A 57671-nucleotide genomic window follows, 5' to 3' on the forward strand; every position below is an offset into this window, starting at 1 on the left:
TCTTCTCCAAGCTGAAGCACTTCCGCCGGGTCGCAACCCGCTACGATAAGCTCGCCGCGAACTTCCTCGCCATGGTCCAACTCGCCTCAATGAGGCTGTGGCTACGGGCTTATGAGTCTACGGCCTAATGCTCCGACGTCCCTCAGCTGCATTGATCAGGATGGACTGCACCCGCTCGATAACAGCCTGATCGTCGAGTTTGTTGGCGGATCCCGCCTTGCCGCGTGCCATTCCCGATCCCCAACTCAGCTCGGGCTTCGCCATAGCGCATCGATAGTTGTTTCCGAAGCATCAGCTTTGCCTGGTGGCGAGCCTCGCAGCTTGTTGGGCGAATCGCGCGCCACTCGAAGCCGGGCAGGTCATATCTTTTCATATGGAACTTGAATCGGGATTATGACTGAGGGGGAAGGCTCGACGACGAACTCATGTTGGGGGAGCATCAGTCACGTGATATTCGGCAGCATGATAAGACTCATCCGCACAATAGCGGGCGCCGCTATTCTCGCGCTCTGCTCTTCTCAGGCTACCGGATATAGCTCGTTTTGCAGTAATCCTAAGCGGGCACGCATCCTCGCCGCAGCCGTCATCGCTTTGCCTGACGACGATATAAAAAAATTGGAAGCGGCATTTGAGGAACTCTCCACGCGCGTTGGCATGACCACATGGGGTGTTGATAGCTCAGAAGGAGGGCGGCCCCTCAGCCAAACGTTAGGGCTTCAAAGCCCTAAAGTCAGCGTCAGCATCACTGCTCGTTGGAAGCCAGGCCAACGTAATGCGCTGTTGAAAGTCGAGCGAACTTGCGTCAACGACGACCTTGAACCTTGGGCTGGATATTGGCGGAAGGTGCAAAGCGAGCTGGTGCGAGCGGGCTACAGATTACAATAGCTCGACGCGTCACCCGTTTATAGGTTCACGACCTAGCAGGTCTCGACAAGCGTCGCTGATCGAGACCTGCCGTCAACCCAGGCCCGGTTCAGGCGGTCATGTCCGCATTCTTCAGCCGCTCCGCATAGCTTTTGCGGAACTTGCGGAGCTTGGGCGCGACCACCGCCATGCAATAGGGGTTTTTCGATCCCTCGCGGACGAAATATTCCTGATGGTAATCCTCTGCCGGATACCAGGTCGCGATCGGCTCGACCGTCGTCACGATCGGATCGCTCCAGTCCGCCTGCGCCCGCGCGATGGCGGCGCGTGCCGCAGCCTCCTGCTCCGGCGAATGAGGGAAGATCGCCGAACGATATTGCGTGCCGATGTCGTTGCCCTGGCGGTTGAGCTGCGTCGGATCATGGACGTGGAAAAAGATGTCGAGCAGATCGTCATAGCCGATCGCGTCCGGATCATAATGGATCCGGATCGCCTCGGCATGGCCGGTATCGCCGTTGCACACCTGCTGATAGGTCGGGTTGACGGTGTCGCCGCCGATATAGCCGCTTTCGACCGCCGAAACGCCGATCACATCGTCGAAGACCGCTTCGACGCACCAGAAGCACCCGCCCGCGAGTGTCGCGACCTCTTCGGTCATGTCCATTCTCCCTTGCTGTGCTGCCAAGATAGGAAGGCGTAGCCGATGCGCAATCACCGCGCCTCGACGCGCACGATCTCGGCATTGAGCATATCGACGCGGCGGCGGCCGTTCAGATGGGTGGCGTCGGCGAAAATGCCGTAACCGTGCTTCTTCTCGAAACGCGCCCAGAATTCGGGCGCGGCCGCCATGCGATAGCCCGCATCGTGCATCAGCGTCAGCGACAGCGCGTCCGCCGCGATCTCGGTCTCGCGGATCTTCGCGGCATTCTTGCCGATCCGGCCGAACAGTCCGCGCGACACGCCCTGCGCATCGAGCACGGCGCGGTGATCGAGGATGTTGTGCGCCAGTTCATGCGCCAGGATCGCCGCGAGTTCGTCATCGCTGCGGAATTCCGCGAACATGCTTTGCGAGATCCGGACATATTGTCCATCGGCCCCCGCATTGAGCGCCCTGGTGTTCGAGATCACGAACCGCGTCGCGCAGGCCGGCACACCGGCCAGTTCCACCGACAGGGTCCGTTCGCCCCGCCTGATCGCGAGCACCGCCGACCCCGCCGCCAATCCGGCATCGAGGCGATCGTGCACGGCGCGCATCCAGGCCGACGCATCCTTGAACGCCGGATCGCCAAGCATGGGCATCGCCGTGCCGCCGATCGACTGGATGATGTCGTCGGGTGCGATACCCACCCCGGCGGCCGGCGATCCGGGCAGGACCGCAACCACGCCGGGATATCGGCCGGCCGCCGACGTCCCCAGCAACAATCCGGTCGCCGGCGCGCGCCGCGCGCAACGCCCCGCATTGGCGGTGACGAGATCATGGCCGATCTTCGCGACGCGCACGTCCTGCACACGCTCGATATCCGCCTGTGACGGCGGCGGAGACGCTGCGAGCAACAGGCCCAGGATCGTGGCCAGCTCCATTTCAGGCGCCCGCGAGCACCGCCTTCATCGCGACCGACCAGCCGTCCAGCCGCGCGGCCCGCACCGCGCCGTCGATCGCGGGCGTGAAGCGCGTCACCGCGCCACGCATCGCCGCCGCGTCGCGAAGCGATCCGAACAGGCCCGCGCCGACGCCCGCCAGCATCGCCGCGCCCATCGCGGTGGTTTCCGCGAAGGCCGGGCGCTCGACCGTCAGGTCGAGCATGTCCGCCAGATCCTGCGCCATCCAGTCATTGGCGACCATGCCGCCATCGATCCGCAATTCCTGCCAGTCGCAGCCATCGGCGGCGAAAGCGCCTTTCAGATCGCTGGTCTGGTGCGCCATCGCCTCCAGCGCGGCGCGGACGATATGCGCGCGCCCCGTCGAGAAGCTGAGCCCCGTCACCGCGGCCCGCGCGCCCGGTTCCCAATGCGGCGCACCCAGCCCGGATAGCGCGGGCACCAGATAGACGCCGCCATTATCGGCGACCGATCGCGCAAGCGGTTCGCTCTCGGGCGCCGACGCGATCAGGCGCAGTTCGTCGCGCAGCCACTGGATCAGGCTGCCGGCGACGAATACCGACCCCTCCAATGCGTAATGACGCTCGCCCGATACCTGCCAGCAGATCGTCGACAACAGCCGGTTGCGGGACTGCGGCAGGCTGCGGCCGGTGTTTGAAAGCACGAAGGCACCGGTGCCATAGGTCGCCTTGGTCTGGCCGGGATCGAGGCAGCCCTGGCCGATCGTTGCCGCCTGCTGGTCCCCCGCCATGCCGGTGATCGCGATCGGCGCGCCGAACAATTCGGCATCGGTGGTGGCGATCGGGCCGGCGCAGTCGACAATCTCGGGCAGGATGGCGCGGGGCACCCCGAACAGGTCCAGCAGGCCGTCGTCCCAGCCGGATGCGCCGATCGCCATCAGCGCGGTGCGCGATGCATTGGTCGCATCGCTGACATGCGCGCCGCCGGTCAGCTTGAAGACCAGCCAGCTCTCCACGGTGCCGACCATCAGATCGTCGCCGGCGTCACGAAGCTGCGGCCAGTTCTCCAGCGCCCAGCCGATCTTGCTGCCGGAAAAATAAGGATCGAGCAGCAGTCCGGTCTTGGCCTGGACGATGGGTTCGTGCCCGGCGTCCTTGAGAGTGCGGCAGATATCGGCGGTGCGCCGATCCTGCCAGACGATCGCGGGCGCCAGCGGCTCGCCCGTCCGCCGGCTCCAGAACACCACGGTTTCGCGCTGGTTGGTGATGCCGATCCCGGCGATCGCCCCCGGCCCGCCCGCCTGGGTTACCATCTCGCGCGCGCAATCCAGCGTCAGCGCCCAGATCTCGGCCGCGTCATGCTCAACCAGCCCCGGTGCCGGATAATGCTGAGTCAGCGGCCGCTGCGTACTTCCCAGCGCTCGCCCGTCGGGATCGAACAGCATCGCACGGGTGGATGTGGTGCCTTCGTCAATGACGAGGATCTTGTCGGCGGAGTTCATGGCCATGGTTCAACCACAATGCCCATGTGCGCGAAAGGCGTAAACTACGGTATCCAGTCGCGGGATCGTTTGATCAAGCACCCTGGGAATGGATGCCATTGGGCTCAGGCCGGAGCGAGAATGGTGCCGGCCGAGAACCGGCGCGCAGCGTACTTCAGTACGTGAGCACCGGAAGCGCAGGACGGTGCCGTTCGCAGCCCGGCATGGGCCCAATGGCATCCATTCCTAGGCCTCGCCCCGTGTCTCTATCAGAGCCGCCGCTATGGCTTCGGTGGGCGATTTCCCGCCCCACAGGACGAACTGGAACACCGGATAAAAGCGCTCGCATTCGTCGATCGCGGTTTCGACGAGCAGTTCGACCTGGTCGAGCGACAGATGGTAATCCTCCTGCCCGTCGAGCAACGCGGCATGGCGGAACAGGACGATCCCGCTCGACGACCAGAGTTCGAAATGGCCGAGCCAGAGCTGCTCGTTGATCAGCCCCAGCGTCTCGTACATCTCCGATCGCTTCTCGTTCGCGACCTTGATGTCGGGCAGCGCCAGGAACTGGAGCACGCGATCATCCTCGCGCCACACCGCGCGCAATTCGTATTTCGTCCAGCTGCCGTCCATCGTCGCGACGATCTCGTCGTCGCTGACACGCTCATGCGTCCAGCCATGCGCCGAATAATAGGCTTCGAGCATCTCGATCGGCGCACCGCTCGCGCGGTCCGTCTCATACTCGTCCAGGGTCATGCGGGTGTCACCAGCGCCATTCTCATGAACGCACTCGTGCAACCGCACGGCCCCGAAGACAAGGCAAAACCGCGCGAGATGGTGATTTCGCCGGGGATTTCCCCGTGGATCAGCCTGTGGATTTCGGCTTGCCCTTGGCAGGCGACTTCGCCGCCGCCTTGGCGGCCGGCTTCGCCTGCACGCCTTCCAGCGCATCGAGCCGCGCGCGCAGGGCATCCGCCTCGTCGCGCGCCGCGGCGGCCATGGCCTTCACCGCTTCGAACTCGTCGCGGCTGACGAAATCGAGACCGCCGATCCATTCCTTCGCGCGCTCACGCGCCGACGCCTCGGCCTCCCGGCCGACGCCGGCCAACGTTCCCGCCGCGCCGTTCACGAACTTCACGAAATCGTCGAAAACACGATTCTGCGACTGCATTCTATCCCTCCAGACCGGAGATTGGCCCTTGCTACAGATCTATCTGGGCCTTGGGGGTCGAGGGTGCAAGGGTTGCCGCGTCGGGATTCAGCGCGCCGATCTGGTAATTGAGCGTGGCGGCGAAGCAGAGCCAGGCCAGATAGGGCAGCATCAGCGCCGCCGCGGCCGGCCGGACGCGCCGGAACGCGACCGTGGTCGCGATGGCGAGCACCAGCATCACCAGGATCACGATCAACGCGGTTCCCACCTGATGCGCGGCGAAGAAGATCGGCGACCAGGCGAGATTGAGCAGGAACTGCGCGACGAACAGGGCGATCGCGGGGCCACGCCCCCCTGCCCCGCGCGCGTTGAGGATCATCGCGAGCGCGAGCCCCATCAGCACATAAAGGATCGTCCATGCGGCGCCGAAGGCCCAGCCCGGCGGCATGATCGCCGGCTTCACCAGCGCATCGAACCAGGGATTGCCGTAACCGGAATTGGCGAGCTGCCCTGAGGCGATGCCGAGCAGCAGAACGAGCGGAACACACAGGAGCGCCCATCGCGCAAAGGACCAGCGGAGTTGCCCCTTCGACGCGATTTCGCTCATCCGCTGCTCCCTATTCGGCCGGCGCGGGCGCCGGCACCCCGAGTTCACTGTCAAGCGCACGCCCGACCGCTTCCGGCGATCCCGTATAACGCGCCAGGCGACTGTAGAGAATTGGAATGAGGAACAATGTGATGAAGGTTGCGATCGAGACGCCGAACACGATCACGATACCGATCGCGACGCGCGACGCAGCACCGGCTCCGCCCGTCGTCACCAGCGGCACTGCCCCCATCACCGTGGCGATTGACGTCATCAGGATCGGGCGCAGGCGGCGAGCGGACGCGCGGCGGATCGCCTCGCCCACTTCCACGCCCTCGTCGCGTATCTGGTTGGCGAATTCGACGATCAGGATACCGTTCTTCGCGGCCAGCCCCACCAGCATGACGATGCCGATCTGACTGTAGAGATTGATCGTCTGGCCGGTCAGCGCCAGCCCGATCACGCCACCCGCCACCGCCAGCGGCACCGTGGTGATGATGACGATCGGATGGATGAAGCTTTCGAACTGCGCGGCGAGCACCAGGAAGATGATCAGCACCGTCAAACCGAAGACGATCCAGATGGAGCTGCCGGTTTCCTTGAACGCCTGGCTCTGCCCACGATAGCCCACCGCCGTCACTTCGGGTGACGCGGCGGCCTGCTGTTCAAGGAAGGTCAACGCTTCACCCAGGGCATAGCCGGGCGCCAGCGCGCCGTTGAGCGTGATCGCGCGCATCTTCTGGAAGCGGCCGAGATCGCGGGGTCCGGCCGTTTCTCGCGTGGTGACGAGGTTCGAGAGCGGCACCAGCGCGCCTGTCCGGCTGCGTACATAGATTTGCGACAGATTCTGGAGGTTCGACCGATCCTGCGCATCCGCCTGGACGATGACGCGATATTCCTCGCCGCGATCGAGATAGGTGGACACACGGCGCGAACCGAGCAGCGACTGCAATGCCTGGCTGATATCGTCGACCGACACACCAAGGTCGCCCGCGCGCGCGGTATCGACGTCGATGCGAAGCTGCGGCTTGGTTTCCTTGTAATCGGAATCGAGGTTGATGATGCCGGGATTGTTGGCCGCAGCGGCCAGAATACGGTCGCGCGCGGCCACCAGCCCTTCATAGGTGTTGCCGGCGATCACGAAATTGATCGGATTGTTGTTGCCGCCGCCGCCACGGCCGCCGATCGGCGCGCGCACCGACGCGTTGCCACGCACCGTGGGCGTATCGCGCAGGATCGCGTTGATCTTGTTGACGACGTCCTGCGTGGTCTGATCGCGCTCCTCCCACGGCTTCATGAAGATCGTGAAACCGCCATTGTTGAAGTCGTCGGTCGCATTGAAACCGCCGGGCGTGCGCGCGATGACATTGGCCACCGTGCCTTCCTTGACCATCGGCAGCAGCTTGTTCTGCACGTCGACGACATAGCGATCCATGGTATCGAAGCCGGTGCCTTCGGGCGCGTTGATCTGGAACTGGGCGACACCCATGTCCTCCGCCGGGATCAGTTCCGACTTCATCAAGGTGAACAGCCCCCCTGCCGCCCCCAGGAACAGCAGCACCGAGACAATCGCGATCAGAGGCTTGTTGATCACCCGATCGAGCCGGCGCGCATAGGCATTTTCGATTCGCTGGAAGCGATCGTCGATCCATTGGGTGAAGCGTCCGCGCGTCTGGTGCTTCAGCAGCTTCGAACAGAGCATCGGCGCCAGGCTGAGCGCGAGAAAACCAGAAAAGGCGATGGCTGCGATCATCGCGACCGCCAGTTCGCGGAAGAGCAGGCCGGTCTGCCCGGCGAGGAACATCACCGGCACGAACACCGCGCAAACGACGAGCGTGGTCGAGATCACCGCGAAGCCCACCTGGCGCGTTCCCTTGAACGCGGCGACGAGCGGGGATTCGCCTTCCTCGATACGATGATAGACATTTTCCAGAACGACGATCGCGTCGTCGACCACCAGACCGATCGCGAGCACCATCGCGAGCAAGGTCAGCAGATTGATCGAGAATCCGGCCAGCCACAGCACGGTGAAGGCGCTCAAGAGACAGATCGGCACCGTCACCGCCGGAATCAGCGTGGCGCGCGCGCTGCCGAGAAACAGGAAGATCACGAGGACAACGAGCACGGCCGCTTCAAGCAAGGTGTGCCACACCCGCTCGATCGCGCGGCTGATGAACTGCGAATCGTCGGACCCGACCATGATCGTCATGCCGTCGGGCAGCGAGGGCCGGATCAGCTCCATCTCCGCCTTCGCGCGATCGGCCACCTCCAGCGTGTTGGCGCCGGACTGACGCACGATGCCGAGGCCGACCGCCGGGCCGCCATTCCGTCGGAACTGGTAATAGGGGTTCTCCGCCCCCTCTTCGACGCGCGCGACATCGCCCAGGCGGACGAGGTAACCGTTGGTGCCGCGCCCGACGACAAGTTGCGAAAACTGGGCGGGCGTCGTGAACGGGCGTTCGACGCGCAGCGTGACGTTCTGGTCCTTCGATTCGAGGCGCCCGGCGGGCAGCTCGACATTCTGGCGACGCAGCGCGGCCTCGACATCGGCCGGGGTGAGCTGGAAGGCGGCAAGCCGCTCCGGCTTCATCCAGACGCGCATCGACGGCCGTGCCTCACCCGCCAGGAAGACACGCGCGACGCCGTCGATCGCGGAGAAGCGATCGACCAGATTGCGATCGGCGTAGTCACTGAGCTGAAGCCTGCTCCAGCCCGGCTTGGAAACGACGAGGAACAGGATCGGCTGCGAATCCGAATCGGCCTTGCGCACCTGCGGCGCCAGCGCTTCCTCCGGCAGATCCTGAACGGAGCTCGACACGCGGTCACGCACGTCGTTGGCGGCGGAATCGATGTCGCGGCCGGGATTGAATTCGATCGTGATTTCAGACTGACCGTCACGCGAACGCGAACTGATCGCCAGGATGCCCTCGATACCGGCAAGCTGCGCTTCCAGCACCTGGGTGATGCGCGATTCGACGACGGTGGCGGCGGCGCCGGTATAGGTCGTCTGTACGGACACGACGGGCGGATCGGTGTCGGGATATTCGCGAACCGACAGGCTCATGAATGCGACGGCGCCGACCACGCACAGCAGGATCGCGATGACCGTGGCGAAAACCGGCCTGCGGACCGACAGATCGGAAAGCTGCATTCGCCGGCGCCCTTAGTCGCCGGCCGCCGCCGGACGCTCGCCCCGCGCACCCGCCAGCGCCACCTTCATGCCGTCGGTGAGTTTCACCACGCCTTCGGTCACCACGCGCTGCCCGGGCTTCAGCCCTTGCAGGATTTCCACGGCGCCGCCCTGGCGCGCACCGATCTTGACCGCGGTCCGCTTGACCTTGCTGCCGTCACCGACGACGAAGACATAGCTCTTGTCGCCCTCTCCCACCACGGCGAGTTCGGGAACCGACAGCGAGTTGCGCGCCGCGGATTCGACGGCGACGGTCATCAACATGCCGGGCTTGAGCGCGCGATCGGGATTGGGCAGCAGCGCCCGCACGGTCACCGCGCGGGTCTCGGGGCTCACCACCGGATCGATGCTGGCGATGGTGCCGTGGAACTCCCGGCCGGGATACGCCGCCGCGACCGCATCGATACCCTGCCCCACGGCGAGCGATGCCAGCAGCGTTTCGGGAACGGTGAAATCGAGCTTGATGCGCGAAACGTCGCTGATCGTCGCGATCTCGGTACCCGCCGTCACCACCGCGCCGGTCGAGATGTTGCGCAGCGACACCCAACCGCTGAACGGCGCGCGGATGACGCGGTCACCGATCGATGCGCGCGCTTCGGCCGCCTGGGCGGAAGCGGAGGCGGCAAGCGCGGTTTGCGCGTCGACCGCGGCGCGGGTGGCGAAACCGCGCGCCTTCAGCGCATCCAGCCGCTCGAGTTGCTGGCGTGCCTCGGTCGCGCGCGCGCCGGCTTGCTGCAACTGCGCGGTTTCCTGTCCCTGCGCGAGAACGGCGACGACCTGCCCCTTGGCGATATAACCGCCGTCGCCGAAATTGAGGCGCGTGATCCGCTCGGTCACCGGGGCCGAGAGCACCACCTGCTCGTTCGCGAAGGCGGTGCCGACCGCGTCGATCCGATCGGTGAAGCGTTTCGTCGCGGTCGCGTCCGCGCGCACGAGCGGCGCATCGCCACGATGCGAATCCTTGGCGCCGCCACAGGCGGACAAGAGGAAGATCACTGGGATAACGGCTGAAATGCGCATGCGCCTGTGTCGATTTCCCGGAATAATGGGTCTTGCCGCCGATCGACCCAGCTCGAACGGCAGCACAGCCGGGTATCGTGCAGTCACGCGCTTTGCAATTCCTTAGTCTGTCGCAAATTGTCGCAATTTGAAAAATTCGTCACTGATGTGAAATATTTCAGCAACGCGCGGCGACCAGGAATTCGATATTCCCCTCAGGCCCCGTGATCGGACTTTCGACCACGCCGTCGATCGTCCACCCCTTGCCCTCCAGCCAGGTGACCACCTCCGCGCAGACCCTGGCATGCACGGCGGGATCGCGGATCACGCCGCCCTTGCCCACTTCTTCGCGCCCCGCTTCGAATTGCGGCTTGATCAGCGCGATCAGCCGCGCGCCGGGCCGCGCAAATGAAAGCGGCACATCCAATACCTTGGCGAGCGAGATGAAGCTGGCGTCGCAGACGATCAGATCGATCGGTTCGGGAATATGCCCGGCGGTCAGGATGCGCGCACTCGTCTTTTCGTGGACGATGACGCGCGGATCCTGGCGAAGCTTCCAGGCGAGCTGGTTCGTGCCGCTATCGACCGCATAGACGCGCGCCGCGCCGTTGGTCAGCAGCACATCGGTAAAACCGCCCGTCGACGACCCCACATCGATCGCGACGGCGCCCGTCACGTCCCAGCCAAAATGAGAAATGGCGTGCGCCAGCTTGATGCCGCCGCGCGAAACCCATGGATGATCGCGTCCGCGCACTTCGATCGGCGCGTCCTGCGGCAGCGCCTGCCCCGCCTTGTCGATCTTGCGTTCGCCGGAGAAGACCAGGCCGGCCAGGATCAGTGCCTGCGCCCGCGTCCGGCTTTCGACGAGCCCGCGATCGACGAGAAGCTGATCGGCACGGGATTTAGGCATTGAAACGGATCATGACGGCACGGCCTGCGATGGAACCCGCATCCGCAATGCCGGAAAGGCCATGCAACGCCAAGCGGCAATGACCGTCGCTGCCGATGCGAACGGCCGGTGCCCGAGCCAGCGACGCCCTTGGAGCCTGTTCGAGAAAGCGCGGCAGCGCGCTTTCTGGAGGCGGTACCAGCTTTTCCAAACAGCCTCTCAGCCGCCGTCGTGCTTCTCCAGATAACTGCGCATCAGCTTGACCGCATGCTCGCTGAGCGAGACCAGGACCCGGCGATGATCGCGGCCATCGCTGTGACGGACGAGCAACCCCCGGTCGAGCAGTTGCTTCACCCAGCGCTGCGCCGTCGAGAGCGGCACGCCGGCGCCCAGGCTGGCATCCGAAAGGCAAATAGGCTGCCGGCGCTCATGCGCGATGAAAAGGTCCAGCAGAATATCCCAGGCCGGCTCACCGAATATGTCCGAGTCAGGCGCGAACAGGGCTCGCCGGCTGCGCCGCGCCTGATAGATCCGAAGCGCGCGTTGAAGCGGCAAAAAAGAACGGTCCTGCTCCATATCCCCAAACCCCTAAGATAGTCCCCATATCCCGGCGATTATTGACGATCATCTAGCTTAATTATTACCAAACATCCACCCATAACGAAATTGATATACATCCATTTTGGAAGTATTTTTTCGAATTCGAATGAAAAACCCATCCCAAAAAGCGCAAATTCCGTCATATCATCGAATATGGATGAATATGCGCAATGGGTACGGCGCAACATGCAAGACGATTGTCCAAATCGATCGCACCGCTTGCGCAGGTCGCGCCAATGCACGGCGATCTTCTACAGTATCAAAAGCGACAATCTGGAAGGTTTCGTATAAAATCGGCAAATTGAACTGAATGCGTAACGAAATTCACGGTGCGACCGCGGCGCGCGCTAGTGCTTGGCACGCGCACTCCCAGCGCCCGCACCTGCCTGATCGGTTCAATCCATGATGCGGAACGCGCTACGGCATATTCGGTTCCATCCCGAATTCCGGAACGGAATCGCGGGTTCGGGGTCAGCTGCCGACGACCTTCACTTGCGGAGCCGACGGAAAGGCGTGCGCCGTCAGGCGCGCGCGCCCTCGATCACGCCGCTGCTGTTATGGCGCAGCGCCTTCAGCACGGTATCGACGATGTGCGGTGCGTTGAGCCCGGCCTCGTCATATTGCCTGTCAGGCTTTTCGTGATCCTGGAAGATGTCGGGCAGGCGCATCGTCCGCAGCTTCAGCCCGGTATCGATCAGCCCCTCGTCGCTGGCCAGCGTCAGCACATGGGCGCCAAGCCCGCCGATGCTGTTCTCCTCGATCGTCACCGCGACTTCGTGTGTCGCCAGCAGCTTGCGGATCAGCGCCTCGTCGAGCGGCTTGGCGAAGCGGAGATCGGCGACAGTGGTGGAAAGCCCCCGTGCATCGAGCTGATCGGCAGCCTTCAGCGCCTCTTCCAGCCGGGTGCCGAGCGAGAGGATCGCGACCTTCTTGCCCTGGCGGACGATGCGACCCTTGCCGATCTCCAGCAATTGCGGAACGTCGGGAAGCGGCACGCCGGTGCCGTTGCCGCGCGGATAGCGGACGGCGATCGGGCCACTGTCATGGCAGGCGCAGGTATGGACCATATGGACGAGCTCAGCCTCGTCGGACGCCGCCATCACGACGAAATTGGGCAGCGACGCCAGATAGGTGACGTCGAAGCTGCCGGCATGGGTGGCGCCATCCGCGCCGACCAGCCCGGCGCGATCGATCGCGAAGCGCACCGGCAGATTCTGGATCGCGACGTCATGGACGACCTGATCGTAAGCGCGCTGGAGGAATGTGGAATAGATCGCGCAGAAGGGCCGCATGCCCTGCGCCGCCATCCCCGCCGCGAAGGTCACGGCGTGCTGTTCGGCAATGCCGACATCGAAGGTGCGATCGGGATAGGCCTGCTGGAATTTGTCGAGCCCGGTGCCGGAGGGCATCGCGGCGGTGATCGCCACCACCTTTTCATCGCGGGCCGCCTCGCCCATCAGCGCCTTGGCGAAGACCGCGGTGTAGCTGGGCGGCCCGGGCGGGGATTTGGCCTGCTCGCCGGAGACCACGTCGAACTTCTGGACGCCGTGATATTTGTCCGCCGCCGCCTCGGCCGGGGCATAGCCCTTGCCCTTCTTGGTGACGACATGGACGAGGATCGGCCCCTCCTCCGCATCGCGGACATTTTCGAGCACGGGGATCAGATGGTCGAGATTATGGCCGTCGATGGGGCCGACATAATAGAAGCCCAGTTCCTCGAACAGCGTGCCGCCCATCGTCATGCCGCGCGCGAACTCGTCGGTCTTGCGGGCAGCATCGTGCAGCGGGCGCGGCAGGCGACGCGCGAAGCGGCGCGCGAGATCGCGCAGCCCCAGGAAGCTGCGCGACGAGACGATGCGCGACAGATAGGCCGAAAGCCCGCCCACCGGCGGCGCGATCGACATGTCGTTGTCGTTGAGGATGACGACCAGCCGGTTGCCCGCCTGCTCGGCATTGTTCATCGCTTCATAGGCCATGCCGGCGCTCATCGCGCCGTCGCCGATCACCGCGATGCCCTTGCCCGGCCGGCCCGCCAGCTTGTTGGCGACGGCGAAGCCCAAAGCGGCGGAGATCGAGGTCGAACTGTGCGCCGCCCCGAAGGGATCATATTCGCTTTCGCTGCGCTTGGTGAAGCCCGAAAGCCCGCCGCCCTGGCGCAATGTGCGGATGCGATCGCGCCGCCCGGTCAGGATCTTGTGCGGATAGGCCTGATGGCCGACATCCCAGATCAGGCGATCCTCGGGCGTATTGAACACATAATGGATCGCAGTGGTCAGTTCGACCACGCCGAGCCCGGCACCGAGATGCCCGCCCGTGACCGAAACCGCGGAAATCATCTCCGCGCGCAGTTCGTCGGCAAGCTGGCGAAGCTGATCGGGCGCGAGCTTCCGGAGATCGGCCGGAGAAGCGACGGCATCCAGCAGCGGCGTCGCGGGTGAATCGGACATATATTCCCTCTTTGCGGGCACAACTCTTAGCGCTGCCACGACAAACTGTCGAACGGAACCGTGATGGCGATGCGGTGCAGGATCGATGCAGAGCGCTCGAAACGCACCCGGATCGGGCGAAATTCGGGTCAGGCCGAGCCGAAAATGGTATTCTTCGAGAACCGGCGCGCAGCGTACTTCAGTACGTGAGCACCGGAAGCGCAGAAGAATGCCGTTTGCAGGCCGGCATGGCCCGAATTCCGTCCGATCCTAGTCGCAGTCGGCGCAGCGGCCATGGACCTCGATGACCGGCCGTTCGGGCGAAAAGCCGGCCTTGCGCGCGGCGGCGCGAACGCCCGTCGACAGGCTGTCATCGTCCAGATGCGTCGCCTGTCCGCAATTGTCGCACACCAGGAAGATGCAATCGTGCAGGCAATCGGGGTGTGCGTTGGCGACATAGGCGTTCACGCTTTCCACCCGGCGCGCCAGATTGGCGCCGACGAACAGGTCTAGGATGCGATAGACGCTGTTGGCGGCGACGCGGCGCCCGCGCGCCTTGGAGACCGCCTCTGCGATATCATAGGCGGATGCGGGTTTTTCGAAGCCGGCAAGCACGTCGAAGATCGCGGCGCGCATATCGGTCCATTGCTCGCCCGATTTCTCGAGTGCGACCTTGGCGGCGTCGGAAAGTGCGACGCCCTCATGCTCGTGATGGTGGTGATGCTGGGCCATGCCCCAATTTAGGCACGGCAGGGCCTCGCGGCAAGCGAGACTGACGAACGGCGTTCTAGTTGGTCGCGCGCCGGTTCAGATCGTGGCCCAGCGCAAGCACGGCGACGCCGAGGATCGTATACATGATCTCGCTGCCGTCATGCTCCAGGGTGATCGCCCCCATCATCATGCCGATTCCCAAGGCGCCGACCGCGGCAGGCAGCACGAAGCCATGTTCGCGAATGCCGAAACCCAGCGCGACGATGCCAAGGCCGATCGCCAGGACCAGGCCGACTTCATGGATGCGATGATCGACGAACACGCCGCCGGCGGAGGTGAGCAGCACCACCGCGATCGCGCTCGCCACGCAATGTACGACGCACAGACCCGACAGGCCGATGGCCAGCCGGTCGAGCGACCCCAGGCGAGACACGATATTGTTCACGACGACTCCAGTTGCCCGTCCATTTGGCACGGCCGGCGGAAAGTTACAACATATCATTTGGGCCGCCGATCGGGCGTTCGGCGCTTGTACCACGCCCCGCCGCGCGGCATAGCGCGCCGCATGGCACTCGCACGTCCCGCATCGCCCGCCCCCGCGCCTGCGCGGCTGATCGCCTGGCTCCGCATCGTCGCCGCGCTGGTCTTCGCGATGGTCGTCGTGGGCGGCATCACGCGGCTGACCGAATCGGGGCTCTCCATCACCGAATGGAAGCCGATCACGGGCGCGATCCCGCCGCTCACCGAGGCGCAATGGCTCGCGGAGTTCGCGAAATACCAGCAGATCCCGGAATATCAGCAGATCAATCACGGCATGGATCTGGCGGCGTTCAAGTTCATCTTCTTCTGGGAATATATCCACCGGCTGCTCGGGCGCGTGATCGGCCTCGCCTTCGCGCTGCCGCTTGCCTGGTTCTGGTGGAAGCGCCAGATACCGGCGGGTTACGGCCCGCGCCTCGTCGCCCTGCTCTTTCTTGGCGGGCTGCAGGGTGCGGTCGGCTGGTGGATGGTGACGTCGGGCCTGGTGCTGCGCACCGATGTGAGCCATTTCCGGCTCGCCACCCATTTGCTGGTGGCGCTTTTCATCATCGCCGGCCTGTTGTGGACCGCATTCGACCTGAAGAGTCAGGCCCATGGCGCGAAGCCGGCGCGGCTGACCGGCTTCGGCCTGGTCGTCGCCCTGATCCTGCTGGTGCAGTTGCTGTTCGGCGCCTTCACCGCCGGGCTCGACGCGGGCTATGTCTCCAGCACCTGGCCGCTGATGAACGACCATGTCTTCCCCGAAGGCGTCACCTGGCTCGGCTCCGCGCTCGCCACCATCGGCAACGATCCGTTCCTGATCCACTTCATCCATCGCTGGTGGGCCTGGGTGGTGGTGATCGCGCTGGTGATGCTTGCCCGCAAGGCGAAGCAGGCCGGAGAGCGGAGGGCCGCCGTGGCAATCCACGCGACCGTCGGCCTTCAGGTGCTGCTGGGCATCGCCACCGTCGTCACCGGCATGAATTTCTGGCTGGCCGTGCTCCATCAGGCGGTGGGGGCGCTTGTCGTCGCGAGCACGACCTGGGGACTGCACGTCATCGGGCGGCGCGCGGGGTGACCGTCGCGACGGTCTATGCGGTGTTCGGCTCGGCCGAGGATGCCGAACGGATCGGCCGCATCACCGTCGAGGAACGGCTCGCCGCCTGCGTCAACATATTGGCGCCCTGCCGCTCCATCTATCGCTGGCAGGGCGGAATCGAGAATGCGACCGAAGTGCCCGCGCTGTTCAAGACGCGGGAAACGCTGGCCGATCGGCTGATCGCCCGGATCGCGGCGCTGCACGACTATGACGTGCCCGCCGCCATCGCATGGCCGACAAGCGCGGCTTTCGCCCCCTATCGCGACTGGATCATGGCCGAGACAGCCGATTGAACATGCGGGATTAATCGAAGGGTATTCAGATACCCGTTTGGAAAAGCCCGGTTTCGCTTGACTTGGCGGGCATCATCGATCATTAGCCCGCTCCAACGACGCCGTCCGCCAGGGCGGCGTTGCTCGTTTCAACCAAAGAGGTCCAGGCCCATGAAGGCGCTTGCGAAGACCACCCGTTCGGTAAAGCCGACCGAGGTGGAGAAGAAATGGCATCTGATCGATGCGGAGGGCCTCGTCGTCGGCCGTCTCGCCGTCGTGATCGCCGATATCCTGCGCGGCAAGAACAAGCCGAGCTACACCCCGCACGTCGATTGCGGCGACAATGTCATCGTGATCAACGCGGACAAGGTCCGCTTCACGGGCAAGAAGCTGCAGGACAAGGTCTATTACAAGCACACCGGCTATGCCGGCGGCATCAAGGCGATCACCGCCGCCAAGGTCCTCGAAGGCCGCTTTCCGGAGCGCGTCCTCGAAAAGGCCGTTGAGCGCATGATCCCGCGCGGCCCGCTGGGCCGCCAGCAGATGCGCAACCTGCGCGTCTATAACGGCACCGAGCATCCGCATGAGGGCCTGCAGCCCCAGACGCTCGACGTCGCTGCCATGAACCGCAAGAACAAGGTGGGTGCCTGATGTCCGATACCCGTCAATCGCTTTCCGATCTGGCTCAACTGACCGGCGCGGAAGCCCCCGCCGCGGCTGCCGCTCCGGCGCCGGCCGTTTCGGCCGAAGGCGAGCCTGTCGCGGCTGCGCCCGAGCCCGTCCGTCCGACCATGCCGCTGCGCGAGCGTGAAGTCGACGCGCAGGGCCGCGCCTACGCCACCGGCCGCCGCAAGGATGCGGTCGCCCGCGTCTGGATCAAGCCCGGCTCGGGCAAGATCACGGTCAATGGCCGCGACCAGGAAGTCTATTTCGCGCGTCCGACGCTGCGCCTCGTCATCAACCAGCCGTTCGGCGTTGCCGGCCGCGAAGGTCAGTATGACGTGATCGCCACCGTCAAGGGCGGCGGGCTTTCGGGCCAGGCCGGTGCGGTCAAGCACGGCATCAGCCAGGCGCTGACCAAGTTCGAGCCCGTGCTGCGCGCGCCCGTCAAGGCCGCCGGTTTCCTGACCCGCGACAGCCGCGCGGTCGAGCGCAAGAAGTATGGCAAGGCCAAGGCCCGCCGCAGCTTCCAGTTCTCGAAGCGCTAAAAGCGGTTCTCACCGAACACGAAAAGGCGGTCCGGAAACGGGCCGCCTTTTTTGTTGCTGCATGAACGGTTAGGAAAGCCCGATGACGATCGACGATCCCATCATCGCGAAGATTCTGGCGTTTCTCGACAGAATCGGCATTCCGTCAGTCGCCGGCCCGATCGAGGGTGAAACGCTGCTGCCCGGTCTGACCGTCCGGGCAGGTACGCTGTTCTTCGATGCGGAGCGGCTGGCATGGCCCGGCGACCTGTTGCACGAGGCCGGGCATATCGCGGTTACCGATCCGGCGGTGCGCGCCGGGCTCGAGGATGTCGAGGCGGATCCGGGGCAGGAAATGGCGGCGATCGCCTGGTCCTATGCCGCCGCGCTGGAGATCGGCATCGATCCGGAGATCATCTTTCACGAAGGCGGCTATCGCCAGGTCGGCGGCGGTGGTGCCGTCCTGCGCAACTTCAGCAACCGCAACTATATCGGCGCGCCGATGCTGCAATGGTACGGGATGACCGCCGAGCCTCACCAGGCCGAGAATTTCGGCATGCCCGCCTATCCGGTGATGACGCACTGGCTGCGACAGGCGACGGGTTGAAAAACGCCTTCGGTTGTTTTCAAGCCGCCGGCCACAGCCAGCCGGTATAGCGCACAATCGGGCCAATCAGCGGCATCCGGATATCGACCATCAGGTGGAAACGGCCATCTTCCGCCCATTCCCGCGCCTCGATCCGTGGCGCCAGCATGCGCGGCAGCCGGATGCCGAAGGCGCTCCAGCGTCGCAGCACCATGCGCAGCCCCGCCCGATCGGACGGCAGCGCAAAGACGAACCGCAAGGGACCGAAACGCTCGGTCACGCAATCGCCGTCCTGAGCCAAACAGCTCGCGAAGTGATGCCCGCCGAAATCGCGTGTCCAGTGTTCCACGCCGTCGCGCTCGGCAAAGGCGACATGAAGCGGATAATCGCCGGTCGGCGGAAAGCGCATGACCCACCCGATCAATCGCGCGATCATGCCGGTGCCGCGTTCCACCCGCCCTTCACCCGTCGCACCGCCATCGCCATTCACCCGGTGGATGGCACGAACCACCGGCGGCAGAGCGGCGAAACGCTCACCCATGATCCGGGCATAAAGCGGCGGCACCGCATGCTCGGCAATTGCATGCCGGATCGCCAGAGTGGCGAACAGCGGTTCGAAATCGGCCAGATCGAGCAGGCCAGAGGCATCATAAGCGCCGGGTGCCATGCCGCCGGCCAGCACGCGGCCGGCCAGCAGCGCCGCCGCCATTGTAGGAACCTCCAGCCCCTCCCCCTTGTCCGCGACCAACGTCCAGCACCGCGCGCACCCATCGCCCTTCACTTCCACGCGCATTGCGGAACGGGCGCCGCCCAGGCCCAGCGTCATCCGGTAGAGCGGCAACAGCCAGGCCGCGTTCCGCGTCAGCGATCGCATCCAGCCCCAGCGCACCGGCCAGCTCGCCAGCCACAAGGCGATCATCTGGAAACCCAGTTCTGTGCCGGCGCGGAACGTCACCGCCGGCCGGCCCGGCAAGGCGGCAGGCATAAGATCGAGATCGGGCACATCGGCAAGCGCGACCAGCCGCCCCTTGATGCCATGCCCGTCGGCCAGCAGGAAATCGGCGTGGCGCATCTCCTGCCAGCCGAAACCCGCCGCCCAGCGCCTGCCGCGCCACAGCCGGATGGGCCGGCCGACATAGCTGAGGATCGCCTTCGCCACCGAAACACCCGCGCTCGACCGGTTGGATGCGCTGATCGCGATCTCGACCGCGTCGATACGTTCAAGGCCGGCGGCAAGATGCCGCGCCACCGCCCCCGACAATGCCGGCACGCTCGATGCGCCGGCGATGATCGGCACCCCCGCCCGCCGCGCCGCCGTGTCGAGCGCGCCGATTCCGGTCACGAAATCGCGGGCATCGGCCAGATCGAGATAGGGAATGCGCATCGCGATGCAGGCCTCGGGCACGATATGCCCGCCGGACTGGAAAGGCCCCGCCGCATCGATGACCAGATCGGGCCGCAGCCGCGCCATGACCAGGCCGATGCCACGCGTCCGGTTCGCCACCACCGGCTCGGCATTGGCCAGGCCCGCGCAGAATGCGGCGCCCTTCTCCGCGCTGCGCCCTGCGACGATCACGCGATGGCCGGCCGCGACCAACCGCCGGCTCAGCCGCGCGCCGAAACCGCCATAGCCGCCGATGATCAGGATACGCTTCACAGCAACCTCTCCCGCTGTGCCGCATCGGGCACCCAGCAGGTCTCGCGACGTCCGAAAAGCCGGTAACGATTGCGCGCGATCAGCCGATAGAGCGGATCGCGCATTCCGCGCGGCGCGAGACGGAAGATGCAGAGCATGCGCCAGGGCCAGCCGAGCCCGCGCCAGATGGCGAAGATCGCATCGCTGTTGCGCAGCGCCTGATCGCCGCTCACGACGATCAGCGTGTCCGGATCGGCAGGATCGATGCCGAAGCGGCGATAAAGCGCCTGCCCCACTTCGCCCTGCATCGCGGCAAGCCGGAAATGCCCGCGCCGATCGTACCGCAGCACGAAACGGGCATTGGCCGAACAGAGCACGCACATCGCATCGAACAGGATGATCGGCCCCTCGCTCATGCGTCCTGCTCCGGATCGTCGAAGACCGCCAATTGATGGATCAACTCGCCCGCGATCGGGTGGATCAGGTCGAGCGTGAAGGCGAACCGGCCGCCGCCGCAATCGACATGGCCCACAGCGAGCCTGCCTGGCGCCAGCCAGCGCGGGAAGCGCAGACGAAGACGCCCGAACCGCAGGAAATAATGATCGCTGAGAAACCAGAGCACGCCGTCTTCGGCGGCAAGGCGAAGCGCGACGCCCAGGCCCAGCCCCAGATATTCCTCGATTCCCGTCGGGCCGGTGAAACGCTTGGCGCTGAAGATCACCTGCGGGAACCCGTCCCGCCGGCCATATTGGCGCGTCCAGAACTGGCCGCCGCCCGCGATATCCTCGGTCACGGTCACGCAGGCGGGCACGCCGGTATCGCGGTGTAGCGGAAGCGGCGCGCCCACCAGCCGCGCGAGATTGGCCAGCAGCCAGCCCAACCTGCTCATCCGGCATTCGCTGACTTCGCCGACATAGGTGACGCAGGCGCCCGCCGCGATCCGCCGGCGGAAGCGCGCGCGCACCGCGGCGGGCAACGCGCTCCAGCGCTCGGCGCCGAGCAGCGCGCGGAACGGATGGACGGCGTCGTCCATGGGCACGGCGCATGTCCGCCGCCACAGATGATAGCGGGCCCTCACTCCCCGTGCCGCCATCAGTTCCATTTTCGCCTCCTTCGATTATTTCTGTATGGAGAGAAATTACCTGTCGTGGATCGGGCAGATCCGTCCGTTCGCCCCCGATCACGTCACCCCAGCGAAAGCTGGGGTCTGCCAACCAGATCGCGCCATATCCTGTAGGAGATGCCAGCCTGCACCGGAGGTGCAGTTTATCCTGAGCGCCTGCCTTGCAGGCAGTCGAAGGGCTGGCATGACGGACTTGAGAAAGCCGCAGACAATCTCACACATCGGGCTTCACCTTCCCCCGCCCGAGCGGCAGAAAATTGAGCACCTTACGCCCCATCTTGATGAGCAGCATCAACCGGGCCGGCGGGATGGTGATCATCTCGCGGTGCCAATCGTCCATCGTCGTCACGAAATCATGCATCGCCTCGATCCGCTCACGCGCGGTGCGGGAGATGCGCGGATCGTCCTGCGCCTCGGCACGGCATTGCTTGAGCGCGGCGACGGCGGGATCGACCTCGCGTTCCTTGCGGCCCTGGGCGATGCGCGTGAGCATCTGCCAGAGGTCGACCTCGGCCTCGAAATGCTCGCGCCGATCACCCATCACCGGCACGCGGCGGATGAGCTTCCAGCCCAGCAATTCCTTCAACGAGTTGGAGATGTTGCTGCGCGCGATCCCCAATTTCTCGCCGATCTCGTCCGCATTGAGCGGACGGTCGCTCAGATAAAGCAGGGCATGGATCTGCGCGACGGAGCGGTTGACGCCCCATTGCCCGCCCATCTCCCCCCAGTGCAGCACGAATTGCCGCACCGCGACGGGGAGGGCTTCAGATTTTTCAGCTATTTCTGTCATGACAGAAATTTCTGATATTTCTGAGCGAGAGTCAAGCGGGATGTTCAAGCCGCTCCGTCGCTCCAGCGGAAGCTGGAGCCCATGCGATGCGTCGACAACACAGAGGCTGGATACACTGAATGGGCTCCAGCTTTCGCTGGAGCGACGGGACAAGGATTACGCGTGAATCCTAATGATCGCTCGCGCCCGAAGCCCCGATGCCCGTCTCCGCGCGCAGGCGCTGCGCGGGATAGCCCGCCTTGTCGATCGCCGCACGCGGGCTGGTGTCGATCAGCGAGATCAGCCAGATCGCGAGGAAACCGGCGGGCACGGAGAAGATCGCGGGCGAACTGTACGGGAACGGCGCGGCGGTGAAGCCCAGCACATTCACCCAGATCGCGGGTGACAGCACGGTGAGCACGAACGCGGTCAGCAATCCGATCGTGCCGCCGATCGCCGCGCCGCGCGTGGTGCAGCCGCTCCACAGCAGCGACATGACGAGCACCGGGAAATTGCCCGACGCCGCCAGCGCGAAGGCCAGGCTGACCATGAAGGCGACATTCTGCTTCTCGAACGCGATGCCGAGCAGGATGGCGAGCGCGCCCAATGCCAATGTCGTGATGCGCGAGACGCGCAGTTCGTCGGCAGAATCCGCCGCGCCCTTCTTGATCACGGTCGCATAGAGATCATGGCTCACCGCCGACGCTGCGGACAGGGTCAGCCCCGCCACCACCGCCAGGATCGTCGCGAACGCCACCGCCGAGATGAAGCCGAGAAAGGCATTGCCGCCGATCGCATGCGCCAGGTGGATCGCCGCCATGTTGCCGCCGCCGCGCAGTGCTTCTCCATCCAGATAGGCGGGATTGGTCGCCACCAGCACGATCGCGCCGAAACCGATGATGAAGGTGAGGATGTAGAAATAACCGATCCAGGTGGTCGCCCACAGCACCGATTTGCGCGCCGCCTGGGCGTCGGGCACGGTGAAGAAGCGCATCAGGATATGCGGCAGCCCGGCCGTTCCCAGCATCAGCGCCAGGCCGAACGAAATGGCGCTTACCGGATCCTTGATGAAATTGCCGGGCGCCATGATCGACAGGCCCTTCGCGGCCGCCGCGTCGGGCGCGGCACCGCCGGCCAGCGCCAGATCGGTCTTCACCTCCACCGCGCGGCGGAACAAAGCTTCGGGCGAGAAACCGAACTGCGCCAGCACCATCACCGCCATGAAGGTGGCGCCGGAAAGCAGCATCACCGCCTTGATGATCTGCACCCAGGTGGTCGCGCGCATGCCGCCGAACAGCACATAGGCCATCATCAGCATGCCGACGACGATCACCGCATAGCCATAGGGCAAACCGAACAGCAGCTTGATCAGCTGCCCCGCGCCGACCATCTGCGCGATCAGATAGAAGCAGACCACGAGCAAGGTGCTGGCGGCCGCGAAGCTGCGCACGGGCGGCTGGGCGAAACGATAGGATGCGACGTCGGCAAAGGTGTATTTGCCAAGGTTGCGCAGCTTTTCCGCCATCAGGAACAGCAGGATCGGCCAGCCGACGATGAAGCCCGTCGAATAGATCAGCCCGTCATAGCCATCGGCGAAGATCTGCGCGGAAATGCCGAGGAACGACGCGGCGGACATATAGTCCCCCGCCATCGCCAGTCCGTTCTGGAAACCGCTGATCCCGCCGCCCGCCGTATAGAAATCGGATGCGGTGCGCGTGCGTTGCGCGGCGCGGCGGGTGATCCACAATGTCAGCGTGACGAACGCCAGGAACATCGCGATCGCCACCCAGTTGATGGGCTGGCGTTCGGCCTGCCCTTCCAGCGCGGCGGCGGACGCGGGCGCGGCGACGAGCAGCGCCAGCACGATCAGGAGACGCGGGTTCATGAACGGTGCGCCGCCAGGATCTCTGCCATGCGCCGGTCATAGACGCGATTGGCGCGCCAGACGTAAAATCCGGTGAGCAGGATCGCGAACAGGATCAGGCCGATGCCGGCGGGGATGCCGAGCGAGGTCACTCCGCCGCCGATCGGCCGGGCCAGCGCCGCCTTGTCGAAGGCGATCAGGCCGATATAGCCGAGGAACGCCGCGAACATCAGGATCGAAAGCAGCCAGGCGAAGCGCGCACGATCGCGCAGCAGCGCCGCATAGCGCGGATCCTGTTCCAACGTGTCGGCGACCGGATCGGCCATGCTCCTCCCCCCTCTTGTTGCCAAAGGCTTGTGCATGCGCGGCGGTGTGCTGTCCATCCGGTTCCGGACGAAAAAACCGGTGCAAGTCCGGACCTTCAGAGGGGTGCAGCGCCCGCGTGCGGCCGCATCGCCGCTTCGATCGCGGCCATCAGTTCGGCCTGTTCGAACGGTTTGCGCAGAATGACGGCGCCATATCCCGCCGCGACATCCAGCGCGTCGCTGTCGGCATAGCCCGTCACCAGGATGATCGGCAGATCGGGATGGCGGCGGCGCGCCATCAACGCGGTTTCGGCGCCGTTGAGGCCGGGCATCGCGAAATCGAGCATCAGCAGATCGGGCGCCTGCTGCTCGAGATCCGCCAGGCATGTCTCGCCATCGGCGAGCGCCGTGACGGCATAGCCCGACGCGCCGAGCACATCCTGAAGGAAACCGCGCACATCGTCATCGTCATCGACCAGCAGGATACGGGCGCCGCCGCGCGACATGATCCGGCGCCCCCTGGCCGACAGGACGGGTTCTGCGACCACGACCAGATCGGCGGCGGGCAGGTAGATCGAAACGGTGGTGCCCATGTCCACCGCGCTGTCGATCATCACGGTGCCGCCCGATTGATGCGCGACCCCATAGACCTGGGCGAGCCCAAGCCCGGTGCCTTGCCCGAACGGCTTGGTGGTGAAGAAGGGCTCGGTCGCGCGCTGCAATATCTCCGGCGTCATGCCGGTGCCGGTATCCTCCACCGAAACCGCGACATAATCCCCAGCCTCGTGATCGATGCCGCCCTCCAGCCTGGTGCGCCGCGCCGAAAGCGTCAGCGTGCCACCATTCGGCATGGCATCGCGCGCATTGATCGCGAGATTGAGCACCGCGTTTTCCAGCTGGTGCGGGTCGCACATGGCAAACCCGGCGGCACCGTCGAGTTCCGAACGGATCGTGATCCCCGGCCCCAGCGTGCGCCGCATCAGATCGATCACCTGGCCGATCTGCGCGCCGACATCGACGGGCTTCACGCTCAATTTCTGGATCCGCGAAAAGGCCAGCAACTGGCCGGTCAGCTTCGCCGCCCGCCGCGCCGCTTCCAGCGCGCCCTCCGCCAGCCTTTTATGGCGCGGATCGGTCACCCCCGCGACAACGATCTCGAGCCCGCCGATCACCGGGGTCAGCAGATTGTTGAAGTCATGGGCGATCCCGCCGGTCAACTGGCCGACCGCTTCCATTTTCTGCGCCTGACGCAGCGCCGCCTCCGTCTCCGCCTGCGCGGACAATGCCGCCGCCACGCGCTCCTCCAGCCGATCGTTCAGCCCGCGAAGCTCGGCCTCCGCCTGTTTCGCCATCGTCACGTCATGGGCGACGCCGATAAAGCCGATATGCCCGCCATCCGGCCCCCAGCGCGGCTGGCTCTGCGAGCGCAGCCAATGGAATTCGCCGTCGGAGAGACGGTAACGCGCCTCCAGCGTGAACGGCTTGTGCGAGCTTTCGCCCGCGATCTGCTCCTTCAGGATGCGCGGAAGATCGTCGGGATGGAGCAGGTGTCGCCAGTCATAATCGACCGCGACATCATATGACGCGCCGAGCATCTCGCAATAGGCGCGGTTCACGAATTCGCGCTTGCCGCCGAGCTTGCTGACCCACATCGGCACCGGCGAGGAATCGGCGATCAACCGGAAACGTTCCTCGCTCTCGCGCAGCGCCGCTTCGGCATGTTTGCGTTCGGTGATGTCGATGACGGCGCCGATGAAACGGCGCACCCGATCGCTCTCACGCGTCCGCACCTCGCCACGGCGCGCCAGCCAACGCTCCTCGCCCGTATCGAAGCGAAAGATGCGATATTCCGAATATTGCAGCGGATTGGCATCGATCTCGATCCGCGCCGGGCCGGCCACCCGGCGATCGTCGGGATGGATGCGCGAGACCAGCAGCGCATCCGTCACCGGCGCATCGGGCGACAGCCCCCATAAATGCCTGAACGCATCGGAGACCGTGACCAGGCCGGTCTCGGGGAACCATTCGAAAACGCCGACCTGCCCGGCCTCCTGCGCCAGCCGCACCCGTTCGGTCTGCTCGCGCAGCGCCGCCTCGCTCGCCCGCAATGCCGCTTCGGTCGCGCGCTGCGCGGTCACGTCCCAGCTCACACCGATCATCCGGGAAAGCGCGCCCTGCGCATCGCGCCTTGCCCGGCCGCGTATCTGCAGGACATGGATGCTGTCATCGGGCCAGACGCAGCGATATTCGATGTCGTAATCCTCGCCCGTCTCCAGCGATCGCCGTGCGGTCGCGCGCATCCGCTGAAGATCGTCGGGATGGATCTGCGCCAGCAGCATGTCATAGGTGAAGGGTTCGTCGGGCGTTCGGCCGTAATTCGCCTTGCAATTGGGCGACGCGTCGAGCGTCAGCGTTGGAATATCGAGCTCCCACCAGCCCATGCCGCCGGCATCGAGCGCAACGCTCAGCTTTTCCTCGCCCGGGGTCGTTTCCATCACGCCACCATTCCGATGGGAGGAGCCGCTCGACCGCGCCTTTCCACCCGCCCGATACGAACTCATGATAACGCAAATATATTAAAGAGATAGCCTGTCATTGCGCGGCCCCGCCCCCAGCATCGGGCGATGGCGCCGCCGATACGGGCATCACATGCACCGCCACGTCGAGCGTGCCGTGCGCCAGCACCAGTTCGTTGAAGCTGGGCGCGGTCGTCCGCACGCGTTCGGACAATGTCCCCGCACCGATCAGGCGCACGGCGCGGCCGCCCACGGGATGGCGAACATCGAAGGGATCATGGACATGGCCGCTCAGCACGACATCGGCGCCCGCGGCCGACAGCGCCGCCAACGCCTTTTCACCGCCCAGCGTCCGGCTGCGCTTCGTCATCGCCTGGGTGTCGATCAGCGGATGATGGCAGGTGACGATCTTGAGCCGGTCGGCGGGGCAATCGGCCAGCGCCTTCACCGCCATCGCCAGGCTGACGGGCCGAACGACGCCCCATGACCAGTTGCTGCGCCATTGTGCGCGCGCGGTGGTGCGCAGCGGCACGGTGCAGATCCCCGCCACTTCCAGCCGGTCCTCGATCGCGCGCTCGACCCGGCGATAGCGGCGATAGGGAGAGAAGAACCGCGCGATGGGGTTGAAATAGGGCAGATCGTGATTGCCGGGCTCGATCGTGACGGGCAGCTTCAGCCGCTGCAGCCATTCGGTGGCCGCCGCGAACTCGGCGCTGCGCGCGCGATAAGTGAGATCGCCGGTGATGACGACGGCATCGGGGCGCTCCGCGTCCACCCGCGCGGCGAACCAGTCGAGCGCGGCCTGGTCCTGACGCCCGAAATGCAGATCGCTGACATGGAAGATACGCGATGCCATTTTCGCTCAACGGCGAGGAGAGCAATCCGTTCCCGCAGCGTCACGAGCCGCACTGCAGGGGGAGAACGGGGGGATCAGCCCGGCGCGAGCGCGTCGATGATCCGGCAATCGGCGATCGTCCCGCGCCCGCATTGATCGATCAGGCTGGAAAGTTCGCGCCTGAGCGCGGTCAGATCGGCGATCTTGCGGTCCACCGAGACGAGCTGCGCGCGGGCGATCTCGTCGACGGCACCGCAGGGCCGGGCGCGATCGTCGGAAAGATCGAGCAAGGCGCGGACCTGATCGAGCGAAAAGCCGAGATCGCGCGCACGCCGGATAAAGGACAGGCGCGCGAGATGATCGGCGCCATAAGCGCGGTAATTGCCCGAGGTCCGGCCGGGCGCCGCGAGCAGCCCGGATTTCTCGTAGAAGCGGATCGTCTCCACCTTGGTGCCCGTCGCCCGCGCCAGTTCGCCGATCTTCATCGCTTGACCCTGTAGTTGCTACAGGGTGCATAAGCCGATTCGAATTGAGGAGTCGAGTGACGATGGCGGACGGTTGCTGCGGCGCGAAAGCGGGCAAGACGGCATTGAACGATCCACGGTGGCGGCGCGTGCTCTGGATCGCGCTGCTGCTCAACGCGGCGATGTTCTTCGTCGAGTTCGGCATGGGCGCTTCCGCCGACTCCCGCGCGCTTCAGGCCGATGCGCTCGATTTCCTGGGCGATGCCGCCAATTACGCGATCAGCCTGGGCGTCGCGGGCATGGCGCTGGCCTGGCGCGCGCGCACGGCGCTGCTCAAGGGCGTCACCATCCTGGGCTTCGGTCTGTGGGTGCTTGGTTCGGCGGCCTGGGCCTTTGTGACGGGCACCGCCCCGGAACCCGTCGCCATGGGCGTGATCGGCACGCTCGCGCTGATCGTGAACCTTGTCGTCGCATTGATGCTGTATCGCTACCGCACCGGCGACGCGAACATGCGATCGGTCTGGATCTGCTCGCGCAACGATGCGATCGGCAATATCGCGGTCCTCGCCGCCGCGCTCGGCGTGGCGGGCACCGGCAGCGCCCTGCCCGATCTGATCGTCGCGCTGCTGATGGCCGTTCTCGGCATCAGCGGCGGCTGGCAGGTGATCCGCGCGGCCCTTGGTGAACTCGCATCGGGCCGTTCGCTTGCCGGGCAATCCGCGTCGTGATAGCGGCTGGCTGATGTTCCGCCGCGCGCTGAGCCTTGTCCTGTTGCTGGCCGTCCTCGTGGCCGGCAGCGGCGCGCCCGCGCTCGCGCATATCCATCAGGGGCTGGGCGCCCATGCCTTCGAGCATGACGGCGGCGATGCTGCGGAAGCGGAAGACAAGTCCGACGCGCCCGCACCAAAGCCCGGCGACCAGCCCTCGCATGTCGGCCATCATCACCATTGCGGCGCCGACATCGCGGTGGACTGCGTGGACGCAGCCGATACCGGCCTGTCCGCTCGCACCGCGCTGATGCCGGCCGCATCGCCCGCCCTGCCCTCGCGCGCACTGGCGCCTCCGCTCCAGCCACCCGCCGCCTGATCCAGCCGCACGCATGGGCCGCCCCTGGGCGCCCGTGCCGTTCCCGCTGATCAGGAGCATTCCCAATGCCTATCATTTCGCGTTCGGCCCGCGGGCCGAATGCTCTCGCCCGATTGGGCGGCGCGCTTTGCGTCGCCCCGATGCTGCTCGCCTGTTCGATGGCGGCAGCGCAAACCTATGGCCCCGGCGATCCGTCACCCGCAACGGCCGCCACGCTTCCCGCCTTGCGCACCGGCCCCTTGCCCGCAGCGCTCTCGCTCGAACGCGCGCTGGAAAAGGCCGAAGCGCGCGCGCCGGCCATCGCCGCCGCCCGCGCCGCGCTCGAGGCAAGCCAGGCCCGACTGCGTCAGGCCGGTCTTCGCGCCAACCCGCAGCTCGACGTCACCGTCGAGAATTTCGCGGGCACTGGGCCCTATGCCGGCCTCGACGGCACCGAAACCAGTGTTCAGCTCAGCCAGCGGCTCGATCTGGGTGGACGCAGGGCCGCGCGGATCGGCGTGGCGGAAGCGGCGGTGCACGCCGAGGCCGTCCGGCTCGCCATCGCCCGGGCCGATCTTGCCCAATCGGTGCGTAGCCAGTTCGGCCTGGCACTGGCCGCAGATGCACGACTGGCGGTCGCGCGCGCCGGCCTTGCGCGCGCCACCGAATTGGCGCGCATCGCCGACGAACTGGTCGCGGCGGGCCGCGAACCACCGCTGCGCGCCTATCGCGCCCGCGCCAACGCCGCGCAGGCCGATGCCGCGCTGAAGACGGCCGCGGCGGAGGACGAAACGGCCCGGCGGTCGCTCGGCGCATTGCTGGGCAGCGACATGGCGGTGCGACGCGTGATCGGCGCGCTCGATCTGGCCAGGCCGCCGGGCGTGGCCCCCGCCATGACGCTGGACGCCCGGCTCGCCGCGGCGGAGCTGGCGATGGCCGAATCCGGATTGCGCCAGGCCCGGGCGGAGGGGCGGATCGATCCCTCGATCGGCATCGGCGCGCGCCGGATCGAGGAGACCGGCGATCGCGCGCTGCTCGCCAGCCTTTCGATGCCGATCGCGCTGTTCGATCGCAACCAGGGCAATATCGCCGCCGCGCGCGCCGATATCCGCGCGGCGCAAGCCGGGCGGGACGCGGCGATCGTGCAGGCGGCGGCGCGCATCGGCAATGCCGGAACCGCGTTCGACGCGGCGTTGATCCGCGTCAAGGCGTTGCAGGACGTGGCGGCGCCGCAGGCGGAGGAAGCCGTGCGGCTGGCCGATCTCGCCTATCGCGCCGGCCGGATCCCGCTCACCGAACTGCTCGACGCGCAGGAAGCGTTCGCCACCGCGCAGACCCAGCTCATCGACGCGCATCTCGCGCTTGTGGAGGCGCGCGCCGTGCTGGCGCGCGCCGCCGCCCAATAAGGATCTCATTCAGATGGATATCACCCAGAACCGCACCCGGCTGATCGCCGGGGCAGCCGGCCTCGCCCTGATCGCGGGCACGGGCGGATTGTTGCTTGGCCGCGCCGTGCTGTCACCTGCCGCCCCATCCACGGCCACGGCACCCGAAGCCGAGGAGGATCATAATCCCGAAGGTTTCGTCGAGATGGACCCGGCACGCGCCAATGCCGCCGGCATCGTCACCCAGCGCACCATCGACGGCGCGTTCGGCGCCGAGATCCTGGCTCAGGCGATGGTGGTGGCGACTCCCGATGGCGAAGCCGCGCTCACCGCGCGCGCCGATGGTGCGATCATCCGTATCACCAAGCATCTGGGCGACAGCGTGCGCGCGGGCGAGACCGTGGCGCTGCTCGAAAGCCGCGACGCCGCGACCTTCACCGCCGACAGCAACAGCGCCGCCGCGCGCGCCAACGCGGCTCGGCTCGCTTTTGCCCGCGAAAAGCGCCTGTTCGATGCGCGGGTGACCGCGCGGCAGGATCTGGAGGCGGCGCAGACCGCGCTGGCGGAGGCGGAAGCCGAATTGCAGCGCGCGCGATCGACCGCAGCGGCGGCGGGTGCGGCGGGCGGCCGCCATCTCGCGGTCACCAGCCTGATCTCCGGCCGGATCACCAGGAGCGACGCCAAGCTCGGCAATTATGTGACGGCGGGCACGGAACTCTTCCGCGTCTCCGATCCGGATCGCATCCAAGTCGAAGCCGCGATCCCGGCGTCGGATGCCGGACGGATCATGCGCGGCGACCGCGCGGTCATCGAACTGGCCGACGGCAATGTCGTCGATGCCACCGTGCATTCGACAACGCCGAGCCTCGATCGGCAAAGCCGTTCGGCGACGGTGCTGCTCGATCCCGTGGCGGCGGGCCGGCTGATACCCGGCCAGGGCGCACGCGTCCGCATCACCCCGCACAAGGCCGGAAGCGCAAGCGGCATCGTCCTGCCGGAAGAAGCCGTGCAATCGATCGGCGGGCGCGATGTCGTGTTTGTCGCCAACCCCAAGGGGTTCCAGGCGGTTCCCGTCACCGCCGGCCAGCGCGGCGGCGGGCGCATCGAGATCGTCGCCGGGCTGAAGCCCGGCCAGGCCGTCGCGACGCGCGGCGCCTTCCTGCTCAAGGCCGAACTCGGCAAGGGCGAAGCGGAGCATTGATACCATGATCCATCGTCTTCTCGACGCCGCGATCCGCTTTCGCTGGTCGGTGGTGTTCATCACCCTTCTCGTCGCGGTCTATGGCGTGTTCCAGCTCATGAAGCTGCCGATCGACGCCGTTCCCGACATCACCAACAAACAGGTGCAGATCAACACGGTCGATCCGGCGCTGGGCCCGCTCGACATGGAACGGCTCGTCACCTTCCCGGTCGAAACCGCGATGGCGGGCATTCCGGGGCTGCAAAGCACGCGATCGATCTCGCGCAACGGCTTCAGCCAGGTCACCGTGATCTTCGAGGATCATAGTGACCTGTATTTCGCGCGCGCGCAGGTGGCCGAACGGCTCAACCAGGCCAAGGGCACCTTGCCGGCGGGGGTCGAGCCACAAATGGGGCCGGTTTCGACCGGGCTCGGCGAAGTGCTGATGTATGTCGTCGATTTCGACAAAAAAGCGCCGCGCAGCGCGGGCAAGCCCGGTTTCCAGCCCGACGGATCCTATCTCACCGTGTCGGGCGAGCGGCTGACCGACGACGTCGCGAAACTCGGCTATCTGCGTAGCGTGCAGGACTGGGTGATCCGCCCGCAGCTCCGCTCGGTGCGCGGCGTCGCCGGCATCGATTCGATCGGCGGCTATGAAAAACAGTTCGTCGTCCAGCCCGATCCCGCGAAACTCGCCACCTATGGCATCTCGTTCAGCGAGCTGGCCGAGGCGCTGGAGCGCGCCAATATCTCGGTCGGCGCCAATTTCATCCAGCGCGGCGGCGAGGCGTTCCTCGTCCGCGCCGATGGCCGCATCCGATCGGTCGACGAGATCGGTCGCGCCGCCGTGGCGACACGTGGCGGCGTGGCGGTGGCGGTGCGCGACGTCGCAACCGTCCGGATCGGCGGTGGCTTGCGTACAGGCACCGCATCGCAGAACGGCCGCGAAGTCGTGATCGGCACCGCGCTGATGCTCGCCGACGGCAACAGCCGCATCGTCGCAGCCTCGGTCGCCGACAAGCTGGAAAGCGTCGCGAAGACGATGCCGCCCGGCATCACACTGACCACGGTGCTCGACCGTTCGACGCTGGTCGATGCCACGATCGGCACGGTCGAGAAGAATCTGGCCGAAGGCGCACTGCTGGTCGCCGCGATCCTGTTCTGGCTGCTCGGCAATTTCCGCGCCGCGATCATCGCCACGCTGGTCATTCCGTTGTCCTTCCTGTTCATGGGCACGGGCATGAACATGCTCGGCGTCTCGGGCAATCTGATGAGCCTGGGCGCGCTCGATTTCGGGCTGATCGTCGACGGATCGATCATCATCATCGAGAATTGCCTGAGGCGGCTCGCCGAACGCCAGCATCATGAGGGGCGATTGCTGACATTACCCGAACGGCTGCACGAGGTGTTCGAAGCCTCGCGCGAGATGGTGCGGCCCACCTTGTTCGGACAGGCGATCATCTTCCTCGTCTTCGTGCCGCTGCTCACCTTCACCGGCGTGGAGGGCAAGACCTTTTCGCCGATGGCGATCACCGTGCTGCTCGCGCTGGCGGGCGCCTTCATCGCCTCGCTCACTTTCGTGCCCGCGATGGTTGCGATCCTGATCCGTGGCAAGGTCGCCGAAAAGGATGTGAAGGCGATCGCCTGGACCAAGCATCGCTACGCACCGCTGCTCGAACGGGCGGTGGCGCGGCCCTGGCCATGGATCGGCGCCGGCACGGGCATCTTCGCCGCCGCCGCCTTGCTGTTCGCCACATTGGGCAGCGAGTTCATGCCGGTGCTGGGCGAAGGCAATCTCGCCATGCAGGCACTGCGCATCCCCTCCACCTCGCTCGATCAGTCGACCAGATTGCAGGCGCAGGTGGAGCGCGCGGTGGCGACATTGCCCGAAGTGTCTTTCATCTATTCGAAGACCGGCACCGCGGAGGTGGCGAGCGATCCGATGCCGCCCAACGCATCGGACACATTCATCATCCTCAAGCCGCGTCACCAATGGCCGGCGGGCGTGAGCAGCCAGGCCGATGTGATCGCCCGCGTCGAAGCGAAGGTGCAGCCGCTCGTCGGCAACGCCTTCGAGATCAGCCAGCCGATCCAGCTCCGCTTCAACGAGCTGATCGCGGGCGTGCGCGGCGATATCGCGATCAAGCTCTATGGCGACGACCTGGAGGAGATGGGCCGCGTCGCCCAGCAGGTCGCCGGCATCCTCAACACCGTGCCCGGCGCCGCCGACGTCAAGGTGGAGCAGACCGAGGGTTTTCCGACGCTCGACGTCCAGTTCGATCGCGATGCGATCGCGCGCTACGGCCTGTCGGTGCAGGAGGTCAGCGATACCGTCGCGGCAGCGCTGGGCGGCCGCGAGGCGGGCATCGTCTTCGAAGGGGATCGCCGCTTCGACATCGTCGTGCGGCTCGACGCGCAGACGCGCGACGATCTCGACGCGGTCGGGGCATTGCCGGTGCTGCTGCCCGGCGAGGGTGGCGCACGCATGTCGGTGCCGCTGCGCGAACTGGCGCGCTTCTCCTTCTCGGAGGGACTCAATCAGGTCAGCCGCGAGAATGGCAAGCGGCGCATCGTCGTGCAGGCCAATGTCCGTGGCAGCGATCTCGGCAGCTTCGTGTCGCAAGCGCGCGCCAGGGTGGCGGAACAGGTGAAGTTGCCCTCGGGCGCCTTTATCGAATGGGGCGGCCAGTTCGAGAATCTCCAGGCAGCCTCGGCGCGGCTGTCGCTGGTGATCCCGATCATCTTCGCCGCGATCTTCGGCATCCTGTTCCTGGCCTTGGGCGGCGTGCGACCGGCCGCCGCCGTCCATTCGGCGATCCCGCTCGCGCTGGCGGGCGGCGTCTTCGCGCTGGCGCTGACCGGCCTGCCCTTCTCGGTCTCCGCCGCCGTCGGCTTCATCGTGCTCTCGGGCGTGACCGTGCTCAACGGGCTGGTGGTGATGACGAGCATCGGCCAGCAGATCGCATCAGGCAAGCCGGTCGACCGCGCGGTGATCGACGGCACGATGGAACGCGTGCGCGCGGTGCTGATGACGGGCATCGTCCCCGCCATCGGCTTCGTGCCGATGGCGATCGCGACGGGTGTCGGCGCGGAGGTGCAGAAGCCGCTCGCCATCGTCGTGATCGGGGGGTTGATCACCTCCACGCTGCTGACCCTGTTCGTGCTGCCCGCGATCAGCCGGCTGCTGTTGCGCGGACGGACAGCGTGAATGCCGTACCCCGTCCGATCGGGTCCTCCGACCGGACGGGGTACGGCTTTCGCGCATTGCTGTCCGAGATTTCAGGGAGTCGTGAGATAAGGGCCATGCCGCTTCTCAAATGACCCAAAAAAAGGCCGTCATTCCGGCGAAAGCCGGAATCTTCTTCGACGTAGAGCAGGAGATTCCGGCTTTCGCCGGAATGACATGAGTGGGTAAATTTCTGTATTACAAGACTTTTGGCACCGTCGTTATTCTACCAGCTCAATACCACCTTGCCCGACTGGCCGGAGCGCATCGCGTCGAAGCCCTGCTGGAACTCCTGCGCGGCGAAGCGGTGGGTGATCAGCGGCTCCAAATCGAGGCCGTTGCGGATCAGGCCGAACATCTTGCGCCAGGTCTCGAACATCTCACGGCCATAGACGCCGCGGATCGTGATCGCCTTCAAGATGATATCCGCCCAGGCGACGTGCATCGCGCTCGACGGGATGCCGAGCATCGCCAGCCGGCCGCCCATCATCAGCGCGTCGATCGCCTGCGCGATCGCGGGCTGCGCACCCGACATCTCCAGTGCGACGCCGAAGCCATCGGCGATCCCTTCCTTCGCCATCACGTCGCGCAGATCCTCGCGCGCGACATTGACCGGGCGGATATCGGCGATGCGCGCCGCCAGATCCAGCCGATAGTCGTTGACGTCAGTCAGGATCACCGAGCGCGCGCCGGCACGGCGGGCGACGGCTGCGGCCATGATGCCGATCGGCCCCGCGCCGGTGACGAGCACATCCTCCCCCAGCAGATCGAATTGCTGGGCAGTGTGGACGGCGTTGCCGAACGGATCGAGCAGCGCGCCGATATCGAGGCTGACATCCTCGGGCAGCGGCACGACGTTGAAGGCCGGGATCGCCAGATATTCGGCGAACGCCCCCTGGCGATTGACGCCCACGCCCTGCGTGCCCGGATCGAGATGGAAACGCCCGGCGCGCGCGGCGGCGCTGTCGATATCGATCAGATGCCCCTCGCCCGAAACGCGCTGGCCGATATGGAGCGGCCGGGTGACGGCGGCGCCGATCTCGACGATCTCGCCCGCGAATTCATGGCCGAAGATCATCGGCACCGGCACGGTGCGCGCCGCCCATTCGTCCCAATTATAGATATGGACGTCGGTGCCGCAGATCGCGGTGCGCTGGACGCGGATCAACACCTCATCCGCCGCCGGAGTCGGCACGGGCGCGGTGGTGCCCCATACGCCCTCCGCCGCCTCCAGCTTGGCGAGACCGAACATCGTGGTCGCGGAAACCGCGCGGCGGTCGAGAATGGCGACGCTCATGCCACGATCCCCAGTTCGCGACCGGCCGCACCGAAGGCGGCGACCGCCCGGTCGACCTGTTCGGACGTGAAGGCCGCCGACATCTGCGTCCGGATCCGCGCCAGCCCCTTGGGCACCACAGGGAAGGAAAAGGCGGTCACATAGACGCCGTGATCGAGCAGCCGCTCGGCCAGCGCCACTGCGCGCGGCGCATCGTGGAGCATCACGGGGATGATCGGATGCTCGCCGGGCAGCAGAGTGAAGCCCAGCCCTTCCAGCCCCGCGCGGAACCGCGTCGCATTGGCGGTCAGTTGCGTCCGCAGCTTTTCGCCCTCGTCCGACCGCGCGATGTCGATCGCCGCCGCCGCCGCGCCGCACACCGAAGGCGCGAGCGCGTTGGAGAAGAGATAAGGCCGCCCGCGCTGGCGCAGCAGTTCGACCAGCGGCCGGCGCGCGGCGACGAAGCCGCCCATCGCGCCGCCCAGCGCCTTGCCGAAGGTGCCGGTGACGATGTCGATCCGCCCCTCGACGCCGCGAAACGCCGCCGAGCCGCGCCCTCCTTCGCCCAGAAAGCCGGTGGCGTGGCAATCGTCGACCAGGGTCAGCGCGCCATAGCGCTCGGCGAGATCGGCGATGGCCGCCAGATTGGCGACGGTGCCGTCCATCGAGAAGACGCCGTCGGTGACGATCAATATCTGGCCCGATCCCTCACGCCGCGCCTGTTGCAGCGCCTCCTCCAGTGCGGCCATGTCGTTGGTGGCGAAGCGATAGCGGCGCGCCTTGGCGAGCCGGATGCCGTCGATCAGCGAGGCATGGTTGAGCGAATCCGAGACGATCGAGTCTTCGGGGCCGAACAGCGGCTCGAACACCGCGCCATTGGCGTCGAAGGCGGCGGCGAACAGGATCGCATCCTCGAACCCCAGATAGTCCGCGATCTGCGCTTCGAGCTGCTTGTGCGGCAATTGCGTGCCGCAGATGAAGCGCACCGATGCCAGCCCGGCACCCCAGTCGCGCGTCGCGCGGATCGCGGCATCGATCACGCGCGCGTCGGAAGCGAGCCCCAGATAATTGTTGGCGCACAGATTGAGCACGTCGCGCTCGCCATTCGGCGTGGCCACGCGCACCTGGCTGCCCTGCGGCGACAGCAACACACGCTCGCGCTTGGTCAGCCCCTGAGCGTCGATCTCGGCCAGTTCCTGTCCGATTCGCTCGTAAAATGCGTCGTTCGCCAATCCCGCCTCCTCTGCTGGAGACGGGCCAGTACAATATAACGGATTACGAGTCTAGTATCCCGGAAACGGGATTTCAGCTCGTGACCACCAGAAGCGCCTTCGCGTCACCCGGTCCGTCATTGCGGATTTCATGCTCGACATCGGCGGGATAGCGCGCGGTGGCCCCCAACGGCACGGTCTGGCGCTCGCTCGCCGCGATCACCTCCAGCGAACCTTCGAGCACCGTCAGATGTTCGCGCGTGCCACGCGCGTGCGGCGAGGAGATGAGCGCCCCGCCCGGTGCGAAGGTCAGTTCATACCATTCCAGGCTGTCAGCCCGGTCGGCCGGACTCAGGATGCGCAACAGGCAGCGCCCATCCTCGGTGCGGATCTCGGGCGTGAAGCTTGCGGACGCGATATCGATGCGGACGCGCTTTTCCGGCTGACGGAAGCCGATCAGTTCGGAAACGTCGACTTTCAGCGCCTCGGCCAGCGCCCAGACCGTCGCCAGCGTGGGATTGGTCTGGCCGCGCTCGATTTGCGACAGCATCGATTTGGACACGCCCGATATCTTGGCGAGTCCGTCGAGCGTCAGCCCCTGGCGCCGGCGAAGCTGATGGATATAGGGGCCGATCTGCGGCGATCCTCCGCTAGGCATGATGGCGCCCCTCCCGTGGCGGGCATAAAACATCGCATGGCATGATCGCGCCATAGCAAGCCGAAACGGGCTTGTCGCTCACCGGCCGCCACCATCGAAATCGCGCAGGATCGCGGCGAACATGTCGATGCCGTCCCAGAGATTCCGGAGGCGGAGATTCTCGTTCGCGGCATGCTGGGCGTTGTCGGCGTTGACGGTCGGCAGCAACACCGCAGGCGTCGCCAGCCCATCCGCTATAACGGACATCGGAATGCTGCCGCCGAGCATCGGCGTCACCAGCGGCGGCTTTCCCAGCGCGCGCGTCACCGCGCGGATCACCGCCTGGGTGCCCGGCGCCGAAGCGGCGGCGCGATATCCGGGATAGCCCGGCCCCCATTCGGCGCGCAGCACCTTGACATGGCTCAGCAATGTCTCCGCATCGGGTTCCCGCGCGGTGACGAACCAGCCCTGATCGCGAAAGAAACGTTCGGTGACGGCGCGAACATGATCGGGCACCTGCCCCGGCACCAGCCGCATGTCGATCGAAGCCATCGCGCGGGTCGGGATCACATTCGCCGCCTTGTCACCGACCGCGCCTGCCGAAATGCCCCGGATGTTGAGCGCCGGCCGGATGACGCCATCCATCAGCCTGGGCGAACCCAGGGTCCGGCCGATCCGCAGATCGCGGCGCAGGCCATCCTCGACGGCGGGCAACGCATCGAGCAGACGCTGCTCCTCCGCATCGGCCAGCTTCACGCCATCCTCGAAGCCGGGAATGGTGACCACCCCATCCTCGTCGCGCATCGCCGCCAGCAAGCGTGCCAGCGCCAGCGCGGGATTGGGCACCCAATTGCCATAATGGCCCGAATGCAGTCCGCGTGCGGGGCCATAGGCGGTGAGTTCGAGCGAAGCGACGCCGCGCGCGCCCAGGATCACCTGCTGCGCACCGCTCGAATGGACGGGGCCGTCGCACAGGATCCAGAGATCGGCCTTGAGCGCACCGGCATGGTCGCGAAGCTGCGCCGCGATATCGGGCGATCCGCTTTCCTCGTCGCCGTCCAGGAACAGGATCACATTGGCGGCGGGCGCCTGCCCGCCGGCGCGCAGCGCGTCCATGGCGCGCAGGATCGCGACGATCGGCGCCTTGTCGTCGCTGGCCGAACGGCCATAGAGCCGCGCTTCGGGCGGAAGCGCCACGGGCTTGCCGGCAAGATCGATGACGGGCGCGTCGACGGCCGCGCCGGCGCGCAGAACGGGTTCGAAAGGCGGCGTCCGCCAGTCCGGCTGACTGACGGGCTGGCCGTCGAAATGTGCGTAGAAGCCCAGGGTCCGTCGTGCCCCCGCCACATCGAGCCGCGCGATGATCGACGGTTTTCCGCCGTCGGTCTGTATCCGCGTGACCGTGAAGCCGCGCCGCCTGAGCATCGCATCGAGCGCACGGACATTGGGTTCCATTTCGGCGGCGGTGCGACCGGCATTGGGAATGGCGACGAAATCGGCGAGTTCGCGCACGATTTCCCACTCATGGGCAATGCGATACTGGCGAACCGGATCGGCCTTGACCGGCGCGGCGAACGCGGGTGCGGCGACAAGCACCGCTATCGACAGCGGCAAACGGCGGATCATGGACATGACGGGTTTCCCTCCGGCGGTGCGGATGGACTGAATAGGATGACGCGGGCCGATTACAAAGACCCGGCAAGCCGCCATTGCCGCCCCACCATCGCCGATTTGATGCGATATATAGCCTTTGGCTATGCCAGAGGCATTCCATTTTGCAGCGCAGCACGCATCTGCTCGCGCGGCTGGGCGGCCTGCGACAGATTACCGTTCGAACAATGGCCCCGCCGCGACTCCGCGCGCTTTCGGGATGGGATATATTAGCGGATTCAGGTCGATATATCCATCGCCGACACCGCCGAAATAGCGCACTTCAACGCATGAACGGACAAGCCGCGATCCTCTTCTGCAAAGGATTCGGCCGATCCGCCGTATCCGGCGACCGATGAACCCGACGATCGATATAACTATCCGCTATGGCTCTATGAACCCTTTGTGCTGGATTTGTGACAGGTGTCGCAGGGATGTTGCGTTGCGAAAGAAAATCAGGGGGATTCGATTATGACGGCCGTTGCTTCACACTCTTTTTCGGGGAGCGCGCGTCGCGCGAAGCTCCTGCTCCTCGCGGGCGGCAGCGCGCTGCTGTGCCTGGCGCATCCCGCGCTCGCGCAGACCGCGCCCCAGGCCGCCGAGGCTGAGCCTGAAGCCGACATCATCGTCACCGGCTCGCTCGTCCAGCGCAACGGCTTCGACACCCCCACCCCCGTCACCGTGATCGGCGCCGAGACGCTCAGCCGCGTCGCCGCCCCCAACATCGCCGACGTCATCAACCAGATGCCTTCGGTCCGCCCGTCGCTGACCCCGACCAGCACGGTCAATCTCGGCAGCCTCGCCGCCGGCAACTATATCGATCTGCGCGGCCTGGGCTATCAGCGCACCCAGGTCCAGGTTGACGGCCGCCGCTATGTGCCGACCACGCCCGCGGGCGGCGTCAGCATTTCCTCGATCCCGCAGGCGATGGTCAACGGGATCGACATCGTCACCGGCGGCGCATCGGCTGCCTATGGTTCGGACGCCGTCGCCGGCGTCGTCAACCTGCGCATCGATTCCCGTTTCAAGGGCTTCAAGGGCAGCGTCCAGGGCGGCATCTCCAACTATGGCGATTACGAGAACTTCCTCGCCTCGGCGAGCTACGGCACCAGCTTCATGGACGATCGCCTGCACCTGGTCGTCGCGGCCGAAGCGTCGCAGAATGGCGGCATCCGCTGGCTGCGCGATCGCCCGTGGAGCGCGAAGAACCCCGGCACCGTCTCCAACCCCGCCTATACCGTCGCCAATGGCGAGCCGCGGCTGATCCTGACCGACAATATCCGCCAGACCAACGTCTCCTATGGCGGCGTGATCACCGGCGTCAGCTTCACCCCCGGCAACGGCAGCGCGATCACCAACATCCTGGCGCTTCCCTCCTATCTGAAGGGCATCCAGTTCGACACCAGCGGCAATGCGGTTCCCTTCGCATTCGGATCGCTGGTGACCGCGTCGACCCAGGTCGGCGGCGACGGCGCCAACGGTATCGCGGACAGCCTGGGCGCGGTTCCGGTCAACCGCTATACCGGTTTCGGCCGGCTGACCTTCGACGCCAGCGACGCGATCACGCTGTTCGGCGAATTCTCGTACAACAAGGTGACCTCTGAATATCTGGGCCTCGCCTCCGCGCACCAGATGAGCATCCGGTCCGACAACGTCTTCCTGCCCGCGGCACTGCGCCAGACGCTGGCGGCGAACAATGTCGCGACGATCACCGTCGGCCGCAGCGTGCTGGACAATGCCCGCACCGTCTCCAACCTCGATATCGAGACGATCAACGCGCTGGGCGGCTTCAACGCCAAGCTGGGCGCCGGCTGGACGCTCGACGGCAGCTTCAGCTACGGCCGCACCAAGAACCGCGCGACCACGAGCAACAACCGCATCACCGCGCGCTATAATCTTGCCGTCGACGCGATCGACGATCCGCGCACGCCGGGCGTGGTCGATCCGATCTGCCGCTCGACGCTGACCGACCCGACCAATGGCTGCGTCCCGCTGAACCTGATCGGCGAGAACCGCTATTCGGATGCCGCGCTCGCCTATGTGAACGGCACCGGCTTCCGCCTGTGGGACATCAAGCAGAAATCGGCGATCATGACGTTGCGCGGCTCGCCGTTCGACACCTGGGCCGGGCCTGTCTCGATCGCGGCCGGCGGCGAATATCGCGAGCTCAGCGTCAAGACGACGTCCGATCCCATCTCCACCGCCCAGGCCTTTTTCGGCGGCGGCACCATTCCCTATGCGGGCAAGGTGACGGTGAAGGAAGGCTTCGGCGAAGTCATGGTCCCGCTCGCCAAGGATACGAGCTGGGCGAAGGATCTGAGCGTCGACGCCGCCGTGCGCGTCACCGACTACAGCACCTCCGGCACCGTCGTCACCTGGAAGGGTGGCATCAGCTACGCGATCAACGATTCGATCCGCGTACGCGCCACGCGTTCGCGCGACATTCGGGCGCCGGGCCTGGAAGAGCTGTTCCAGGCGGGATCGACCTCGGCGCTCAGCGTCTTCGATCCGATCGTCAACGATACCTATCTCGTCACCGCGGCGAACCAGGGCAATCCCAACCTGACGCCTGAAAAGGCCGACACCTTCACCGCCGGCCTGGTGCTGACGCCCACTTTCATCCCGCGCCTCAAGCTCTCGGTCGACTATTACAAGATCGAGCTGAACAACGCGATCATCGCGCTGACCCCGGCGGCGATCGTTGACCGCTGCTACAGCGGCACGTCGCCCCAGGCCTGCCCGCTGATCATCCGCGGCGGCACCGACGATCGCATCACCCGCGTGCTCAACGGCCCGGTCAACCTGACCTCGGTCAAGACGAGCGGCATCGACGTGGAGGCGCAATACTGGTTCCCGATCGGTGAGGACCGGATCAACCTGCAGGCGCTGGTCACCTATATCGACAACACCTCGATCTTCGACGGCATCACGCTCACCCAGCTGGGCGGCAGCGTCGAGCAGCCGACGGTCGCGGCGGTGGGCGGCAACCCGCACTGGAAGGTCAACACGCATGTCAGCTATGTGAACCCCGGTTTCACGCTGAGCGTGGCTGCCCGCTATATCGGCGGCGGTGCGATCAACCGGGCCTATACCACCAAGGACCTGGACGTGCTGAGCGTCAACGGCCGCGTCTATTTCGACCTTCAGGGCGAAGTGACGCTGATCGAGAATGACGACAACCGCGTCGCCCTGTTCGGATCGATCCAGAACGTCTTCAACAAGACGCCGCCGATCACCGGCGTCGGCGGCTATGGCACCACGCGTGCGCTGTACGACACGCTGGGCCGGATGTTCACCGCGGGCGTCCGCTTCAAGTTCTGAGAATGATCCGATGAAGACAGTCCGGGCCGCATTCGCGGCCCGGACCATTTTGAGCATCGTGCGGAAAACTGAGGACGGTTTTCCGCAAGAACGATGCGACAAACCATATTGGGGGTAATGCGATGATCCGTTTCGCCTGGCTGCCGCTCGTCGCATTGCTCGCGACGCCCGCTCAAGCCGATCCGGGTGCGCCCGGCCGCATCGCGGCGGCGCTCGGCATTCCCTCCGCCACCGCCCCCGGCTGCGCGGTGGGCATCTTCCGAGACGGCAAGACGGCGGAGCTGGTCAATGCGGGCGCCGCCGATGTCGCGACCGGCCGCGCGATCGGGCCGGACACGCAATTCTACGCCGCGTCGGTCTCCAAGCAGTTCACCGCCGTCGCGCTGATGCAGCTCGTCGTCGCGGGCAAGGTCTCGCTCAACGACGACGTTCGCAAATATATCCCGGAACTGGCCGATTACGGCACCGTCGTCACCGTCCAGATGCTGCTCAACATGACCGGCGGCATCCGGGACTCGCTGGCGCTGCTCGCGCTGGAGGGCAAGCTGAAGATCTCCGAGCCCAGCCGCGCGGAGGCGCTGGCGGGCGTGCTCAGGCAGAAGGAGACCAACTTCACGCCCGGCACCCAATATGATTACACCAATGGCGGCTATCTGCTGCTTTCCGAAATCATCGAACGCGTTTCGAAACAGCCCTTCGAAACCTATGTGAACACCAATGTGCTGAAGCCCCTGGGCATGACGCGCAGCTTCATGATGCTGGGCAAGCGCACCGCCGATGCCAATGCGACGCACGGCTATGTCGCCGCGGCCGACGGCAAGGTGAGCTCCGCCGACGAATATCCGCTGTTCGGCGGATCGGGCGGGCTGATCACCACCGTCAACGATCTCGCCAAATGGGATCGCGACATCGATAGCGGCCACAAGGTGTGGACGCCGGAAATCACGCGACTGATGGTGGCCCCCGGCAAGTTCACCAACGGCGCGCCGGTGGTGCGTTCCGGCCGTGGCATCGCCTATGGCAACGGACTGATCATCGGTCCGCACTGGTTCCACCACACCGGTGGCGCGGCGGGATACAAGACGCTGTACGGGCGCCTGCCCGAAAAGCGGATGGGCATTGCGCTCCTCTGCAACAACGGCGCGATCGATCCCGCGAAAAAGGCGGACGAAGTGATCGCGGCGCTCAATGAAGGGCTGCCGGCGGTCACCGAACCCTCCTCCGACGGATCGGCGCTCAACGGCCGCTACCGGAATCCCAATATCGCCGCGACCTATGTGATCGATGCCAGGGCCGACACGATCAACCTGACGCTGGAAGCCGCCAATGGTGGCAAGACCGGCCCGCTGGCGCTCAAGCGCAATGCCGAAGGCGTGTTCAGGAGCGGCCCGTTCGGCATCACCCCCGACGACGACGCGCGCGGTTTCACCCTGGAGACGTCGCGCATCACGCTGCATTTCGTACGGGCGCAATGACGATGCCCCGATCGCGTCGCTCCGCCGTTTTTTGAGCCCGGGCGACGCGGGGAAGTGGCTCATGGGGTGAACTGTCCCGGGCTTCAGGCCATCACCTTGGCCAGGGCACCGACAAAGGCGGCATTCAGCGCGTCACGCGGCGCTTCCGAGGGCCTGGGCCAGGCGCTTTGCAGGACCAGCAGAAGGTCCGCCGCGGGATCGATATGGAGCAACTGGCCGAAGACCCCTTCCGCTCGATAACTGGCGGGCGTGCGCTGGATCCACCATTGATAGCCATAGTCGGACACACCGCCATTCGCCTTGTGCGGCGCCGATGGCTGGGTCGACTCCGCCATCCAGCCCGCCGGCAGGATCCGGCGCCCCGCTGCGATGCCGTCGTTCAGGCAGAACAGGCCTAGCCGCGCGACATCGCGCGCCGTCGCGCTGATGCAGCCCCCGCCCCATTCGGTGTCGCCCTCGGCATTGCACACCCAATAGGCGTCGGCCTCCATGCCCATCGGCTGCCAGATCCGTTCGGAAAGATAGGGCGATAGCGGTCCGCCGATCGCGGCCGCCACCACTTCGCCCAGCATGCAGGATTCGCCGGTCTTGTACTGGTGGACGGTCCCGGGTGGATAGGCGCGCGGCAGCGATGCCAGATGCGCGAAGAACTGGCCCTTGCGATCGCGTGCGGCCGAAAGCCCGAGCAGCCGGTTTACGTCGGATGCGGGATCGAGGTAATTCTCGCTCCAGCGGATGCCGGAGGACATGCGCAGCAGATCGCGGATGATCGTCCCGTCGAACGCCGTGCCCCTGAGCGCGGGCAGATAACGCACCACCGGATCGGTCACCGCGCCGATATGCCCGTCGGCAATGGCGGCCCCGACCAGCAGCGACGTCACCGATTTCGCCATCGAAAAGGATGTCCACCGTGTCGCAGCGTCGTTGCCCAATGCATAGCGTTCCAGCACGATCCGGCCCTTGTGCACCGCCACCAGGCTGGCGACGCGATTGAACGCCATGAATTGGGCCAGGGTCCAGTCGCGCCCGTCATGGCTGAACACCAGCTCGGGCTCGGTCGGGGCGCGCGGCAACGATGCCGTCACGCCGCCCCTGCGGATGGGCCGCGTCGCGAACAGCCGGTCCATGTTGCGGAAGGCGCGGATCTGCGCGTCCCCTTCCAGGAACAGCAGCTTCGCGGCATCGCGCGACATATCGTCGGTCGCGCGCGCCCAGGATCGCCCCGGCATCGCCGATGCCGTCAGGCCTGCGCCCAGCCATGCCAGCATGTGGACCGCGTCGCGCCGGTCGATCGGCACGCCGGTCATCGTGCCGCCCCTGCCCTGCAATGCGCGGCGCCGGCCAGCGCGTCGAGTTCCGCCCGGTCATGCAGCCGGCCGCCCGCGACGACCGCGCGGATGGCGCGCAACGCATCCAGGTCGCGTGAGGGATCGCCTTCAATCAGCAGAAGATCCGCGCGCGCGCCGGGCTCGACGGTGCCGAAATCGGCGGCCCAGCCCAGCGCCGATCCCCGCCGGGGCAGCGAACGGAAATAGTCGCGCGGCACCACCGTCGCGCTGCGCAAGGCCTGTAGCGGCGTCAGCCCGGCGGCGGCGAGCGCCTTGAGCTCACTCAACAGCCCTTCGCCCCAGAGATGATAGGGTTGCGGCGTGTCCGATCCCGCCATGATGCGCACGCCCGCACGCGCATAGGCCGCAGCGATCGCGCGGCGCAGGCGCAGGAACGTCGTGGCCGCATCCGCCGGCATTGCCTGCCGCATGGCATCGCGACGCTTCGGCCAGGTTCGGCGCTGTTCGGCATCGGCCAGACAGGCCGCCGTGTCCGCCGCCAGCGCATCCGGGGCAGGATCGAAGGCACGTTCGAACGATGCGAGCGTCGGCACCTGAAAGGATCGCGCTTTGGCAACGCGCCGTGCGAGACCGTCGATCCGCGCAGGCCCGGCGGCTGACGCAGCAGCGACCACCGCTGCCGGTGGAACCTGCGCGAATGGCCCGAGACCGGCGCCGCGCTTCGGCAGCAGTTCCTGGATCGCACCGTCGAGATGCTCGACCTCCTGCCCCGCAGCAAGCGCCGCAGGCAGGCCGACCGCATTGTCGACATGGCCCGCCACCGGCAGTGCGACGGCGCGTGCCTCGTCGATCAACGCATGCCAGACCGTCGGATGCGTGAGCTGGTGCGCCTTGACCAGGTCATATCGCCCATCCGCCGCGCTGCGCACCGCCGCGCGGCCGGCCGCGACCGTCGGGGCCGTGTCGTCATTGACGATCGGCGCGGCGACATACAGGCGCGGCCCGGCCAAAGCGCCCTGCTCGACCGCCGAACGCGCATCGCGCGCGACCGCGGGCGCCTGCATCACGCGTGCCGTCGTCACGCCATATCCGATCATCAGCGCCAGCGAACGGCGCAGCGCCCCGTCCGACGTCGTCACGGCATCCGGCAGATGGACATGCATGTCCACCAGGCCCGGCATCACCACCAGCCCCCGCGCCATGACCCGGCGCGCTCCCGACGGGACCGCGACACTTCGCCGCGGGCCGATGCGCACGATCCTGTCGCCGCGCACGATGATCGTCTGGTCGCGCAGCCGTACCCGCGACGTCATCGGCAATATGTCGGCGCCGATGATGGCGAGCGTTGCCGGGGCATCAGCGGGCGCCGATGTGGCGATGGCGGGCGTAGCGAACGGCAGCAGCACGGGCAGCAGCCCGATGGCCCGACGCACGCTCACGCCCCTCCTCCGCCGATCGCAAGCATGGTGCGCACGGGAAAATGATGCGGCGGCACCGGCAGGTTGGTCGGCGCCGGCCCCTTGCGGACGCGCCCGGACAGGTCGAATTGCGATCCGTGGCACAGGCACAGCCAGCCGCCGTCATCGCCCAGCCCGGCGAAAGGCTCGCACCCTTCATGCGTGCAGCGGCCGATCACCACCAGCCAGTCCGGATCGCGCGTGCGATCCTCGTCGCGTTCGGGATCGCGCAACGTCGAGAGCGGCACCGCGCGCACCGCCGCGATCTCGGCCGCGCTGCGGTGACGGACGAAGACGGGCTGGCCGCGCCAGGCAATGCGCAATTGCTCGCCTTCGCCGATCCTGGCGAGCGGCACCAGCAGCGGCCCGGCATCGTCATGCGCGGCCGCCCGGCCGCAGTGCAGCGCCGCCAGACCGGCCAGCATCTCGCGCCGGCGGATGCCGGGCATCACGGCCTGGCTACGCGGCTAGGCACGTCGACCACCTTGACGCGCGCAGAACCCTTGCCGCCGGTCTTCACCCGCTTGAGCTCCTGCAGGGTGGCGACATCGATCACGCTCACTTCGTTGCTCGTGCGGCAGCCGACATAGGCATATCGGCCGTCAGGCGCGAACGTGATCCAGTTGGGTCCCGCGCAGACCGGGATCGTCTTCACCAGTTCCAGCCCGGGATGCGTATAGATCGAGACGGTGTTGATGATGCTGCCCGCCGCGAACAGATATGTCTCGTCGGGCGACAGCTCCAAACCGTGATTGACGTTGTGCGGCCATTCGAGGGGCGGTGTGAAATCGGCGGGCAGGCCTGGCAGACGCACCGTCCGCGTCACCTTTCCGCTCTCCAGATCGGCGACAGCAAAACCGTGCAGCCGTGAAAGCTGCGTGTAGAGAGTCTTTTCGTCGCGCGTGAAGGTGAATGGGCGCACCCCGTCCTGAAAGCTCAGCAGCTTGGCCAGCCGGTTCTTCTCGGTATCGAGCACATAGATCGACTGGGTGAACATCGAACCGGCGTAGAGCCGCTTGCCGTCTGCCGACAGGCGCGTGGTGTGCATGCCCCACTGGCCGTCGAGCCGGCCGGTGATCACCCCGCGCCGGGTGTCGATCACCTCCAGATATGCGCGGTCGTAGAGCGGCGCATAGAGCGTCCCCGTCTTCGAGATGCTCAGATGATGCGGCCATCCGTCCTTCAGCGGCAGGCGCCAGAGGATCCGGTCGTCCGCGGTGCTGATCGCGACGATCTCGCCGGAATCGGGAACGCCCCAGCTATGCGACTTCGAAATCCCGACATTGACATAGACCGCCTTGCCGTCGGGCGATCCGATCACGTCGTCGGGATGATGGCCGACGGGGATCACGCTCACCAGCTCATGTTCGGGGATGCTGATCACCGAAACGTCGCCGCTCTCGCCGTTCTGGACATAGAGATACGGCTTGGCGTGAAGCGCTGCCGGCAGCGCGAGCGCGGCGGCGGCGGCCAGGCCGCAGAGCAGCCGTCCGGTTACAGTCACCATATGCGAACCCTTTTCTCTTCTGGCAGGTAGAGCGCACGCCCCGGCTGCACGTTGAATGCGTGGTACCAGCCGGGCAGATTGCGGACGATCCAGACGCGCTGTTCGGGCGGCGCATGGACGTCGGTGCGCAGCGCCTGCATGCGTGCGGCCTCGCGGTAATTGACGCGCCAGATCTGCGCCCATCCCAGGAAGAAGCGCTGGTCGCCCGTCAGCCCGTCCTTCACCGGCAATTCCCTGCCGCCCAGCGAATGGCGATAGGCATCCCAGGCGACGGTCACGCCGGCCAGGTCGCCGATGTTGTCGCCCACGGTCAGCCGGCCGTTGACGAACTTGCCCGGAAAAATCTCATAAGCGTCATATTGCTTCACCAGCGCCTCGGTCAGCGCATCGAAGCGGCTGACGTCATCGGCCGTCCACCAGGTGCTGAGCACGCCGCGCTCGTCATATTTCGCGCCCTGGTCGTCGAAATGATGGCCGATCTCGTGCGCGATCACCGCGCCGATCGCGCCATAGTTGAGCGCGGGATCGGCATGGGCGTCGAAGAAAGGCGGCTGCAGCAGCCCGGCGCTGAACACGATCTGGTTGGACCGGTGATTGGCATAGCCGTTCACCCCCATGGCGGGCAGGTCGGTATACCATTGTCGCTTGTCGATCGGCCTGCCCAGCATGTTCAGCTGGCGTTGATGCTCGAACTCGCGGGCGCGCCGGACATTGCCGAACAGATCGTCGCGCCGGATCGCAAGCGACGCATAGTCGCGCCAGCGGATCGGATAGCCGATCTCCGCCACCATCGCGCGCAGCTTGGCCCGCGCTCGCGCCCGCGTCTGCGGGGACATCCAGGCCAGCGTACCGAGCCGCCGGTCCCAGGCGGCCAGGATCTCCCGCACCAGCCGATCGGCCTCCGCCTTCGCCTCCGGCGGGAAATGCCGCTCGACATAGATCCGGCCGACCGCGTCGCCCATCGTCATCGAGACGAGATCAGCACCGCGCTTCCATTCGGGGCTGTTCTGCGGCGCACCGGCCATCACCGTTCCGTTGAAGCGGAAATGCGCATCGACGAACGGCTGCGACAGATAAGGCGCATAGGCCTGGAGCAGCCTGAGCTTCAGATAGTCGCGCACCACCGCGGGAGCCGCCGTCGCCATCAGCGCCGCATTCTTCGCGATCGCGTCGGGCTGACGGACGAGCAGACGCTCCTGCCCTGCAAAGCCCGCCGATCGCAGATAGGCGTCCCACGGGAACTCGGGTGCCGAACGACGGATCTCGTCGATGCTCAACGGGTTATAGGCGCGGTCGGGATCGCGGGTGTCGAGCTGGGGCCATTGTCCCGTCGCCAGCTTCGTCTCGAAATCGAATACAGCGGCGGCCCGCGCCTGCGCATCCTCCTGCCCGATCAGGGTGAGCAACTCAGCCAGATATTGGCGATAGGCATCGCGCCGGGCATCGAGATCCTTGCCCTTGTCGAGATAATATTGGCGCTCGAGCATGCCGAGCCCGCCCTGATGGACGATGACGATCGCCGCCTCGGGTGCACGATCGTCGGCCTCGACCATCGTCCAGAACGGCGCCTGGACCTTCATCCGCGTCAGCCTGCCCATCACCATCGCCAGCGCCCCGGCATCCGCCGCGCGGTCGATATCGGCGAGCAGCGGATCGATCGGCGCATGGCCCAGCGCATCCACGCGGTGCCGGTCCATGAAGCTGGCATAATAATCGCCGATCGCCGATCCCGGCTTGCCCGACTGTTCCTGCAGGATCGCGCGCACGCGTTGTGCGGACAATTCCTCGAGCGCGGAGAAGGCATCGACACCGATCTTGTCGGGCGGGATCGGCGTCGCCTTCACCCAGCCGTCGCTGGCATAGCGGTGGAAATCGTCCCCCGGATCGACGCTGCGGTCCATGCCCGCCAGATCGAAGCCCCAGGCGCCGATCTCGGCGCGCCCCTGTCCGCCCGGCCGGGATGCGGCGACAGGTTCGGACGCCATCGATGGAGCATGCGGCACGATCGATATCGCGGTGACGGCGAGCATCGCCGCGCTGGCGATCGGCAGCCGGCCGGGCCCACGCCCGCATTGCGCTTTCGTCGTCATGTCAGAACCGCGCCGCTGCGCCGACGTAGAAGAAGCGGCCGATATTGCTGTACACGCCCGATCCCGGCGTGATCCCCACCAGCCCCGCGGGCGGGCGGCGATTGCCGAGATTGTCGACGCCGACATAGGTGTTGAAGCGCGCATCGACGTCGAATGAGAGCCGCACGTCGTGATAGACGACGCTCGGCAGATACCTGACGTCGAAGGCGTCCAGATCCTCGGCGGGGCGCCCCTGTACCGACTTGATGTTCTCGATCGCGCCGGGCGTCATCCGACCGACATATTTGAGCTGATAGCCCAGCGTGATCGGACCGCGCTCGATATCGACCGCCAGATTGAAGGCATTGCGCGGATAGCCGATCTCTTCGAGATTGCGATCGGCCCGTTCAGGAGTCTCGGGGTTCAGGAAAGCGTCGTTCTGCAGGACATGGGTATAGTTCAGCCGCAGCCCGATGGTGGCGACATCCGCGATCTTGCGGCGAAATGCCGCGCCGATATCCACACCCCGCGTTTTGAGCGCGGCATAGTTGAGCGGCCCCAGGGTCAGGCTGTTCTGGATGATCTCACCGCGCTTCTCGCCGTTGGGGCCCGGTGCCGATCCGATGTTGCGGGAGAACGAGCGGCAGAACTGGTTGTCGATCCCGGCGGCGTCGTAACAGGCGTTCAACACCTGCTGCACCCCGGGCGAGGTGATCACGTCATCGACCTTGATATCGTAATAGTCGACCGTCAGCGACAAGCCCCTGATCCAGCGCGGTTGGAATACAAGGCCCGCGGTCAGCGATTTCGACCGCTCCTCCCGCAATTCGGGATTGCCCCCGGATTGATAGGGAAAGGACGTCATATATATCTTGTCGAAGCCGTCCGGAACGCCGGCCGCCCGGCAATTGGCGGCGCGTGTCGATGATCCGGCGCCGATATTCTGCACGGAGCAGGGATCGCTGATCAGCCCAGCCGAATAACGCTGGCTGTACGGGCGATACACCTCCACCTGATTGGGTGCGCGCACCGCCGTCGCATAGTTGGCGCGGAAGCGCAGATCGTCGACGGGGGCCCATTCGACGCCGCCGTTCCAGGCGAGCACCGTGCCCGCCCGCCCCCGATAATCGGCGGCGCGCGCGGCGGCGTTGACGGTCAGTTCCCTGAAGAAGGGCTGATTGGCGAGCAGCGGCAGGCTGATCTCACCGAACACTTCCTTCACCTCGAAGGCTGGTGGCCGGAAAGCAGGCGCGGGCGTGTAGAAGGTCAGCCCCGCCTCGACCAGCGGATCCTGCGTGTTGCGCAGCCGCTCGCGGCGATATTCGGCGCCGATCGCGAAACCGACCGGACCGCCCGGCAGTTCGAACCAGTCGCTGCTGTCGCCATTGACGAAGGCGTTGAACACGAACTGGCTCAACTTCGACCGGGCAATGGAATCGGTCAGCAGATAATCCTTGGCCGCCTGCGAGATATTGCCTTCTCCGAACGGATTGAGCGGCGCGCAGGCCGCGACGTCGGCGGCAAGCCGGCCGGCGGCAAAGGCCTGGTTGGTCGCGCCTTCATAGGTTCGGGCAGCGGCGGGATTGAGTGTGGAGCGGCAGACGATCCGGTCGGTCGCGGGGTCGCGCACCGTGTCGATCGCCAGCAGATAGCGCTGCATGTCGACATTGCCGAGGATGCGTGTGCGCGTATCGACCTCCGCGACATTGACCGACGCCTCGTAACGCCAGTCGCCGTTGAAGCGGCCCCTGGCGCCACCCACGACGCGCCAGGTGTCGCGCCGCGTCGCTTCCTGCCGCGTCCCCAGTTCCAGGAAGTTGCGCGCGAAATAGAATGGCGCATCCTGCCCCGCCGGAATCCCCATGGTCTGGCGGATCAGATCGGCGGCGGCGGCGGAAAGATAGGGATTGTCGGTGCGATAGCTTTCACGCGGGCTGCGGTCGGCGATCGAGAAGAACGGCCCGACCGAACTGCCGAGCGCATCCGAGCGCACGAACTTCGCCTCGATGAAGGGCTCGAACGCCTCGCTGACCGTGAAATGGCTCAGCAGGTTGATGCTGTAGCGCCGGACATCGGGCGCCAGGCCGAGCTGGCGCCCCTCCTGCAGGTTGGATCCGTTGCCGCCCTGATAGAAACCGAAGGGCGCCAGGCCGATGCGGTCGCCGGTCTGGAGGACCAGCGAGCCATCGGGCTGGAACAGATAGGCCGGCAGATGCCCGTCGGCGCCGGGCGCGAGCACGACATATTGGCCGCCATTGCTGGCATCCAGATAGCGGATATCGCTGAAAAGCCGGCGATCGGGCACGCCGTCGCTGCCATTGGGCAGGCCCGGCGCATCCTGATCGACCTGCAGATAGGCGGTCAGCCGGTTATAGTCGGGCCGCTGCGACGCATACCAATCGTCCTGCTTGGCGAATTCGGCGCTGACGACGACATTGCCGCGCCCGTCGCCGAAATTGGTGCCCGCCGTCGCGCTCAGGAAATATTGGCCGGCATCGCCATAGCGGCTGATCCCGCCCTGCCCGCGCATCCGCAGACCTTCGAAATCGCGCTTGAGCACGAAATTGACGACGCCGGCGATCGCGTCCGAACCATAGACCGCCGAACTGCCGCCCGTCACGATATCGACGCGCTCGATCAGTTCGGTCGGAATCGCGTTGACGTCGGGTGCCGACCCGTTGGGCGAGCCCGCGATATGGCGGCGCCCATTCTGCAGCACCAGCGTGCGATCGGTGCCCAGGCCCCTCAGATCGAGCAGGTTCAGGCCCGATCCACCCAGGATCCGCGTCGAATTGGCCTGAGTGACGGTGCTGCGAAAGCTCGGCATTTCATTGAGCACCTCGCCGACCGACGTGTTGCCCGTCTGGAAGAACTCCTCGCCGCGCATCGTGGTGACGGGCACGGGGGATTCGACGTTGACGCGCTGGATACGCGATCCGGTGACGACGATCGCGGGCGCCTCTTCCGCAGCGGGCCCCTCCATCGCGACCGCGTCCGTCGCAGCGGGCTGCCCGGCGGCCGCGCCCTGGCGGCGGCGGATGGCGACCGCGCCCGATGCGTCGACATAGGATGCGAGATCGCTGCCCGCCAGCAGCCGGTCGAGCGCGGCGATCACGCCCAGCTGCCCCTTCGCGCCACGGGTGCGGACGGGGCGGACATCCTCCATCCGATAGATGACCTGCCGGCCCGATTGCCGCACAAAGGCATCCAGCGCAGATTTCAAATTCCCTGCCGGAATGTTGAATGTACGAACTTCATCCGCCGCATGAACAGGTGAAGCAGACATGATAATTGCTGCGCTCGTTGCAAGCGCGAATACCACACCCCGCATTGATCACTCCCCCCGATGTACCATTGTTGTCTGATCAGTAAGACAGTCGGCACATCCGAAATCCGTTACGCATTAACGCGAGATATATATTTTTTCTTGGTCGTCGGTGACTTTCAGGCCATAGGCCTCGCGCAGCAGCCGGCCGAATATATCGACATTCTTCGCTTCGAAGCTGCCGCCGATCGCCATCTGCGCGACATCGCGGTCGGCGATGACGATCTGCTTGCGGTTATAGCGGTTGAACTCGTCCGCCGCCTCGCCCAGCGTATCGCCGTCGAAAACCAGCCGGCCCTCGCGCCAGGCCATTTTTTCCTGCACGCGATCCTCGCTGCGGTCGGCGATCAGCATCGTCGGCCCTTCGGCGACCGCGATATTGCCGGTGGTGATCGTCGCCGACCGGTCAACCGTGTCGCCGCGCACTTCGTCCACGCGCACCCGCCCTTCCGACACGATGATCGTCACCCGCCCCTGCGCGCGACGCACCGAGAATTTGGTGCCGAGCACGGTGATCGTCCGCGATCCCGCATGGACGACGAAGGGCCTGGACGGATCCTTGGCGACGTCGAAATAGGCTTCGCCACTGTCGAGCCAGACTTCGCGGCGCGCCCTGCCTACGCCTGCCCGAATGGCAGTGGCGGTGTTGAGTTCGACGCGGCTGCCGTCGGGCAGTCCGACAAGCTTGCGCCCACCAACGGCCGTCTCCACACGCGCCAGTTCGATTGCCTGGTCGGGTTCCGGCGAGAACGGCACCGGCAATTTTCCGCTCGCGACGATCACCGCCGCGATGAGCAGAAGCGACAAGGATGCCGCGATCGCCGGCAACGGCCTGCGCCAGCCGAAGGAGAAGCGCGACATGGTGGGAGCCGGCATATCCGCTGCGGCACCGATCGCGCCGATGCGATCCGCCGCGCGCCAGCCATGCTGCAGGCGCCAGAATGCGACCTTGTTCGCGGCAGAGGCCGCGAGCCAGGCGTCCAGCTGAGCCTGATCGGCTTCGGACCAGCCCGGCTCTTCGCTGCGCAGCACCCATTGCGCGGCCTCGTCCTGAAGAGAGCGCTGCGCCGTCATCCGCGCCCGATCTTTCTGTGCGACCGGCCGGGCCGGCTGATCCGGCCAGCCCCGCCCAGCATGAAATCGACGAGCGCGCGCATGCCGAGCGTCAGCTGCTTCTCGACAGTGTCGACACTGATCCCGAGATGAGTCGCGGTTTCGGCCGTCGACAGCCCGTCGACCTTGCGGAGCCGGACAACCTCGCGGCAGCGCGGCGGCAGATTGTCGAGCCCGACCTGCGCCCGGCGCAATTCGTCACGTGCGATCAGATTGGGTTCGGGCGCCGGATGGTCGAATGCATCCTCCTTCATCGTCATGTCGGCGACGAGTTCGAACGAGACCACACGTTCGTGCTGCGCGCGATTGATCAGGTGGTTGCGCGCGACCGCATACAGATAATATTTCACATTGCGCGGCAGTTCGTTGCGCACGCCGATCACCATCCGTTCGTAAATCTCCTGGCGGAGATCGTCGATATCGGCGGAAACCGGCCAATTGCGACGGATGAACTGCGTGAGCATTGCTTCATGCGGCAGCACTTCCTCGCAAAACCAGGCTCTGAGCGCCGCATCGTCAATCATCAGCGAAAATGCATCCTCCGGGCGTCGATCTCGATCGGTCCTCGCTTCTCAAGACAGACGAGCCGCAAAATCCCGTGACGACAAGTCCGATGTTTTTTTGCGCCACCGCCGTACCGGGAACGCCCTCATCGCCGGTCTAACCGTTCGAGACGAAGATCGGGACGGATCGACATGATTGCGCACAGGGTGAGGAAGACGATCGCAGCGATGCGGGCCGCAAGCAGGATCCTGTCATGCGCAGCCCTTGCCTGGCCCTGCATCGGATTGGCGGAACCATCGCAGACAGCCACGGCAGACGCGGTGGAGCCCATGATCGCGGGTATCGCCGCCGCGCTCGACACGCATCCCCTGCTCGGCCTGGGCGAGCTTCATCGTCAGGCATCGATCCATCATCTGTATCGCCGGCTCGTCGCCGACCCGCGCATTCTGTGCCGCATCGACGACATCGTCGTCGAGTTCGGCAACAGCCGGTTGCAGCACATCGCCGACCGCTATGTCGGCTATCGCCGCGGCGCGCCGGTGTCGCTTCCGGAAAAACGCGCCATCTGGCGCGATACCGGCCAATGGATGGTGTGGGATTCCCCCTTGTACGAACGGTTCTTCGATGCGGTGCGCGACGCCAATGCACGCAAGACGTGCGCTAAGCCCGTGCGCGTGCTGCTCGCCGATCCCCCGATCGACTGGTCCCGGGTGAAAAGCGCCGAGGACTATCGGCGCTACCGCATTCGGGACCAGTTCTTCGCGGACCTGCTCGAAAGCCAGGTCCTGAAACCCGGCCGGCGGGCGCTCGTCATCGCCGGCAGCCCGCATCTGTGGCAGGCACTGCCCGCGAATACCGCCGAAAAGCCGACCATGGGCCAGATCGTCCGAGCCCGGCATCCGGGTGCGATGCTGTCGCTGATCATGCTCCCCGATGCCGGAATCGCGGCGAAACTCGGCCTGCCGCCGGCGCCTGGCCTGATAATGATCGGGGATATGGCATTGGGACGCCGCTCGTTCGGCGATATGGTCCCCGCCGACGAGCCGATCGAGATGATGGTGGATGGCAAGGCGGCGGCGACGCCGATGGCGGAAGTGCCCTGGCCGGCGGCCGCGCTGGTGGTGGGCGGCCTTCTCAACCTGGAAATCGGCGCGCCGGTCGAACCATCTGCCGATATCTACCGCGATCCGGACTATCAGGCCGAACTGCGGCGCCGCGCGGCGATCCTCCATCAGGTCCATGGGGTGGATTTCGAAGCAATGCTCGACGCCATGCTGAAGGCGCCGTCATCCGATGTCGGCCATTGAACGACGGGCCGCGCCCTCTGCATCGCCTCGGTCGAAACCGACCGATCATGTCGCCTCGGTGCCGTGATCGGGCGTGAAACGGCGAGCATCGAAGCTGAACGGCACCTGCGCGCTGTCGCCGTACAGTTCGTGATGCGGCGCGGCTTCGGCAAAGGCGGCGGCCAATAGCAGCGCATTGTAATCCGCGGGATCCTCGGGCCGTGCCGGCAATGTCGCGAGATGCGCCAGCAGGGCTTCGAGCCGGGGCGCCATCAGCGCGTCGAAATCGACGAAATCCCCGGGCGCGGCGGAAAGCCGGATCGCGTTGCGCTCATTCTCGGTGGGCCTGGCCCAGCGCGCGGCCAAAGGCTCCAGATCCTGGAAGCCGGCGGGCAGTGCGATGTCGGTCATGGCATTCAGTCCACTTCTTCAAGATGGCGATCGAGCGTCAGCGCAGCATGGCGGATCAGAAACTCCTGATCCATCAACTGCATATCGTCGATCGCGCCGGACATGATGCCCGTAAACGTGTCTTCCATCGTCGCGGTGTCCTCCAGCCAGGCGTTGCGGTGCAGCGCGTTGACATGGATCTGCGCGGCCCGCTCCGCCGCATTTTCGGCGGGGCGGAAATAGTTGATCCCTTCCCACAAGGTCCGGCCATGATCGAGCGGCCAGAACTGATGGGTGAAATAGGACATGCCCGGATAGCCGCAGCCCGATGCCAGGTGGATGAGCAGATTGGGGAAGATGTTGGGCAGTTCGAACTGGAAATCGGCGCGGCGTTCTGGGTTGATCGCCGGCGGCAGCAGATCGGGCCGTGGCTTGTGGCATTCGCTGCCGTGCAGGATGCCCGCGAATTTCTGCGTCGACGGCGCCGCGTCCATGCCGGCGCCATAGATGGTGGACGATGCGTGCGGCCCCATCAGCTTGAAATCGCTGTGCTCGATGCCGCGAAAACCGGGAAGCGAGCCGGCATGGATGGTCGGCACATGATAGCCTTCCGAAAAGGCGTAAAGCGCAACTTTCCAGTTGCACTCCAGCACCGTCGAATAGCGGAAGGCGGTG

General features: G+C 66.0%; 49 protein-coding genes and 1 pseudogene (1 of these 50 running past the window's edge). 14 read left to right on the forward strand and 36 right to left on the reverse strand.

Annotated elements, in window-relative coordinates; all coding sequences use genetic code 11:
• A pseudogene (locus tag K7G82_RS25360) lies at positions 1–128 on the forward strand (IS5/IS1182 family transposase); the annotation flags it as partial.
• 845 nt (positions 129–973) lie between these two features.
• Here K7G82_RS25360 and msrA read toward each other — a convergent pair.
• From msrA to K7G82_RS25425, 13 genes are all read right to left on the reverse strand, one after another.
• Positions 974–1522: a peptide-methionine (S)-S-oxide reductase MsrA gene (msrA, locus tag K7G82_RS25365; protein WP_222992768.1), complete on the reverse strand. Its 549-nt coding sequence runs from the start codon at positions 1520–1522 to the stop codon at positions 974–976.
• A 53-nt stretch (positions 1523–1575) separates the two neighbouring features.
• Entirely contained in the window at positions 1576–2445 is an 870-nt protein-coding gene (locus K7G82_RS25370; protein ID WP_222992769.1) for a M48 family metallopeptidase, read from the reverse strand.
• Between the two features lies 1 nt (position 2446).
• Positions 2447–3925, reverse strand: a complete 1479-nt coding sequence (gene glpK / locus K7G82_RS25375; protein ID WP_222992770.1) for a glycerol kinase GlpK — start codon at positions 3923–3925, stop codon at positions 2447–2449.
• A 225-nt stretch (positions 3926–4150) separates the two neighbouring features.
• Entirely contained in the window at positions 4151–4660 is a 510-nt protein-coding gene (locus K7G82_RS25380) for a type III secretion system chaperone family protein (protein WP_222992771.1), read from the reverse strand.
• 109 nt (positions 4661–4769) lie between these two features.
• Complete coding sequence (locus K7G82_RS25385) at positions 4770–5075, reverse strand: accessory factor UbiK family protein (protein ID WP_222992772.1); 306 nt, start codon at positions 5073–5075, stop codon at positions 4770–4772.
• A gap of 31 nt (positions 5076–5106) precedes the next feature.
• A complete protein-coding gene (locus K7G82_RS25390; protein WP_222992773.1) occupies positions 5107–5661 on the reverse strand; it encodes a TspO/MBR family protein in 555 nt (184 codons plus the stop codon).
• Between the two features lie 10 nt (positions 5662–5671).
• On the reverse strand, positions 5672–8791 hold the full coding sequence (locus K7G82_RS25395) for an efflux RND transporter permease subunit (RefSeq protein ID WP_222992774.1): 3120 nt from the start codon (positions 8789–8791) through the stop codon (positions 5672–5674).
• A gap of 12 nt (positions 8792–8803) precedes the next feature.
• A complete protein-coding gene (locus K7G82_RS25400; protein ID WP_222992775.1) occupies positions 8804–9850 on the reverse strand; it encodes an efflux RND transporter periplasmic adaptor subunit in 1047 nt (348 codons plus the stop codon).
• A 157-nt stretch (positions 9851–10007) separates the two neighbouring features.
• On the reverse strand, positions 10008–10739 hold the full coding sequence (locus K7G82_RS25405) for a TlyA family RNA methyltransferase (RefSeq protein ID WP_222992776.1): 732 nt from the start codon (positions 10737–10739) through the stop codon (positions 10008–10010).
• Between the two features lie 198 nt (positions 10740–10937).
• Positions 10938–11273 (reverse strand): helix-turn-helix domain-containing protein, encoded by a 336-nt coding sequence (locus K7G82_RS25410; protein WP_222992777.1) that lies wholly within the window; start codon positions 11271–11273, stop codon positions 10938–10940.
• A 566-nt stretch (positions 11274–11839) separates the two neighbouring features.
• Positions 11840–13765 (reverse strand): 1-deoxy-D-xylulose-5-phosphate synthase, encoded by a 1926-nt coding sequence (gene dxs / locus K7G82_RS25415; protein ID WP_222992778.1) that lies wholly within the window; start codon positions 13763–13765, stop codon positions 11840–11842.
• A gap of 249 nt (positions 13766–14014) precedes the next feature.
• Positions 14015–14476 (reverse strand): Fur family transcriptional regulator, encoded by a 462-nt coding sequence (locus K7G82_RS25420; protein ID WP_222992779.1) that lies wholly within the window; start codon positions 14474–14476, stop codon positions 14015–14017.
• Positions 14477–14531: 55 nt separating this feature from the next.
• Positions 14532–14900 (reverse strand): MerC domain-containing protein, encoded by a 369-nt coding sequence (locus K7G82_RS25425; protein ID WP_343228647.1) that lies wholly within the window; start codon positions 14898–14900, stop codon positions 14532–14534.
• Positions 14901–15020: 120 nt separating this feature from the next.
• Here K7G82_RS25425 and K7G82_RS25430 point away from each other — a divergent pair, with 120 nt between their 5' ends.
• The 5 genes from K7G82_RS25430 to K7G82_RS25450 all read left to right on the forward strand — a co-directional run bounded on the left by K7G82_RS25430 (position 15021) and on the right by K7G82_RS25450 (position 18139).
• On the forward strand, positions 15021–16052 hold the full coding sequence (locus K7G82_RS25430; protein ID WP_222992781.1) for a COX15/CtaA family protein: 1032 nt from the start codon (positions 15021–15023) through the stop codon (positions 16050–16052).
• The gene (gene cutA / locus K7G82_RS25435) at positions 16049–16366 is read left to right on the forward strand and encodes a divalent-cation tolerance protein CutA (RefSeq protein ID WP_343228648.1); all 318 of its coding nucleotides are present in this window, start codon (positions 16049–16051) and stop codon (positions 16364–16366) included. The genes K7G82_RS25430 and cutA overlap by 4 nt, the downstream gene beginning before the upstream one ends.
• Before the next feature lie 150 nt (positions 16367–16516).
• Positions 16517–16996, forward strand: coding sequence for a 50S ribosomal protein L13 (rplM, locus tag K7G82_RS25440; protein ID WP_222992782.1), 480 nt, complete (start codon positions 16517–16519; stop codon positions 16994–16996).
• Entirely contained in the window at positions 16996–17553 is a 558-nt protein-coding gene (gene rpsI / locus K7G82_RS25445) for a 30S ribosomal protein S9 (RefSeq protein WP_222992783.1), read from the forward strand. The genes rplM and rpsI overlap by 1 nt, the downstream gene beginning before the upstream one ends.
• A gap of 82 nt (positions 17554–17635) precedes the next feature.
• Positions 17636–18139, forward strand: a complete 504-nt coding sequence (locus tag K7G82_RS25450) for a hypothetical protein (protein WP_222992784.1) — start codon at positions 17636–17638, stop codon at positions 18137–18139.
• Positions 18140–18158: 19 nt separating this feature from the next.
• Here the strand turns inward: K7G82_RS25450 and K7G82_RS25455 are convergent, their stop codons facing one another.
• From K7G82_RS25455 to K7G82_RS25495, 9 genes are all read right to left on the reverse strand, one after another.
• Positions 18159–19775, reverse strand: coding sequence for a saccharopine dehydrogenase family protein (locus K7G82_RS25455; RefSeq protein ID WP_222992785.1), 1617 nt, complete (start codon positions 19773–19775; stop codon positions 18159–18161).
• Positions 19772–20170, reverse strand: a complete 399-nt coding sequence (locus K7G82_RS25460) for a thiol-disulfide oxidoreductase DCC family protein (RefSeq protein WP_222992786.1) — start codon at positions 20168–20170, stop codon at positions 19772–19774. Before K7G82_RS25460 ends, K7G82_RS25455 begins: the two co-directional genes overlap by 4 nt.
• Entirely contained in the window at positions 20167–20856 is a 690-nt protein-coding gene (locus tag K7G82_RS25465) for a DUF4166 domain-containing protein (RefSeq protein WP_246623876.1), read from the reverse strand. Before K7G82_RS25465 ends, K7G82_RS25460 begins: the two co-directional genes overlap by 4 nt.
• A 235-nt stretch (positions 20857–21091) precedes the next feature.
• Positions 21092–21715, reverse strand: a complete 624-nt coding sequence (locus tag K7G82_RS25470) for a GbsR/MarR family transcriptional regulator (protein ID WP_246623877.1) — start codon at positions 21713–21715, stop codon at positions 21092–21094.
• A gap of 121 nt (positions 21716–21836) precedes the next feature.
• Positions 21837–23531, reverse strand: coding sequence for a cation acetate symporter (locus K7G82_RS25475; protein WP_222992787.1), 1695 nt, complete (start codon positions 23529–23531; stop codon positions 21837–21839).
• Positions 23528–23836 carry a DUF485 domain-containing protein gene (locus K7G82_RS25480; protein WP_222992788.1) on the reverse strand — a complete coding sequence of 103 codons (309 nt, stop codon included), beginning with the start codon at positions 23834–23836 and terminating at the stop codon, positions 23528–23530. The genes K7G82_RS25475 and K7G82_RS25480 overlap by 4 nt, the downstream gene beginning before the upstream one ends.
• 95 nt (positions 23837–23931) lie before the next feature.
• Positions 23932–26310: a PAS domain-containing protein gene (locus tag K7G82_RS25485; protein WP_246623894.1), complete on the reverse strand. Its 2379-nt coding sequence runs from the start codon at positions 26308–26310 to the stop codon at positions 23932–23934.
• Positions 26311–26407: 97 nt separating this feature from the next.
• Entirely contained in the window at positions 26408–27187 is a 780-nt protein-coding gene (locus K7G82_RS25490; RefSeq protein ID WP_222992790.1) for a metallophosphoesterase family protein, read from the reverse strand.
• Between the two features lie 74 nt (positions 27188–27261).
• Positions 27262–27651, reverse strand: a complete 390-nt coding sequence (locus K7G82_RS25495; protein ID WP_222992791.1) for a MerR family transcriptional regulator — start codon at positions 27649–27651, stop codon at positions 27262–27264.
• A gap of 62 nt (positions 27652–27713) precedes the next feature.
• Here K7G82_RS25495 and K7G82_RS25500 point away from each other — a divergent pair, with 62 nt between their 5' ends.
• The 5 genes from K7G82_RS25500 (at position 27714) to K7G82_RS25520 (ending at position 34468) form a co-directional block, all read left to right on the forward strand.
• A complete protein-coding gene (locus K7G82_RS25500) occupies positions 27714–28358 on the forward strand; it encodes a cation efflux transmembrane domain-containing protein (RefSeq protein ID WP_222993037.1) in 645 nt (214 codons plus the stop codon).
• 13 nt (positions 28359–28371) lie between these two features.
• Positions 28372–28716: a hypothetical protein gene (locus K7G82_RS25505; RefSeq protein ID WP_222992792.1), complete on the forward strand. Its 345-nt coding sequence runs from the start codon at positions 28372–28374 to the stop codon at positions 28714–28716.
• Between the two features lie 65 nt (positions 28717–28781).
• Positions 28782–30101: a TolC family protein gene (locus K7G82_RS25510; RefSeq protein ID WP_222992793.1), complete on the forward strand. Its 1320-nt coding sequence runs from the start codon at positions 28782–28784 to the stop codon at positions 30099–30101.
• A gap of 13 nt (positions 30102–30114) precedes the next feature.
• Positions 30115–31281, forward strand: coding sequence for an efflux RND transporter periplasmic adaptor subunit (locus K7G82_RS25515; protein ID WP_222992794.1), 1167 nt, complete (start codon positions 30115–30117; stop codon positions 31279–31281).
• 4 nt (positions 31282–31285) lie between these two features.
• Complete coding sequence (locus K7G82_RS25520; protein WP_222992795.1) at positions 31286–34468, forward strand: efflux RND transporter permease subunit; 3183 nt, start codon at positions 31286–31288, stop codon at positions 34466–34468.
• Positions 34469–34712: 244 nt separating this feature from the next.
• Here K7G82_RS25520 and tdh read toward each other — a convergent pair whose 3' ends face one another.
• The 4 genes from tdh to K7G82_RS25540 form a co-directional block, all read right to left on the reverse strand.
• Positions 34713–35783 (reverse strand): L-threonine 3-dehydrogenase, encoded by a 1071-nt coding sequence (gene tdh, locus K7G82_RS25525; RefSeq protein ID WP_222992796.1) that lies wholly within the window; start codon positions 35781–35783, stop codon positions 34713–34715.
• Positions 35780–36994: a glycine C-acetyltransferase gene (locus K7G82_RS25530; protein WP_222992797.1), complete on the reverse strand. Its 1215-nt coding sequence runs from the start codon at positions 36992–36994 to the stop codon at positions 35780–35782. Before K7G82_RS25530 ends, tdh begins: the two co-directional genes overlap by 4 nt.
• 73 nt (positions 36995–37067) lie before the next feature.
• The gene (locus tag K7G82_RS25535; RefSeq protein ID WP_222992798.1) at positions 37068–37631 is read right to left on the reverse strand and encodes a helix-turn-helix domain-containing protein; all 564 of its coding nucleotides are present in this window, start codon (positions 37629–37631) and stop codon (positions 37068–37070) included.
• 78 nt (positions 37632–37709) lie between these two features.
• Entirely contained in the window at positions 37710–39242 is a 1533-nt protein-coding gene (locus tag K7G82_RS25540; RefSeq protein ID WP_222992799.1) for a M20/M25/M40 family metallo-hydrolase, read from the reverse strand.
• 489 nt (positions 39243–39731) lie between these two features.
• On the opposite strand from K7G82_RS25540, the gene K7G82_RS25545 reads away from it, so the two are divergent.
• Both K7G82_RS25545 and K7G82_RS25550 read left to right on the forward strand, forming a co-directional pair.
• On the forward strand, positions 39732–42581 hold the full coding sequence (locus tag K7G82_RS25545) for a TonB-dependent receptor domain-containing protein (protein WP_222992800.1): 2850 nt from the start codon (positions 39732–39734) through the stop codon (positions 42579–42581).
• A 122-nt stretch (positions 42582–42703) separates the two neighbouring features.
• On the forward strand, positions 42704–44056 hold the full coding sequence (locus K7G82_RS25550; protein ID WP_222992801.1) for a serine hydrolase domain-containing protein: 1353 nt from the start codon (positions 42704–42706) through the stop codon (positions 44054–44056).
• An 83-nt stretch (positions 44057–44139) separates the two neighbouring features.
• Here the strand turns inward: K7G82_RS25550 and K7G82_RS25555 are convergent, their stop codons facing one another.
• The 8 genes from K7G82_RS25555 to K7G82_RS25590 form a co-directional block, all read right to left on the reverse strand.
• On the reverse strand, positions 44140–45363 hold the full coding sequence (locus K7G82_RS25555) for a serine hydrolase domain-containing protein (RefSeq protein WP_222992802.1): 1224 nt from the start codon (positions 45361–45363) through the stop codon (positions 44140–44142).
• Positions 45360–46784, reverse strand: coding sequence for an amidohydrolase family protein (locus tag K7G82_RS25560; protein WP_222992803.1), 1425 nt, complete (start codon positions 46782–46784; stop codon positions 45360–45362). The genes K7G82_RS25555 and K7G82_RS25560 overlap by 4 nt, the downstream gene beginning before the upstream one ends.
• Positions 46781–47251, reverse strand: coding sequence for a ubiquinol-cytochrome c reductase iron-sulfur subunit (gene petA / locus K7G82_RS25565; RefSeq protein ID WP_222992804.1), 471 nt, complete (start codon positions 47249–47251; stop codon positions 46781–46783). The genes K7G82_RS25560 and petA overlap by 4 nt, the downstream gene beginning before the upstream one ends.
• Positions 47251–48309: a beta-propeller fold lactonase family protein gene (locus K7G82_RS25570; RefSeq protein WP_222992805.1), complete on the reverse strand. Its 1059-nt coding sequence runs from the start codon at positions 48307–48309 to the stop codon at positions 47251–47253. Before K7G82_RS25570 ends, petA begins: the two co-directional genes overlap by 1 nt.
• On the reverse strand, positions 48303–50399 hold the full coding sequence (locus tag K7G82_RS25575) for a M13 family metallopeptidase (RefSeq protein ID WP_222992806.1): 2097 nt from the start codon (positions 50397–50399) through the stop codon (positions 48303–48305). Before K7G82_RS25575 ends, K7G82_RS25570 begins: the two co-directional genes overlap by 7 nt.
• 1 nt (position 50400) lies before the next feature.
• A complete protein-coding gene (locus tag K7G82_RS25580; protein ID WP_246623878.1) occupies positions 50401–53601 on the reverse strand; it encodes a TonB-dependent receptor domain-containing protein in 3201 nt (1066 codons plus the stop codon).
• Between the two features lie 180 nt (positions 53602–53781).
• Positions 53782–54777, reverse strand: coding sequence for a FecR family protein (locus K7G82_RS25585; RefSeq protein ID WP_222992807.1), 996 nt, complete (start codon positions 54775–54777; stop codon positions 53782–53784).
• Positions 54774–55340, reverse strand: coding sequence for an RNA polymerase sigma factor (locus K7G82_RS25590; protein WP_222992808.1), 567 nt, complete (start codon positions 55338–55340; stop codon positions 54774–54776). Before K7G82_RS25590 ends, K7G82_RS25585 begins: the two co-directional genes overlap by 4 nt.
• A 309-nt stretch (positions 55341–55649) precedes the next feature.
• Here K7G82_RS25590 and K7G82_RS25595 point away from each other — a divergent pair, with 309 nt between their 5' ends.
• Positions 55650–56627, forward strand: a complete 978-nt coding sequence (locus K7G82_RS25595) for a hypothetical protein (RefSeq protein WP_222992809.1) — start codon at positions 55650–55652, stop codon at positions 56625–56627.
• Positions 56628–56672: 45 nt separating this feature from the next.
• Here the strand turns inward: K7G82_RS25595 and K7G82_RS25600 are convergent, their stop codons facing one another.
• A complete protein-coding gene (locus K7G82_RS25600) occupies positions 56673–57017 on the reverse strand; it encodes a hypothetical protein (protein WP_222992810.1) in 345 nt (114 codons plus the stop codon).
• 5 nt (positions 57018–57022) lie between these two features.
• Positions 57023–57671, reverse strand: the 3' portion of a protein-coding gene (locus K7G82_RS25605) for an aromatic ring-hydroxylating oxygenase subunit alpha (protein ID WP_222992811.1). It continues 587 nt past the right edge of the window; only the last 649 of its 1236 coding nucleotides appear in the window; the start codon falls outside the window, past its right edge; its stop codon occupies positions 57023–57025.

Source organism: Sphingomonas colocasiae, from assembly GCF_019880585.1.
Taxonomy (GTDB): domain Bacteria; phylum Pseudomonadota; class Alphaproteobacteria; order Sphingomonadales; family Sphingomonadaceae; genus Sphingobium_A; species Sphingobium_A colocasiae.

Coding starts and splice junctions, on each gene's coding strand:
- rplM (WP_222992782.1), top strand. CDS start 16,517: ATGAAGGCGCTTGCGAAGACCACCCGTTCGGTAAAGCCGACCGAGGTG.
- K7G82_RS25600 (WP_222992810.1), bottom strand. CDS start 57,017: ATGACCGACATCGCACTGCCCGCCGGCTTCCAGGATCTGGAGCCTTTG.
- K7G82_RS25510 (WP_222992793.1), top strand. CDS start 28,782: ATGCCTATCATTTCGCGTTCGGCCCGCGGGCCGAATGCTCTCGCCCGA.
- tdh (WP_222992796.1), bottom strand. CDS start 35,783: ATGAGCGTCGCCATTCTCGACCGCCGCGCGGTTTCCGCGACCACGATG.
- K7G82_RS25475 (WP_222992787.1), bottom strand. CDS start 23,531: ATGAACCCGCGTCTCCTGATCGTGCTGGCGCTGCTCGTCGCCGCGCCC.
- K7G82_RS25395 (WP_222992774.1), bottom strand. CDS start 8,791: ATGCAGCTTTCCGATCTGTCGGTCCGCAGGCCGGTTTTCGCCACGGTC.
- rpsI (WP_222992783.1), top strand. CDS start 16,996: ATGTCCGATACCCGTCAATCGCTTTCCGATCTGGCTCAACTGACCGGC.
- K7G82_RS25520 (WP_222992795.1), top strand. CDS start 31,286: ATGATCCATCGTCTTCTCGACGCCGCGATCCGCTTTCGCTGGTCGGTG.
- K7G82_RS25380 (WP_222992771.1), bottom strand. CDS start 4,660: ATGACCCTGGACGAGTATGAGACGGACCGCGCGAGCGGTGCGCCGATC.
- K7G82_RS25585 (WP_222992807.1), bottom strand. CDS start 54,777: ATGACGGCGCAGCGCTCTCTTCAGGACGAGGCCGCGCAATGGGTGCTG.
- K7G82_RS25430 (WP_222992781.1), top strand. CDS start 15,021: ATGGCACTCGCACGTCCCGCATCGCCCGCCCCCGCGCCTGCGCGGCTG.
- K7G82_RS25490 (WP_222992790.1), bottom strand. CDS start 27,187: ATGGCATCGCGTATCTTCCATGTCAGCGATCTGCATTTCGGGCGTCAG.
- K7G82_RS25535 (WP_222992798.1), bottom strand. CDS start 37,631: ATGCCTAGCGGAGGATCGCCGCAGATCGGCCCCTATATCCATCAGCTT.
- K7G82_RS25485 (WP_246623894.1), bottom strand. CDS start 26,310: ATGGAAACGACCCCGGGCGAGGAAAAGCTGAGCGTTGCGCTCGATGCC.
- petA (WP_222992804.1), bottom strand. CDS start 47,251: ATGCCCGGCATCCGCCGGCGCGAGATGCTGGCCGGTCTGGCGGCGCTG.
- K7G82_RS25390 (WP_222992773.1), bottom strand. CDS start 5,661: ATGAGCGAAATCGCGTCGAAGGGGCAACTCCGCTGGTCCTTTGCGCGA.
- K7G82_RS25465 (WP_246623876.1), bottom strand. CDS start 20,856: ATGGAACTGATGGCGGCACGGGGAGTGAGGGCCCGCTATCATCTGTGG.
- K7G82_RS25575 (WP_222992806.1), bottom strand. CDS start 50,399: ATGACGACGAAAGCGCAATGCGGGCGTGGGCCCGGCCGGCTGCCGATC.
- K7G82_RS25400 (WP_222992775.1), bottom strand. CDS start 9,850: ATGCGCATTTCAGCCGTTATCCCAGTGATCTTCCTCTTGTCCGCCTGT.
- K7G82_RS25460 (WP_222992786.1), bottom strand. CDS start 20,170: ATGAGCGAGGGGCCGATCATCCTGTTCGATGCGATGTGCGTGCTCTGT.
- K7G82_RS25450 (WP_222992784.1), top strand. CDS start 17,636: ATGACGATCGACGATCCCATCATCGCGAAGATTCTGGCGTTTCTCGAC.
- glpK (WP_222992770.1), bottom strand. CDS start 3,925: ATGAACTCCGCCGACAAGATCCTCGTCATTGACGAAGGCACCACATCC.
- dxs (WP_222992778.1), bottom strand. CDS start 13,765: ATGTCCGATTCACCCGCGACGCCGCTGCTGGATGCCGTCGCTTCTCCG.
- msrA (WP_222992768.1), bottom strand. CDS start 1,522: ATGACCGAAGAGGTCGCGACACTCGCGGGCGGGTGCTTCTGGTGCGTC.
- K7G82_RS25570 (WP_222992805.1), bottom strand. CDS start 48,309: ATGGTGACTGTAACCGGACGGCTGCTCTGCGGCCTGGCCGCCGCCGCC.
- K7G82_RS25370 (WP_222992769.1), bottom strand. CDS start 2,445: ATGGAGCTGGCCACGATCCTGGGCCTGTTGCTCGCAGCGTCTCCGCCG.
- K7G82_RS25405 (WP_222992776.1), bottom strand. CDS start 10,739: ATGCCTAAATCCCGTGCCGATCAGCTTCTCGTCGATCGCGGGCTCGTC.
- K7G82_RS25500 (WP_222993037.1), top strand. CDS start 27,714: ATGGCGGACGGTTGCTGCGGCGCGAAAGCGGGCAAGACGGCATTGAAC.
- K7G82_RS25590 (WP_222992808.1), bottom strand. CDS start 55,340: ATGATTGACGATGCGGCGCTCAGAGCCTGGTTTTGCGAGGAAGTGCTG.
- K7G82_RS25550 (WP_222992801.1), top strand. CDS start 42,704: ATGATCCGTTTCGCCTGGCTGCCGCTCGTCGCATTGCTCGCGACGCCC.
- K7G82_RS25540 (WP_222992799.1), bottom strand. CDS start 39,242: ATGTCCATGATCCGCCGTTTGCCGCTGTCGATAGCGGTGCTTGTCGCC.
- K7G82_RS25515 (WP_222992794.1), top strand. CDS start 30,115: ATGGATATCACCCAGAACCGCACCCGGCTGATCGCCGGGGCAGCCGGC.
- K7G82_RS25505 (WP_222992792.1), top strand. CDS start 28,372: ATGTTCCGCCGCGCGCTGAGCCTTGTCCTGTTGCTGGCCGTCCTCGTG.
- K7G82_RS25480 (WP_222992788.1), bottom strand. CDS start 23,836: ATGGCCGATCCGGTCGCCGACACGTTGGAACAGGATCCGCGCTATGCG.
- K7G82_RS25495 (WP_222992791.1), bottom strand. CDS start 27,651: ATGAAGATCGGCGAACTGGCGCGGGCGACGGGCACCAAGGTGGAGACG.
- K7G82_RS25595 (WP_222992809.1), top strand. CDS start 55,650: ATGATCGCGGGTATCGCCGCCGCGCTCGACACGCATCCCCTGCTCGGC.
- K7G82_RS25555 (WP_222992802.1), bottom strand. CDS start 45,363: ATGACCGGCGTGCCGATCGACCGGCGCGACGCGGTCCACATGCTGGCA.
- K7G82_RS25385 (WP_222992772.1), bottom strand. CDS start 5,075: ATGCAGTCGCAGAATCGTGTTTTCGACGATTTCGTGAAGTTCGTGAAC.
- K7G82_RS25420 (WP_222992779.1), bottom strand. CDS start 14,476: ATGGCCCAGCATCACCACCATCACGAGCATGAGGGCGTCGCACTTTCC.
- K7G82_RS25545 (WP_222992800.1), top strand. CDS start 39,732: ATGACGGCCGTTGCTTCACACTCTTTTTCGGGGAGCGCGCGTCGCGCG.